Genomic DNA, 57,671 nt, shown 5'->3' on the forward strand with positions numbered 1-57,671 from the left:
TTCCTTGGGCAACCTCATCGCCCAGTGCGGCCTGGAGAAGGTGCACCCGGCGGACGACCACGCCGCGGTCGCCTTCGCGGGCACCGTCGGACCGGCACCGGACATGGTGAAGTGGACATCCCCGCGCGAACAGCTTCTTGAGCGCCCCGCGATGCGTCCACGTGCTTCCTCGGGTGCCTTGGCGTCGTAGCCGGCGAGGAGATGGTGGAACACCGCAGCGCCCGTCCCGACGGGTCCGACCCCGCGCCCTGACCCCACCTCTGCGAGGCCTGGACCGCCGCCGCGATCACCCCCGCAACCCCACCTCCCTGCGCCACTTGACGAACTGCTTGTCCGGATCGCCGGTGTACGCCCACGGCGCTCGCGTGGCCCGGCGTTGCAGTATCCGGAACAGGGCCGCGGCGATGTCGTGGGCGCCCGCGTGACAGGCCGCGTGGGTCAGGTAGTTGAGGTCGCGGAGCTCGCCGGGGGACACGGTGCTGTCGGCGCGGCCCATGATCCAGCGCTCCCAGGTCCGGCGTACGTCACTGGCGGCGCCGTCGTTGCTCCAGTGCTGTCCCAGACCGACCGAGGCGTGCTGCCCCCGGGCCGCGTCCAGGGCGTAGCGGAACTCCTCGACCCGGGCGTACTGCACGAGCACCGGCAGCGGGCAGCCGAGCGGTGCCACGCCGGCCGCGTCACGGGCGAAGTCGTACATCAGGCCGTGGGTGCCGTGCCAGCGGGAGGAGTAGTAGTGCAGCACCTGGAGGTGCCCCTCCACGCTGTACGGGTCGCGCTGGTGCAACTCGTCCCACCAGCGGGCCAGTTCCTGCCGCCGTACGCCCGACGGATACAGCCGCGCCACCGAGATCAGCGAGATCCACGGCGTCGGATCGTCCGGGTAGGAGTCGGCGGCCTTCAGGCACGACAGCACCGCCGTGTCGATGCGCTGCCGGTCGATCGGCACGCCCCGGCCCGCGGTGATCGCCAGGTTGAAAGCCCGGGCCGTCTCCGTCGCCGCCCGCAGCACCAGCGCGTCGGCGCTGTGCGGCTCGGCGGCCAGCCACGACTCCGCCGTCGAACTGCTCGCGCACGCCTGCGCGAGCAGCCGGGTCCGATGCCCGCGGGCCAGCCAGTCGGGGCCGGTTGCCCGCAGCAGCTCCCGCAGTCCCTGCCAGCGGCCGATGACGATGTCCTGGCGGGCACAGGTGAGGGCGGCGTCACCGCAGTCGGGGTCGAAGTCGGGAACGAAGCGGTCTTTCGCCATCGAGGGCTCTCTCAGAAATCGGTGGGAAGACCCTCGTGGACAAGGGAGTCGGTGCCGGACCTGGTGCCGTCACCGCCGGCGGGAACGTAGTCCGCCTCGACGGTCTCGGCGGCGTCCAGTTTCGCCGGCCGGTAGTAGTCGCTGCCCTGCCGCCAGTACCAGAGCATCGGGATCAGCCCGGCCGCGAGACCGCCGATGCCGATCGTGATCGCGGAAGTGCTCAGCTCGCCCAGCGACTCGACGAAGATCCAGAACATGAACAGGGCACCGAACAACGGCCACACACCGCCGAGTACGAAGTTGCCCACCGACTTCAGCAGCATCCTGCGGTAGGCGACGACCACCGCGAGCCCCGTCAGCCCGTAGTAGACGGCGATCTGCAGCCCGATCGCCGAGATGGCGTCGGAGAGGATCTCGCCCACCGTGCCGAGGGAGTTGGCGGCGACGAACATCCCCAGCGCCACCACGCCGACCACCGCGATCGCCACCCATGGCGTGTTCCAGCGCCGGTGCACACGGCCCAGCGCGGACGGCATCGTACGGTCCCGGCCCATCGCGAACAGCGAGCGCGTGACCTGGATGAGCGTGGTCTCCAGGGTGGCGATGGTGGACAGCATCACCGCGACGATCAGCAACTTGCCGCCCCAGCCCGGCCACACCTCCTCACCGAGCACGGCCAGTACGTTGGCGTCGTTGTCCTGGATCTGCTTCGAGGAGAGGATGACGTTCACCGCGATCGTGAACACCTCGAACAACAGGAAGACGATGCCGACTCCGATGAGCCCCGCCAGGCCCGTCGTACGGCGGCTGTTGCGGGTCTCCTCACTGAGGTTGCTGGTGACGTCCCAGCCCCAGTAGTAGAACGCGGCGATCAGCGCCCCGGACGCGAATCCCGTGACCCCGTCGAAGTGGCCGAAGCCGAGCCAGGACCAGTCGAACGCCCGGGCGTTGTCCGCGTGGAGCAGCGCGAGTACCGCGAACATGGCCAGTATCACCAGCTCGACGCCGGACATCACCAACTGCGCGCGGACGGTCAGCCGCGCGCCGCCCAGCACCACGAGCAGCATGACCAGGAACCAGCCGGCGCCGACCAGTGTGGACAGCGCGGTGTTGTCGGCGAGGTCCTCGTCGAAGACGGCGAGTGTCATCGATCCGGCGGGCAGCGAACCGGCCACCATGAAGATGGTCGCCGAGATCACCAGCGCCCAGCCGCTGATGAAGCCCAGGAAGGGATGCAGGGTGCGGCCGACCCAGGAGTAACTGGCGCCCGCGTTCACGTCGATCCGGCTGAGATAGCTGTAGGCCAGGGCGATGCCCAGCATGGGTATCGCGCAGTACAGCAGCGCGGCCGGGCTTGCCAGGCCCACCGCGCCGACGAGGACCGCCGTGGTCGCGGCGATCGAGTACGCGGGGGCACTGCCCGCGATCGCCATCACCACCGTGTCGAACGTACCGAGGGCATTGGCCTGCAGCCCTCTTCCCCTGTTGTTGCTCATGGATGCGCTGCTTTCCGTCGTGCACGACGTGGGGGCGAGCAGGCCCCGACGGCGTAAGGGTGTGGGGGGGGTGGAACCACGCCACGAACCGGTGAGGGATGACCTCGGGTCAGGGGCGGCCGAACGGGGGTGGCGGACACTGTACGCCGTTGCGTCGTCGTGCAGTCACGCCGAGTGTGCGAGTGATGATAGCCACACTCGTTGATGCTTCAAGAGCCATGAGATCTTCCGGGGTTGGACAACGCGCAACGGGAAACGCGGTTCAGGACATGCACCGGCACAACCCGCCGCCGCGCGCGAGTGAGGAGGCAGCCATGGGCACCGAACACACGCCCGCAGAGTCGATGGCCGACGACGCGTACCAGCCCACCGGAAGCAACGAGGAACAGCAGGACGCGGCTCCACTGGACCTCCAGGACGCCTTGGACGAGCGGACCTACGACGACACCCTCGACGAGGGCTACTCCCCGCCCGAGAAGCCTCTGGGCGTCACCAGGTACGGCACCACGGCCGCCGAACAGCACGCCGGTGAGACCCTCGACGAGCGGCTCACCCAGGAGGTCCCCGACGTGAGCGAGCCCGTCGGCGACGGCGTCGGCGATCTGCCGGGCGGCGACGGCGAACCCGTCGACCCGGAGGCGGGCACCGGCCGTGCGGGCCGCCTGGTCGCACCGGACGAGGGCGCCCACGCCGACACCACGAAGGAGCAGGTCGCCTTCGACCAGGGCATCGACGGCGGAGCGGCCGGCGCGGAGGAGGCCGCGATGCACGTGGTCGAGGACGACGCCGACCTTCCTGAGGGCGGCGTGGACACCTGAGCAGGTCCGGGAGGCTCAGTCCCCGATCCGGTCGATCTGCCGCAGCCTGTTCGTGGCGTCGAGGGCGGCTACCTTGTACGACTCCGCCAGCGTCGGGTAGTTGAACACCGCGTCGACCAGATAGTCGACGGTTCCGCCGCACCCCATCACGGACTGCCCGATATGGATGAGCTCCGTCGCCCCCGTGCCGAAGCAGTGCACACCGAGCAGCGTGCGGTCCTCGGGGGAGACCAGCAGCTTCAGCATGCCGTGCGAGTCGCCGATGATCTGCCCGCGGGCCAGTTCGCGGTAGCGCGAGATGCCGACCTCGAACGGCACCCGGTCCTCGGTGAGCTGGTCCTCGGTCCGCCCCACGAAGCTGATCTCCGGGATGGTGTAGATACCGATCGGCTGGAGGTTGTGCATCCGGCCGACGGGCTCCCCGCAGGCGTGGTACGCCGCCGCGCGCCCCTGCTCCATCGACGTCGCGGCCAGCGCGGGGAAGCCGATGACGTCGCCGACGGCGTAGATGTGCGGCACCTCGGTGCGGTAGTGCTCGTCGACCGTGATCCGGCCGCGCGGGTCCGCGCTCAGCCCGGCCTTGTCGAGGTCGAGTTCGTCGGTGAGGCCTTGCCGGCCCGCCGAGTACATCACCGCGTCGGCGGGAATCTTCTTGCCGCTCTCCAGGATGGTGAGGGTGCCACGGGAATGCCGCTCGACCGCGGCGACCGTCTCGCCGAAGCGGAACGTCACGGCGAGGTCCCGCAGGTGGTACTTGAGCGACTCGATCACCTCGACGTCGCACATGTCGAGCATCCCGGCACGCTTCTCCACCACGGTGATCTTGCTGCCCAGCGCGGCGAACATCGAGGCGTACTCCATGCCGATCACCCCGGCACCCACGATCACCATGGAGCGCGGCACCCGCTCCAGCGCCAGGACGTTGTCCGAGTCCAGGATCGTCCGCCCGTCGAACTCCACACTGGCGGGCCGCGCGGGACGGGTGCCGGTGGCGATGACGATGTGCTCGGCGGTCAGCAGCCGTTCCTGGCCGGTGACCTCGCGCAGGGCGACGGTGTGGGGATCGACGAAGCGTCCCGTTCCGGCGTACAGCGCGACGTGGTTGCGGGACAGCTGGCTGCGGATGACGTCCACCTCGCGGCCGACCACGTGCTGGGTGCGGGCGGTCAGGTCGGAGACGGTGATGTCCTCCTTGAGCCGGTAGCTCTGGCCGTACAGATCGCGCTGGGTGAGGCCGGTCAGATACAGCACCGCCTCGCGCAGGGTCTTGGAGGGGATGGTCCCGGTGTGGATGGAGACGCCGCCGACCATGTCGGGGCGGTCGACGACGGCGACCCGGCGGCCGAGCTTGGCCGCGGCGATGGCGGCCTTCTGGCCACCCGGGCCGGATCCGATGACGAGCATGTCGAAGTCGGGCACCTTCAGGAGTCTGGCAGCCGCGAGACCCCTTCGAAAGGGTGAGCCGGAAACCTTTGACGATGTGAAGTTCCGGGGAACGACGAAGTGAAGTGCCGTGGGAGACAGGAAAGTTGCGCCGGCTCCCTGCGGATGCCGCAAGGCCTTCGCCCACCGCCGGGAGAGCATGCCGGACCCGAAGCGGAAATGCTCGCCCTGGGTCGATAATGCAGGTATGGGGCATCGACTCGCCGACGCGAGCGCACCGGCCAGGCTGGCCGCCCCCGAGGAGGGCATCGGCCGGGACGAACTGGCGCTCGCGGCCAGAAACCACGGACTGCCGCTCGAAGCCCTGCGCCACGACATCACCCCGCCCGGGCTGCACTACGTACTGACCCACTACGACATCCCGTACGTCCCCGACGACACCTCCTGGCATGTGGCCCTCGGCGGCCAGGTCCGCCGCCCACTGCGCCTGAGCCTGGCCGACCTTCGTACGTTTCCGCAGGTCACCACACGGGTCACGCTGGAGTGCGCCGGCAACGGCCGGGCCCTGCTGACGCCCCGGCCGGTGAGCCAGCCCTGGCTCGTCGAGGCCGTCGGCACCGCCGAGTGGACCGGCGTGCCCCTGCGGCTGCTGCTCGCCGAGGCCGACATCGAGCCCGACGCGGTCGAGGTCGTCTTCACCGGCGCCGACCACGGGGTCGAGCGCGGCGTCGAGCAGGACTACCGGCGCGCGCTGCCCCTCGACGTGGCCCTGGGCGCCGATCCCGAGGTGCTGGTGGCGTACGCGATGAACGGCGCCCCACTGCCCCCGCAGCACGGCCGCCCGCTCCGGCTGGTCGTGCCCGGCTGGTACGGCATGGCGCACGTGAAGTGGCTGCGCGAGGTCACCGTCGTCGACGAGCCGTTCACCGGGTTCCAGCAGGCCGTGGCCTACCGGCTGCGCCGGCACCCCGAGGACGAGGGCGTGCCGGTCACCCGCATCGCCCCGCGCGCCCTGCTCGTCCCGCCGGGCTTCCCCGACTTCATGTCGAGGACACGCGTGGTCCGGCCCGGGGCGGTGACGCTGGAGGGGCGGGCCTGGTCCGGGCGGGCCGCGGTGACGCGCGTAGAAGTCAGCACGGACGCGGGGCGGACCTGGCAGGAGGCCGTGCTGGATCCGGATGACGGGCATCGGTGGGCGTGGCGCCGGTGGCGGCACAGCTGGACGGCGCTCCCCGGCGAGCACGTGCTGAGTGCCCGGGCCACCGACGCCGACGGCCACACCCAGCCCCTGGACCCGCCCTGGAACCGCGGTGGCTTCGCCAACAACCTCGTGCAGCGGGTGCCGGTGCTGTGTCTGGACGAGGGCGAGGGCGGGGGCGGGGCCGGTCGGTGAGGCTGCGGGCAGGGACCAGCCGCATGCGGCCGCCCCGGGTGCCGTCGCGCACCCGGAGGCGACCCGTGCGGACCTGGCCGGTCAGGCTAGGGCAGCAGCTTGTCGAGGGCGGAGGGACCCTCGGCAGCCAGCTTGCGCTTGGCCCATTCCAGATTGCGCGGGGTGAGGTCCTTGCCTGAGGCAAGCACTATGTCCTCGGGCGACACATCGGTGCCGGTGCGGGCGTGGAGCAGGTCGTCCGGGGTGACGCGCTCCCCGGACGGCCCGGACGCTTCGGGCTGGGACGTCGGCATCATCTCTGCTCCTCGGATCCGGGTGACTTCTTCGGGCCCGGTGCGGTCATCGGGTCTGTTAACACCATTCAACGCCCGAGCAAACCCTGCATCCGGAGCCGCCGGGAGAGCCCCCGCAGCCGGGCCCGCGTCAGCCCTCGAACGGCGTCAGTGTCAGCCTGATCCCCGTCGGTGCCGGGTCCTGGATGTAGGAGGCGAAGTCGGCGACGTCGTCGAAGGCGAAGCCGTACGCCTTGCCGTCCTCGTGGGCCGCGTGCATCGCCTTGGCGTAGTGGTTGGTCAGGTCGGTCCGGTAGAAGGCGGCGGCGTCGGTCGTTGGCTGGGCGGGATGGCCGATCAGCGTCGAGCGGTTGAAGCCGGCGCCGAGGACGGCGGCGACGGGACCGGTCGTGCCGTCGTTGGGGGCGGCGAGATTGCCGTCGCAGAACAGCACGTCCCGTGTCGACGGCTTGGCGAAGGACACCTGGGCGGGCCCGTCGAAGGTGAAACGCTCACCGCGAACCCGCCCCGTGAACGTACCCGCGTTGGTGGTGACGGTGAGGTCCCGCGCGGTGTACGTGCTCCAGACCTCGTCGATGGACGGGGCGAAGTAGTCCTTGGCGAACAGACCGGCGTCCAGGCCGTGGCCCGGGGCGACGATGCGTGTGTCGTCCACGACCAGCCGCGCGAACTCCTCGACCTGGCGCACGGCGGCGAACGCGGCCGCGCGTCCACCGGCGCGCAGCTGGCCCGTCGTCTGGTCCTCGGCCCCGGTCAGCCGGATGCTGAGCGGCACGCTGAACATGTCGACCATCGTGGTGTTGCAGAACATTCCGGCGGCGTTGAAGGTGAACTCGGCGCAGTCGTGCAGCACCGGGTGGTTCGGGTCCGACGTCACCCAGCCCGCGGGATACTGCAGCGCGGCATTGCCGTTGCCGTCCGTGACGGCCTTGAACTTGAGCTTCGCGCCGAGCGACACATAGATCCGGCCGGACATGTGGGGGAGGGACAGCCGGGTCTCGCCGCCGGACAGGCCGATGGCGTAGTCGGTGAAGCCGTCGGGGCCGTTGTCCGCCAGGGCGATCGGCGCGAGGGTGCCGTCGGGCGTGACGCGCACCTGCCTGCCGTCCCGGTTGCCGACGATGTAGACGTGGACGTTCGCGTTGTCGAAGGAGCCGCTGTCATTGACGATCGTCAGCGGCATCGAGTCCGCCGCGGCAGGCGCGGCACCGCCCGCGGGGGTGCCCGCGAGGGCATACGGCGCCACGGCGGCGATGGCGGGGACGGCCGCCGCCGTGCCGCCGAGGGCGAAGAGAAGCCTGCGTCGACCGAGAGTGCGCTGGTGACGGGATGTCATGTGGGGGGTCTCCCGGAGTACTTGTGTGGGTACTTGGGCCGCGGTGGCGACGGGGCCCGTAGCTGTGAGAGCGCTCTCGGACCGCGCCTCGCCGCCACCGATGGGCCCCGATGCTACGCACGTCCGCCGCAACGGCCAACGGGTCTGCATCGTGAGCAAACGCCCCTGAACTGCGGGAACTTGAAAAGCCACGGAATGACCACGACCGCTTAACTCTCTCCTAAGTCCCACTTAAGCTCGGCAGGTTCCGAAGGCGCCTCTGAGAGCGCTCTCGGTCACCCTGTGCACCCACTCGCAAAAACCCATGGACGGACCCGGCGAAGATCACGTACGGTGTGGCTCCACGCCTTGAGACGACGGAAGGAGGCGAGTGCCGTGCGGTCCACACCTTTCCAGCGCTCCCTTTCCGTTGCCCCGGCGTGTTTCGTCTGATCTGACCGGGAGCGCTCCGAGCAGTCTGTATCCCGGAGGATTCCGTGACCGATCCGGTCATCCGTGCGCTCTCGACGAGCGACGCCCATCTCTTTGACGCACACCCCGACCCGCTGGGCGCCCGTGAGGGACACCGGCGGACCCGTTTCCGCCCCGAGTGGAAGCGAGTTGCCCTGCGCGACGGCGCGGTCGTCGCTCGCGGCGCCTGGTGGGGCGGCCCCGACGACTCGGAGCCTGTCAACATCAACTGGTTCGACGTGGCCGAGGGCGAGGAGGAGGCCGGCGCCGAACTGCTGCGCTCCGCTCCCTGGCACGTCGAACTCGAGATCAACCTGCCCGGCGGCTGGCGGGAGAAGCCCGACCTGAAGGCCGCGGCCGAGGCCCGCTTCGGCGCCGCCCGTGCGGCCGGCTACGAACTCCTGGTGGAACGCTTCCTGTACCGCTGGACCCCGGAACTCGGGCTGCCCGAACGGCCCGGACGGCTCCGCTTCAGCGCCGAGTCCGATGACGCCGTCTTCTTCGACGCGCTGCGCCGCATCCACTCCGTCACCCTCGACGCCCACGCGCTGCGGGCCACCGAGGAGGGCGGCCTCGACCAGGCCGCACAGGAAGAGCTCGACTTCTTCCACTGGTGCCCGTCTCCACGGGAGTGGTGGCAGGTCGCGCACACCCCGGAGGGCGAGCTGGCCGGCATCCACATCCCGGCACACAACCCCTCCGGCCCGACGATCGGCTTCATCGGAGTCGTCCCGGAACAGCGCGGCCACGGCTACGCCTACGACCTCCTCGCGGAGTGCACCCACTTCCTGGCCGAGCAGGGCGCGGAGTTCGTCTCCGGAGCGACGGACCAGGGCAACTTCCCCATGGCCCGCAACTTCGCCAAGGCGGGATTCCCCGTGGTCAAGGAGCGCATCAACTTCGATGTGGCGGGTGGCCGTCGTGAGTAATAGCCCCAAGTCGTAGGGAATTCCGGGCGGCCCGGACCTCGATGTCAGGTCCGGGCCGCCCATTGCCGCGTCGCCCCAGCGGTCAACGGTCAGCTCAGCATTCGCCGCCCCACACTGCGCTGTGCAGGGTGACGGGTCCCACGAAGCTGTCGGAGTTGGGGTCGTTCGGGTAGTGCAGGCACCCCTGGAAGTTTCCGCCCGGGGCGGTGACGCTGAACCGGATGCGGTCGGCGCCCGGGTAGGGCACACCGTTGTTGATGCTCGGCAGAAGGCTCAGGGCAGGGCGCCCGCCGGTGTGCGCACCGCGTCGCGCAGGCGGGCGGCGTCCTGACTGGGCGGGGCGCCGAACTGGCGGCGGTACTCGCGACTGAACTGGGACGGGTTGTCGTAGCCGACGCGCTGGCCCACTCCGGTGACGTCGCCCGGGTGGGTGGCGAGCAGCAGCCGGGCCTCCTGGAGCCGGATCTGCTTCTGGAACTGGATGGGGCTCATCGCGGTCACCGCCTGGAAGTTGCGGTAGAAGGCGGAGACGCTCATGCCGGACATCCGCGCGACGTCCTCGACCCGGAAGGGCTGCGCGTAGTGCTCGCGGATCCAGCGCACGGCCCGCGAGACATGGCTGAGACTGCTGTCGGCGAGGCCGAGCTGGCGAACCGTCGCGCCCTGCTCGCCGGTGATGACGCGCCACAGGATCTCCCGCTTGACCAGCGGGGCGAGTACGGCCCGGTCGCGGGGTTCGTCGAGCAGGCGCAGGAGCCGGATCACCGCATCCAGCAGGGCGGGCGAGGCGTCGCTGACGGCGATCCCCGACGGCGCGCCTCCCGTCGTGCGCGGAGTGTCCGCGGGCCCGGCCCGCAGCAGCAACTCGGCGACGGCGGACGGTTCCAGGACGAGCCCGAACCCCAGCGCCGGCTGCTCGGGGCCGGCCTGCGTGAACTGTCCGGTGACAGGCAGGTCGACGGATGCGACCAGGTACTGCCCGGGACCGTACTCGAAGACCCGGTCGCCGAGCGCGAGGCGTTTGGCGCCCTGGGCGATGACCGCCAGCACCGTGCCCGACATGGAGGGCGCCGGCGGATCCGGCCGGTCGACCTTGGAGATCAGGACGCCGTCGACGGCGGTCGTCCAGTCGGGCCGGACGTGCCGGTCCAGCAGGGTGCGGAGCTCTTCCAGCTGCATGCCTCCATTGCAGCACCCTCACGCGCCCAAGCTCCCGAGCACGCGAGGATCGTGCAAGCACAAGCGAGCATCGTTCTAACGTTTCCGCAGGTCAGGACGGTTGAATGGAGTTACCGAGCTCCATCCGACCGTACTCAGGAGGAACACCATGAAGGTCGCCATCGTCACCGGCGCCAGCTCCGGCATCGGACAGAGTGCCGCGATCGAGATCGCCAAGCGCGGAGTCGGAGTCATCCTGACCTACGGCAGCAACCCGCAAGGAGGGCAGGAGACCGTCGCGCTCATCGAGAAGGAAGGCGGAACGGCCGTCGCGCTGCCGCTGGACGTCGGCGAGACCGGCACCTTCGACGCGTTCCGCGACACCGTGGCCGGAGTGCTGCGCGACACCTGGCAGCGCGACTCCTTCGACTACCTGGTGAACAACGCCGGCTTCGCGCAGACCTCGCTGATCGAGGACACGACCGAGGAGACGTTCGACAGGCTGATGCGCGTCCTGCTCAAGGGGCCGTACTTCCTCACGCAGAAGCTTCTGCCGCTGATCACGGACGGCGGGGCCATCGTCAACACGAGCAGCAACTCGGCGTCCACCACCACCGGCCTGGAGCCCGGCTACTCGGTGTACGCCGGCATGAAGGGTGGCCTGGACGTGCTGACCCGCTACATGGCCAAGGAGTTCAGCGGCCGTGGCATCCGGGTCAACGCGGTCTCGCCCGGGGCGACCCGGACCCGCCTCGGCGACGACGCCTTCACCCGGTTCCCCGAGGTCGTCCCGGCCCTCGCCGCGAAGACCGCGTTCGGTCGTGTCGGCGAACCCGACGACATCGGCGCGATGATCGCCACGCTCGTCTCCGACGAGAGCCGCTGGGTCACCGCCCAGAACATCGAGGTGTCGGGCGGCTACAACCTCTAGGGTCTGTTGCGAAAGTGGATCTTGGTCGTGGATGATCACGTTCCGTGGGGCGTAGTGATCTGACGAATGGCCAGTGGGCCCGGCTGGAGCCGTTGTTGCCGCGGGGCATCAAGCCGGGCCGTCCGCCGGTATGGACTCGGCGGCAGCTGATAGACGGCATACGGTGGCGGACCCGGACCGGTGCTCCCTGGCGTGATGTGCCAGAACGCTACGGGCCGTGGGACCGGGTCTACGACCTGTTCCGGCGCTGGCAGCGCAATGGCACCTGGGCCCGGATCGTCACTCAGCTCCAGGCTGAGGCCGACGTGAAGGGCCTGATCACCTGGGATGTGAATGTCGACTCCTCCGTGTGTCGGGCCCACCAGCACGCCGCCGGAGCCTCGAAAAGGGGGGCCTGCAAAAGGAGCCGCCTGGCGGCATCGCCGTCGAGCCGACCGACCACGCCCTCGGACGTTCCCGGGGCGGTCTGACCACAAGGATCCACCTCGCCGTCGAACAGGGGCAGAAGCCTCTGTCTGTACTGATCACGGCCGGGCAGCGGGGTGACTCGCCGCAGTTCGGGCCGGTCCTGGAGGCGATTCGGGTGCCCCGACTCGGTCCTGGCCGGCCGCGCAGTCGACCGGACCGGGTGCGGGCTGACAAGGCGTACGACTCCCGCCGCAACCGAGCGTACCTGCGAAGACGCGGAATCAAGGCGACCATCCCGGTCCCGGCGGACCGCGTCCGCAATCGTCAGAAGCTAGGCTCCCGAGGCGGTCGGCCGCCGAAGTTCGACAAGACCGACTACCGCGAGCGCCATGCCGTCGAGTGCGGAATCAATCGTCTCAAGCGCCACCGGGCCGTCGCCACGAGGTACGACAAGCTCGCCGTCCGCTACGAGGCGACAGTGCTGGTCGCAGTCCTCAACGAGTGGCTGTGACCAGCACTTTCCCAACAGAACCTAAACGACACGACCGGGCGAGTGCCCCGGCAGCTGCCCCGCGCCCTGGATCAGGCACTCGATCAGGTAGTCGCCCGTATCCTCGTCGAGGGTCACGCCGTGGGTCTCGCTGCGGAAGCCGGGGAAGCGGCGGTCGAAGGACTCCAGGGCGGTGAGATAGCGCAGCAGCGGGCCGTCGGGTGCGCCGATGGACTCGCCCGGCATCAGGACCGGGATGCCAGGCGGGGTGACCGTCACCATGGCGGCCGCCACCCGGCCCGCCGCCTCCGAGATCCGGACCCGCTCGGTGTCACCGCGCACCAGCCGCTGGTAACAGTGCTGAGGTGGCGCCACGGGCTGCGGGAGCTGCTGGAAGGCCGTGTCCAGAAGCTCCACCAGGCGCACCGAGCGCAGTTGCTCGTGCATCTCCTGGCACAGCCCGCGCAGGGTCAGGCCCGCGTACCGGCGGGGATGCGCGGCGACGGCCTCCGGCAGGACCCGCTCCAGTGGGGCGTCGGCATCGTAGAGGGCCTTGAAATCCGTCAGGGCGTCCAGCAGGGTGCCCCACTTGCCCTTGGTGATGCCCATGGAGAACAGGATCAGCGTGGTGTAACTATCGGTCTTCTCCACCACAATCTTCCGGGTGGCCAGATAGGCCGTGAGCACCCGGGCCGGGATGCCCTCCTCGGCCATCTCGCCGGTGGCGCTGATCCCCGGACAGGTCAGCGTGACCTTGACGGGGTCCAACATGCAGTGGCCCTCGGTCAGCCCAGGGAAACCGTGCCAGTCGGCGCCGGGCTCCAGCAGCCAGCAGGACTGCTCGGTGCGCAGCACCTCCGGCGGGGCTTCCTCGAACGGCAGCCGGTCGCCGGTCGCCGGGTCGGTGACCGTGTCCGGCTGCCACACCCCGAAAAACCACGGCGGCCGGTCCCCGGCGCTCTCGATCCGCCGTCGCAGGCGCACCATCTCCTGACGGAAGCGGATCGCCTCGGTGACCGCCTCGTCGATCAGCCACTCACCCTGCGGGCCGTCCATCATCGCCGTCGCCACGTCGAGCGAGGCAATCATCGGGTAGAGGGGCGAGGTAGTGCCGTGCATCATCAGCGCCTCGTTGAACCGGTCATGCTCCACCGGTGCCCGCGGTGCGGATCGCATGTGCACCATCGCGCTCTGCGACAGCGCCGCCAGCAGCTTGTGCGTGGACTGGGTGGCGAACACGGTCGGGCGGTCCGGGCCGGGGAAGGCATCCTCGTCCACCGACATGCCGTAACGGCCGGCGTAGAGCGGGTGGAAACGGGCGTACGCGAACCACGCCTCGTCGAAGTGCACCCGGGGCGTACTGGCGGCGAACGCGCGAGCGGTGGCTACGGCGTCGTAACTCAGGCCGTCGTAAGTGGAGTTGGTGAACACCGCGTACTGCGGGTGCCGGGACACCGCGCCCTCGGTGAGCGGATGCGCGGTGATCCGGGCCGCCACCGCGTCCGCGGCGATCTCGGCCGGGGGCAGCGGTCCCGCCAGGCCGTAGCCGTTACGGGTGGGGACCAGGTAGACCGGCCGGGCACCCGAGACGACCAGGCCGTGCAGCACCGACTTGTGGCAGTTTCGGTCCACCAGCGCGATCTCGTCGCGGGTGACGCTGAAATGGCCGACCAGGCGATTGCACGTCGAGTCGCCGTGCAGCACGAAGTAGGTGAGGTCGGAGCCGAACACACGGGCCGCGTTGCGCTCCGCCTCGCCGATCGGGCCGGTGTGCTCGAACAGCGAGCCCAGTTCCTCGACCGAGATCGACAGGTCGCTGCGCAGCAGCCGCTCTCCGAAGTAGTCGTGGAAGGCGCGTCCCGCCGGCGACTTGAGGAAGGCGACACCGCCGGAGTGGGCCGGGGTGTGCCAGGAGTATTCATGGGCGTCGTCGAAGCGGCGCAGTGCCCGGAAGAACGGCGGCAGCACGGATTCCCGGTAGGAGCGGGCGGCGGTGGTGATGCGGCCCGCGATGAAGCCCGGGGTGTCCTCCAGCGGCCAGACGTAGCCCACGACCGACTCGGACACCCACAGCGGCAGGTCCCCCAGGCCCTCGTCGGCCATCACCAAGAAGACCGGCAGGTCCCGGAACCGGCGGCCGATCCGGCGCAGCACAGCGTCGCCGCCCGGGGTCCCGTCGAGGGTGCTGCCCGGCCGGGCGAGTGTGCCTCCCGGCGCGGCGAGCGCGGCGCCGGGCCCGTCACCGACGGCCCTGGGAAGGTCCCAGGCCACCAGCGCCGCCGCCAGACCAGCCTCGGTGCGCAGTACCGCGTCCGCGTCCTCCGCCGTTACCGCCCACCGGACTTCGAAGCCGCCCGCCTCGATCGCGTCCCGGATCTTCCGTAACTGCTGGGGCCCGGCGCCCTCGCCCCGAGGGTGTTCCGGTACCGCGACCAGGATCCTGCTGTCGGCCATGCGCTCTCCCGTCCTCCACGGCGGCGCCCCGGCCGCCCCGGCCAGTGTCCTGGCGGCGCACCGGGCAGAAACGGCGGCCGGGACGGCAAACCACCGCTATGGCGGAAACCCGCCGTCCCGACGTTGACTTTCGCAACACCCTTTAGGGCTGGGTCCCCCCAGGCCTCCAGTGCTGGTCCCCCCCCTGCAAGGCCGGGTTCTCCCGCCGCCACCCGTCAGACGTCGCCGTTCAGCAACGCCTCGGCCGTCGCCAGGATCTCGGTGACCCGCAGGCCGAACGCCGCGTCACAGGGGTGCGGGTGGCCGGTTCGGGAGGCCGCCAGCAGGGCGTCCGCGGCCCGGAGCAGGGCGGACACCGCGCTCTCGGTGCTCTCCGGCAGCAGCGTCACTCCGGCCGCGCCCCGCAGTTCCACGGTGGCTCCCGCTGCGGCGGCCGGTGCCGTGAGGCTCAGGGCCAGGGTGCTGGACGCGCCGCCGGCGTGGTCGAGGACCAGGTGGACGGTGTCGCCGGGCCCGTGTGCGGCCGCCGTCACCTGCCTCGCGTCGCCCAGGACCGGCAGCAGCACGGACAGGGCGTGCGGGCCCACGTCCCACAGCGCGCCCTTGTCCTGCCGCCAGGGCGAGGCCGCGAACGGGTTGCCGTCACCGCTGAACACCGCGCCGAGCCACTCCGCCCGCCCCGTGAACCAGCCTTCCACAGCCGCCTGTTCGGTGATCCACGCCTCGGTCTCCGGCTGGAAACGGGTGGTGAAGAAGACGACCGATGCCACGCCGGCCTCCTCGACCGCCCCGACGACAGCCCGTGCCTGTGCCACCGTCGGCGCGAGCGGCTTGTCCAGCAGCAGATGGCAGCCCGCCCGTGCGGCCCGCGCCGCCAGGTCGGCCTGAATGGCGGGCGGCAGGGCGACGGCCACGGCATCCGCATCGGCGAGCAGCGCGTCGACATCGTCGTAGGCACGGACGCCGTAGCTGTCGGCCAACTCCTTGGTGGGAGCCGTACGGCGGCCCCACACCCCCACGAAGTCCAGTTCGGCGTGCCGGTCCAGGGCGGGAGCATGGGCCATCTGGGCCCACGGGCCGGTGCCGAGCAGTCCGATGCGCATGCCGCCGCCTCTCACAATGCCGTCCGTCGATCGAGGTGAGCGTGTCACATCAACCCGGAGGCGGCGCAAGCACTTGCGTGGGCGATGCCGGCAGCGGGGATTCAGCGGTGGCGTCACTGAATGCATTCGCTTTCTTCTATTGGACCTCCCGCGACCCGAAAGCCAGGCTGGAGTCGGTCCGGTACCGCGTGCGATCCATGGCGCGCTCGCCGGGCGACATCGTTTTCCGCGCGACAGCCGAAAGAGGTCACCAGCCCATGCACACCCGCCGCATCGGGGATGCCGAGGTCAGCGCGATAGGCCTGGGTGCCATGCCCATGTCCATCGAGGGCCGCCCGGACGAGGCACGGTCCCTCGCCACGATCCATGCCGCGCTCGACGCCGGCGTGACCCTGATCGACACCGCGGACGCCTACCACCGGGACGCCCACGAGGTCGGTCACAACGAGACCCTGATCGCCAAGGCCCTCGCCTCCCACGACCGGGGCAAGGACGTCCTGGTCGCCACGAAGGGCGGCCATCTGCGTCCCGGTGACGGCAGCTGGACGCTGGACGGCAGCTCGCGGTACCTCAAGGAGGCCTGCGAGGCATCGCTGCGCCGGCTCGGCGTGGAGGCCATCGGGCTCTACCAGTTCCACCGCCCCGACCCGAGGGTGCCGTACGCCGAGTCGGTCGGAGCCGTACGCGACCTGCTCGACGAGGGCAAGATCCGGATGGCCGGGATCTCCAACGCGAACCCGGACCAGATCCGCCAGGCCAACGAGATCCTGGGGGGTCGGCTGGTCTCCGTGCAGAACCAGTTCTCCCCGGCGTTCCGCTCCAGCGAGGCGGAGCTTCGGCTGTGCGGCGAACTCGGTATCGCGTTCCTGCCGTGGAGCCCGCTCGGCGGCATCTCCCGCGCCCGTGAACTGGGCTCCGCATACGCGCCGTTCGCGCGGGTCGCCGAGGCCCGCGGGGTGAGCCCGCAGCGCGTCTGCCTGGCCTGGATGCTCGCCAAGTCGCCGGTCGTCGTTCCGATCCCGGGATCGAGCCGGCCGGAAACGATCCTGGACTCGCTCGCCGCGAGCGAACTCGCACTCACCGCGCAGGAGATCGCGGAGCTGGACGCGGTCTGATCTTCCGGGAATTCGCCCGGGAATCGTGGCCGAACGAATGTTGGTCCCTCCCGAAATGGGATGGGTAAGCGCTTGCTATTCCTGTGCCGCCCCCCATCCGGAAACCCTGGGAAGGACAACGCCGATGGCGTCGTCGCACGAGAGACCGCTCGACCACCGCTACCGCGGCGAACACCCGGTACGCACCCTCGCCTATCTGTTCCGCGCCGACCGCCACCGCCTCGCGGCGGCGGTCGGCGTCTTCACCGTCAAGCACAGCCCGGTCTGGCTGCTGCCGCTGATCACCGCGTCCATCATCGACACCGTCGTCCAGCACCAGCCGATCAGCAGGCTCTGGCTGAGCACCGGCGTCATCATGGTCGTCCTGCTGGTCAACTACCCCCTGCACGTGCTGTACGTACGCCTCCTGTACGGCAGTGTGCGCCGGATGGGCACCAGCCTGCGTTCCTCGCTGTGCACGCGCATGCAGCAGCTCTCCATCGGCTACCACTCACGGGTCAGCGCCGGAGTGCTGCAGGCGAAGGTCGTGCGTGACGTGGAGACCGTCGAGCAGATGGTGCAGCAGACAGCCGAGACGGGGCTCGGCGCGGGCACCGTGCTGATCGGCGGCCTGGTCATCATCGCCGTACGGACACCGGAGTTCGTGCCCGTCTTCCTCGTCGTCGTGCCCGCCGCCGCACTGGTCGTCGCCCGCCTCAGGGCGCGGCTGCGCACCCACAACGAGCACTTCCGCCACGAGGTCGAGACCCTGTCGTCCCGGGTGACGGAGATGACCCGCCTCATCCCGGTCACCCGCGCCCACGGCCTGGAGGGCAAGGCGCTGCGCCGCATGGACGGCACCCTGCACCGGCTGCTGACCTCCGGCATGCGCCTCGACCTCGTCAACGGCCGCTTCGGCTCGCTCGCCTGGGTCGTACTGAACGTGGTCGGCGTGCTCGTGCTCGCCGGCGCGGCGCTGATCTCGTACCACGACGTCTGGGGCGTGACCGCCGGCGACGTCGTCATGCTGAGCGCGTTCCTGACCACCCTCACCAACTCCACGACCACACTGGCCGGACTGGCACCGGTCATCACCAAGGGCCTGGAATCCGTCCGCTCCGTCGGAGAGGTGCTCCAGGCGCCCGAACTGGAGGACAACGAAGGCAAGGCCGAACTCGCCTCACTGCACGGGGCCGTGACCTTCGAGAAGGTCGGGTACGCGTACGAGGACAACGGCCGGCCCGCCGTACGGGACTTCAGCCTGACCGTCGCGCCGGGGGAGACCATCGCCCTCGTCGGCGCGTCCGGTGCGGGCAAGTCCACCGTGCTGAACCTCGTCATCGGCTTCATCCGCCCGACCTCCGGCCAACTCCTGCTCGACGGCACGGACATGAACACCCTCGACCTGCGCACGTACCGCCGCTTCCTCTCGGTCGTGCCGCAGGAGTCGATCCTCTTCGAAGGCACCATCCGCGAGAACGTCGCCTACGGCATGGATGACGCCGACGAGAATTCGGTGCGCGCGGCGCTGCGCGACGCCAACGCGCTGGAGTTCGTCGACCGGATGCCGCAGGGCCTCGACACCGTGGTCGGCGAGCGCGGGGCACGGCTGTCCGGCGGACAGCGGCAGCGCCTGGCCATCGCGCGGGCCCTGATCCGGGACCCGAGGGTGCTGGTCCTCGACGAGGCGACCTCGGCCCTGGACACCCACTCGGAGGCGCTCGTGCAGCAGGCCCTCGCCCGTCTGCTGCACGGCCGCACCACCTTCGTGGTGGCACACCGGCTGTCCACGGTGCGCGGCGCCGACCGGATCGTGGTCATGGGGGACGGCCGCATTCAGGAGATCGGCACCCACGAGGAACTCCTGCGCCGGAACGGGGCGTACGCCGCACTGCACAGCGGGCAGGTCGCCTGACGCACCGGCCCGGACGGCCGGACTACCGGCCGTCCACCACCCGGCCGAGTTCGATCCGGGCGATGTCCGGCGCCCACGCCGCGGCGTTGCCGAACGTCACCTTGTTCGAGCCCGACCTCAGCTCGACGGGGATGCCCACCGTCCAGTAGTCGTCCGGGCTCCAGGTGTTCTTGAAGGTGACCTTCACCGGCTCGGCGCTCCCCACGGTGACGTCCGCCGTGCGGGACATGATGTCCGTGTTGTAGGCGTGGCCGTTGTCCCGCCGGTCGTTGTGCGCGTAGTGCACGACCAGCAGACAGCGACCCGGGCTCGGCGCCCGCACGGTGAACTCGGCCGTGCTCTCGGGGCTGTTGCCCAGCCGGCCGATGTACGAGCCCCCGGCGGCGTGCACGGAGTCGACGAGCTCGGCCCCGCCCCTGAGGACGGCGGACGCGGCCCCGTACGAGAGCGTGCCGGAGCTCGATCCGGAGCCCGAGACCTCCAGGGAGCTGACGGCGGCGTGCCGTGCTGTCACGGCGATGCGGTTGTTGCCCGCGACGAGGTACAGCCGCAGCGGCCGGCCCGGCGTCGCCGTCACCGTCGCACCGTGCAGGGCGAGTTCCACCGGCGCCGTCGCCCGCGGCACCACCGTGAAGTGGCCGTCCCGCGGGGCGTAGACGTCGAAGACCGCCTTGTCGCCGGAGCGCAGCACGAGGGCGCCCGTGCCCACCCCCGCCGAGGAGGAGTAGTCGTACGCCGGCTGCCCGCTGACGTCCGCCAGCGTGGCCTCGTACGACGCGGAGGGCACGCCGTCGCGGGCGGTCAGGTCGATACGGTCGAGGGTGACCTCGGCGTCGCCCTTGGCCAGTGTCAGGGTGTGGGTCCCGGCCTCGAGCCGGACGGTGACGTCCTTCTTGGCGCGGTAGGTCCAGTTCTCGGTGGACGGATAGGTGACCGTCGCGGTCTCGGCACCGTCGACCGCCAGCCTCTGGGTGGCGGGGCCACCGGACTGGTTGCCGTACAGGATCGCCAGGTCGTACGTCCCGTCCGCCGGGACCGTCACCGTGAAGTCGACCTTGCTGCCGGCCGCGTTGAGCGAACCGACGTCCTTGCTGCCGGATGCCGCATAACCGTTGGCGTTGTCGATCGTGCCCTGGGTGCGGATCTCGCCGTCGGTGATGGCCGCGTCCTCGGCTTCGTACGACGCCGACCAGGGGACAGGGGCGGGGGAGGGGGTGCCCCAACCGCCGGGCGTCAGGACGATCCGGTACGCGGACGCCTTCTCCGTGCCGCGCAGCGGCACGGTCACCGATCCGTCGTCCGCCACCTTCGCCTTCGTACGGGCGAGGACCCGGGGGGCCGCGTGCTGCCCCTCGTAGCCGGACCAGGCGGCTTCGGCGACGGTGGCGGTGACCGTGCGGCCGAAGACGGAACGGGGGACGTTCTCCAGCACGACGTCGGAGTCACCCGCCGAGCCGCCGAGCAGTACCTGCGCCTGGCGCCGCGAAGTGTCCAGGGAGGCCAGGCCCTGCAAGGTGTCGATGGTGTCGGGTCGAGGCGGGGCCACCTTCACCGTGTCGCCGGTCAGCCCGGCGTACCAGCGGAAGAACCACCAGCCGCCGTTGGGGATGTTGGAGCGTACGACGTGCCCGCTGAGGTTGCCGGCCGCGTCCCAGTAGGCCATGTTCGCGTACACCTTGTTCCGCTCGAACATCGAGACCCACTGCACGAGTTGGCCGGGCACGGACAGGTCGCGGCGGTTGGCGTACTCGTCGATGTTGACCTTCAAGGATGCGATGCCCAGCTCCCGCTCCAGCGCACGGTAGTTGTCATGGTGCGCCTGGAAGTCGCGCAGCGAGCCGGAGTCCAGCTCGTGCCAGGTCATCACCTGCGGCAGAACGTTCTCCCGCTTGGCGAAGACCAGGAAGTCGCGCAACAGGCGGGCGTCATAGGCGGCTTCGTTCGGGCCCGCGATCCGCGCGTCCGGGTCGACGGCGCGGATGCGCTGGTACACCGTCTTCCAGTCCTTGAAGAACCGGTCTCGGCCGGCCTCGTACCGGACCTGGTCCAAGACGCCGAGCTTGTACCAGATCTGGTCGGGCTCGTTGAACGGGACAAAGACGAACCGGTCGCGGTTCGGGTCCGCCGCCACCTCCTTGACGATCTCGTCGACCTTGGGGAGATAGTCGTCGAGGCCGAGATCCTCGTACGGCCACTGGGCATAGATGTCCTGCATCATCACCAGGACCTCGCCGCCGCCGTTGCGGAAGAACGACTTGGAGACGGTGAGCGCGTCGCCGTTCGGATGCTGGGCACCGCACTCCGGCTTCTGCGAGACGCTGGTGATTTTCAGGGGCTCCAGCGCGGCGTCGCTGGGCACACCGTCGTCGCTGAGCCCGTACAGCGCGCCGTTGGCGCCGAGCATCACCGGCCCCTCGGAGGCGGACAGGTCGACGGTGAGGCGCTGCGGGCTGGCCTCGGCAGCGGTCGCGGGGCCCGTGGTGGGAAGAGTGGCTGCCATGGTGGCTGCTCCAAATGCGGCTGATCGCAGGGTGGTTCTGACGCGTAATCCGGAACAGCGGGGCTCACATGGGGTGGTCAGGCTGTGGCAGGCGGTGGCCCCGAGCTCTCCCGGACCACCAGCTCCGGAACGGACACGGGATGCGGGGCGATCTGCGCGGCCTCCTCCAGCGCACTGTGCAGCAGGGCGAAGGCGGCCCGTCCGAGGCCGGTGAAGTCCAGGCGTACGGTCGTCAGGGACGGCGTCAGATACGCGGAGTGCGGGGCGTCGTCGAACCCGGCCACACTGACCTCGCCGGGGACGGAGCGGCCGGCCTCGTGCAGGGCGCGCAGCACACCGAGCGCGAGGTCGTCGTTGCCGCACAGGATCGCCGAGACGGCAGGGTCCTGCGCGAGTCGGCGCCCCGCAGCGTGGCCGCCGGCCGGCCCCCAACTGCCCTGCACCGCCCGAGGTTCGGGCGCTCCGGCCTCGCGCAGCGCCTGACGCCAGCCGCTGGTGCGGGCGCTGGTGCGCCGGGTGCTGGACGGGATGGCGACGTGGTGCACGGTCTCGTGCCCCAGGGAGAGCAGATGCCGCGTCGCCTCGTAGGCGGCCTCGCGGTCGTCGGTCCACACCCAGGGGCGGCCCGCGGCGGGCGGGCTCGCCGGGGTCTCGACCACACCCACGACCGGTAGCTCGGCGGGTACGGCGCCCAGCGCCTTCACACCGGCCGGATCGTACGCGATCACGATCAGTCCGCCGCCCGCGTCCGCGGCCCGCTGCACTTCGGCGGCGACGGCGGCCTCGTCCGCCGACTCCAGGACGCCGATCCCGACCGCGTACGACGCCGCGCGAGCGGCCTCCTCGATGCCCTGGAGGATCGACGCGTAGCCGTAGTGCGTGGTGTTCGCGGTGAGCACGGTCACGGCCCTGCTGCGTCCGCTGGCCAGGGCGAGGGCGGTGGCGTTGCGCCGGAAGCCCAGTTCGTCGATGGCGGCGACCACGCGGTCCCGGGTGGCCGGCTTGACGCTGGGATGGCCATTGATCACCCGGGAGACGGTCTGGTACGAGACGCCGGCGGCGGTCGCGACGTCCCTGATGCTCGCAGGGCGCCTTGTGTGACCGGTCACATTCATGCCAGGATTGTGACCGGTCACATAGGGGTCGTCAAGAGACTGTGGCGAGGGGAGGGAACCTTGACCGGTACGGCGGATGTGGCGCAGGAGGCTTCCAACCGCCCACGGGACGAGTTCAGCTGGGGGCACTCGGCGCTGCGGGCCGACTTCGCCTTCGCCGCTGACGGAACGCCGCGGCTCGTCGGGCTGGACCGGCCGGGGGCGGTTCTCGGCACGGACCCGGAAGCCGCCCTCCCGCTCGTCGAGTTGACCGCCCTCGGGCACGGCAGCGGCTGGTCCGGCCCGCGCTTCACCGGCACGGCGCTCGGCACGCGCCTGGCCTACCGGGGCCACCGAACCGGCAGCCGAGGTGACGTGAAGTGGTTGACCGTCGAACTCCACGACCGGGACACGGGGCTGACGGCACTGGTCGAGCTGACGTCCCCCGGCGGAGTGCCAGTGCTCCGCTCCCGAGTCCGGCTGCGCAACGACGGCCCTGAGCCTCTCGTCGTCCAGTCCGTCACCAGCCTCCTCGTCGGCGGCCTGCCTTCACCGGATGACCTCGACGTGCTCCGGGCGCGCAACGACTGGCTCGCGGAGTGCCGTTGGTACACCGAGCCGCTGCGTGCCGGCGTCGCCGACATCAACGTCGACGTCCACCAGCACGACAGCCGCGCCGCCCTCGCCCTGGCCGGGCGCGGCAGCTGGCCCACCGGCGGTCACCTGCCGATGGGGGCCCTGACGGAGCGGCGGAGCGGCCGGACCTGGCTGTGGCAGATCGAGTCCCCGGCCGGGTGGCGCTGGGACGTGGGCGAGAGCGTGCGGGGCACGTATCTGGCGCTGAACGGCCCCACGGACGCGGAGCACCAGTGGCGGGTCCGGCTCGCGCCGGGCGAGCAGTTCACCGGCGTGGCGGGCGTGCTGGCCCTCGGCTCCGGGTTCGACGCCGCCATGGGCGCGCTGACCTCGTACCGCCGCGCCGTACGCCGTCCGCACCCCGACCACACCGCACTCCCGGTCGTCTTCAACGACTACATGAACACGCTCATGGGCGACCCGACCACCGAGAAACTGCTGCCGCTCATCGACGCGGCGGCGCAGGCGGGCGCGGAGTACTTCTGCGTGGACGCCGGCTGGTACGACGACTCGTCGGACGGCGGCTGGTGGGACACTGCCGGCGACTGGCAGCCCTCGCGGCGGCGGTTCCCCGACGGCGGCATCCGGGCGGTCCTGGACCGGATCCGGGAGCGCGGCATGGTGCCCGGGCTGTGGCTGGAGCCCGAGGTCGTGGGCGTGCGCAGCCCCGTCGCTGCCATGCTCCCGCCGGACGCCTTCTTCCAGCGCGACGGCGTACGCCTCAGCGAACAGGGCCGCCACCAGCTCGACCTGCGCCATCCGGCGGCCCGCGCGCACCTCGACAGGACGGTGGATCGCATCGTCGGCGACTGGGGCGTGGGCTACCTCAAGCTGGACTACAACATCGTGATCGATCCAGGAACCCTCGCCCCCGGCGACCTCGCTCCCGGTGCCGGCCTGCTGGGCCACGCCCACGCCTACCTGGACTGGCTCGCCGGGGTGCTGGACCGCCACCCGCGCCTGGTGATCGAGAACTGTGCCTCGGGCGGCATGCGGATGGACAGCGCCACACTGGCCGTCACCCAACTCCAGTCCACCAGCGACCAGCAGGACCCACTGCGCTACCCGCCCATCGCCGCCGCGGCACCGACCGCCGTACCGCCCGAACAGGGCGCCGTCTGGGCGTACCCGCAGCCCGCCTTCGACGACGACCTGATCGCCTTCACGCTCGGCGGGGCCCTGCTCGGCCGGATCCATCTGTCGGGCCACCTCGACCGCATGTCGCAGCGCCAACTCGCCCTCGTACGGGACGCGGTGACCACGTACAAGGCGATCCGCCCGGACCTGGCGCGGGCACTGCCGTTCTGGCCGCTCGGGCTGCCCGGGTGGACGGACGAATGGCTGGCCCTGGGGATGCGGGCGCCCGACGACCGTATGTCGTACGTCCTGGTGTGGCGTCGCGGCGGCAACCCTGAACTGCGCCTGCCTGTGGGCCACTTGGCGGGGCGCGACGTTCGCGCGGAGATCCTGCACCCGTCCTCGGCGGCGGCCGGCTCGGTCGTCCGGAGCGGGGGCGAGCTGCGGGTGTCGCTGCCGCGGACGCCCGCCGTCGTGCTGATCCGGCTCGTCGCGTGACCGGCGATGCCGCGATGGCCTGCAAGGCAACGGAGATATAACAACAGGCAACTAAAGGGTGTTTGCCGCGGTCTAGTCCGCCATGAAGATCTCTTTCCTGCTGCACAACGCCTACGGGATCGGAGGCACGATCGCCACCACCTTCAACCTGGCCCACGCCCTGGCCGACCGTCACGAGGTGGAGATCGTCTCCGTGCTGCGGCACCGGGAACGCCCCAACTTCGCCCTGGACCCGAGAGTGTCCTTGAAGCCACTGGTGGACCTGCGGCACGAGAAGGAACACCCCCTGCATCTCAGACCGGCGAAGGTGTTCCCCGTCGCCGAGTACCGCTACCGGCAGTACAGCGAGCTGACGGACCGGCGGATCGGCGAGAGCCTGGCGGCGACCGACGCCGAGGTCGTCATCGGCACCCGGCCGGGACTCAACGTGCACCTCGCCCGCCAGGCACCGGAGCACGTGGTCCGTATCGGACAGGAGCACCTCACCCTCGACAACCACCCGCCCCGGCTGCGCACCACACTGCGTCGCGCCTACCGCCGGCTCGACGTGCTGACCACGGTCACGGAGGCGGACGCCGCCGCCTACCGGCGCAAGATGCGGCTGCCCGGCGTCCGGGTCGAGGCACTGCCCAACAGCGTCCCCGATCCGGTGCTGCCCGCTGCGGACGGCACCGCGAAGGTGGTGGTCGCGGCCGGCCGGCTGGTCCCGGTGAAGCGCTACGACCTGCTCATCGAGGCGTTCGCCCAGGTCGCCGCCGAACACCCGGACTGGCGCCTGCGCATCTACGGCAAGGGGGAGGAACAGGCGCGGCTGCGGCAGCTCATCGAGAGCCTGGGCCTGTACGACAAGGCCTTTCTGATGGGCGCGGCAGCCCCCATGGAAGCGGAGTGGGTCAAGGGCTCGATCGCCGCGAGCGCGTCCAACTTCGAACCGTTCGGCATGACCATCGTCGAGGCCATGCGCTGCGGCCTGCCCGTGGTGAGCACCGACTGCCCCTACGGGCCCGGCGAGATCATCAAGGACGGCGTCGACGGCCGGCTGGTACCGGTCGGCGATCCCGACGCGCTGGCCGCCGCACTGCTGGACCTCGTCCGCGACGACGAGCGGCGCCGGCGGATGGGCCGTACCGCCGTCCGGAACGCGGGCCGGTTCGCCCCGGTCCCCGTCCTGGAGCAGGCCGAGCGCCTGATCGACGAGGCCAAGGCGGCGCGCGGGACCGGGCGACCGGGCCCGGCGCCGGACGGCGGCCCGATAGGGCGCCGAATAGAGCGAGCCCTGGTCAGCCAGGGCTTCGCCGCACGCGACACCGCGTATGCCGTGGCCTCGCGCGCGCTGCGTACGGTACGGAAGGGGCAGTGATGATCATGGAACCCGGCACGGCGAGTGGCACGAACCTGCGCACCGACTGCACGGTCGACACCGACGGCCGGATCAGCTTCGCCGTCCAGTTGCCGTCGGCCGCTGTCCCGCAGTCACCGCCGACCACTGCCCACCTGCTTCTGAGGCTTCGCCCCAAGAAGGGGCAGCCCGAGAAGACCCTCCATGCCCTTGACCTGGAACCTGCGGAGGACGGGCGTCTTCGTGCCGTACTGGATCCGCAGCCCGCGCTTGCCGAGGGCCGTTGGGACGTCTATCTGCTCCCCGAACCAGGCGCGCCACGACAGCGCCTGCGCCCCGGGCTGCGTGACCTGCGGACCCTGGTCGACGGCCACCGCAGTGCCCGGCGGGCGCCGGTCGCCGTGCGGATTCCGTACGTCACCAAGGACGGCTACCTCGCGGTGCGGGCGTGGCTGCGGGCCGCTCACGCGGAGGTCGAGGGCGTCGACGTGAGGGACCGGTCGATGACGGTCAGAGCCAGGCTGCACGGCGTCTCGCTCGCCGAGGGTGCCTCCGTGCGACTGCGGCTGCGGGGTGGTGGCGGCACCGTACTCGACCTTGTGCCGCAGGTGGAGCACGACGGCCGGGGGTTCCGGTTCACCGCGGAGTTCGGCGAGTTGGTCACCGGCGGCGGCGCCGGGAGTCGTGTCTGGGACCTGTTCGTCCAGCCCGGATCCGCCGAGGGGACGGCGCCCGTCCGGATCGGCCGCCTGCTGGACGACGTGGCGGACCGCAAAGAGATCTTCGTCTTTCCCGCGGCCGATGTCGGTGCCTCGGTGGTGCGGCCCTACTACACGGTCGACAACGACCTCTCGATACTTGCGGACAGAACCTGACCGCAAGCCTCCGTACGGTCGTTCCATGACTCAGACGCAGAAGATTCTTGTCACCGGTGCCACCGGAACCGTCGGCCGTCAGGTCGTCGCCGAGCTGCTCGCCCGCGGCCACCTGGTCCGAGCGCTCACCCGGGATCCGGCGAAGTCCGAATTCCCGGCCGGCGTCGAGGTCGTCCAGGGCGACCTGACCGAGCCCGCCAGCCTGGTCCCGGCCCTGGAAGGCGTCACCGGCCTCCATCTGATCACCTTCGGCGGGGCCTACTTCGCCCCGCTGGAGACCGGTCCGCGCATCCTGGAGCTCGCGCGCGCGGCCGGCGTGCGCCGGGTCACCGTGCTGCACGGCGGCGGGCCGTCCCCGCTGGAGGACGCCGTGCGGGCGGACGACGGGGTGGACTGGACCGTCCTCATGCCGGTCGAGTTCATGGCCAACGCCCTTGAGTGGGCGGACGGCGTCGTGGCCTCGGACGAGGTCCGCGAGCCGTTCGTCTCCCGGCTCAGCGCCATGGTCCACGAGGGCGACATCGGCGCCGTGGCCGCGGTCGCGCTCACCGAGGAGGGGCACGGGCGCCAGGAGTACGTGATCACCGGGCCCGAACTGCTCACCGTCACCGAAAAGGTGACCGCCGTCGCCGCCGCCCGCGGCCGGGAGATCGCCCTCGTCGAGCTGACGGAGGAGCAGGCAGTCGCCCAGTGGCGGGCCGCGGGTCACCCGGAGGACGTCATCGGCTTCCTGCTGGAGGCCTACGGCAACACCCCGGAGGTGGGCCGTACGGTCGCCGACACCGTCGAGAAGGTCACCGGCCGACCGGCCCGCACCTTCGGACAGTGGGCGGCGGAGCACGCCCGCGAGTTCACGGCACGCTCAGGCGGGGCCGTGTCCTAGGCCTCGCGCGGTGGCTATCGCCGCGCCGCCATCCGGGTCGCCGCGTCGTGGACGAGCCGTGCGTGCAGCTCGAACAACGCCACGAGGTCGACAGTCTCGCCCTTGACCTCGCGGTGCACGAACAGGCCGTCGGCCCCGGCGACGGCGTACGTGGTGAGGGTGTCCACGGCCTGCTCGTCCAGGCCGGGGAACAGGGTGGCGGCGACCTCGGCGATCTTCCGGTGGGTGATGTCACGGACCTGGAGGAACGCCGTGCGGCCCCGGGGTTCGGTGGGGCGGCGCTCCAGGGCGAGCATGAGGCCGAGGCGGAGGAAGTCCGGTGCGTCGACGAGTGACTTGGCCACGTTGGCGGCCATGGCGGTCACCCGCTCCAGGGGCGTACCGGTCTCCTCGCCCGGCAGTTCGACGGCCGTGAGCCAGGCCTCGAAGCTACGCTCGATGACCGCAGCGATCAGGTCGTCCTTGTCCTTGAAGTGCCAGTAGATGGAGCTGGCCGGCAGCCCGCACTTGGCGCTGACGGCCGCGATGGACGTGCCGTCGTAGCCGCGCTCACCGGCGATCTCCACGGCGGCGTCGAGGATGCGCTGACGTGACTCCACCCCGTTGGCGCGCTTCTTGCGCGCCGTCTCCGGCCTGGTCATGGGGTGCCCCTCCGGTCGTACAGGGCCGACGGACCCCTGTGAACGATCATGTCCTGATGCGTCCACTCTAATTGGAGCATCCCCTACAGCAGGAGAGGTGCCCGGTACAGCAGGAGAGGTGCCCGGTACCGCAGGAGAGGTGCCCGGTACCGCAGGAGCGGTGCCGGTACAGCGGAAGCGGTGCCGGGTCAGCCGACCAGGGTGTCCACCACGTCGAGGTCCGGCAGGTCGAGCGAGCAGATCCGCGCGGCCTCGTCGGCGGGGATCCCGAACTGCCGCAGCAGGCTGCCGGCGACCAGGTCCGCGGACCGGGCGTCGTCGCGGTCGGGCTGTGCGTGCAGCAAGGAGCCCAGCGCCAGCACCGCGGCCGCGGTCATCGTCAGGGCGAGGTCCAGGTCCTCCACCTCGAACCGCCCCGCGTCCACCGCGACCCGGATGTCGTGGAACGCGCGGGGCGCCAAACCGCGCTGGGAGTGGGCCAGTTCGAGCCCCTGGCTCAGCAGGACGCGGCTCAGCTCCGGGTGGCGGCGGTGCAGCCGGCCGGTCAGCCGAAAGCTCTGGGCGAAGGCGACCGCGGGGTCCTCGATGTCCGCGGTGAGGCGGTCCATCAGCGTGCCCCACCACTCCAGCGCCTCCTCGACCGCGACGCGGAAGAGCTCTTCCTTGCTGTCGAAGTGGTTGTAGAAGGAGCCGACCCCGATGTCGGCGAGCTCGGTGATCTCCAGGATCGGGACGTCCGTCCGCCTCTCGGCCAGCAGTCGCTGAGCCGCGCCCACCAGCGCCGTGCGCGTCCGTGCCCTGCGCCGGTCGACTCGCCCGGATGCGGTCCGCTCGGCCATCACACCATCCTCCATGCCACCCCGTCACTCGCTTCACCCCGCACTCTAGCCGCCCCGCACTTGTTTCCTGAAGGTTTCTTCAGTTCTATTGACTGACGGCAAGTTCGGAAGTGAATATTTCTTCAGGAGGTGGTGACCGTGGGTGGCACGCACAACGACCTGCACTCCGAGCAGGGCGCGCTCCCCGGAGAGCATCCGGGCCGGGCGGCGAACCCGGTGATCAAGGTCCACGACATCGCGTGGCTGGAGTTCTGCAAGCCCGACCTGGACCGCGCCGAGGCCTTCGCCCGGGCGTTCGGCTTCGTCACGTCGTACCGCGACGGCGGCGAGCTGCACCTGCGGGGCACCCGGGCCGGCGCCCCGTGCGTGATCATCCGTAGAGGTCGGGAGTCACGGTTCCGCGGCCCGGCCTTCCGCGCGGCCGACACCCGCGACCTGCTGCGACTGGCCGACACCGCCGGCACCCGGGTGCATCCGCTGCCCGCGCCCCTGGGCGGGGCGGTCGTGGACCTGCTCGACCCGAGCGGCCTGCGGGTCCGCGTCGTCGCCGACACGGACGAGCTGCCCGCGGTGCCCGGGCAACGGTCGCAGTCGTTCAACTTCGGCGGCGGCCTCGACCGGACCAACACCACCCAGCGCCCGCCGCGCGAACCGGCCGGCGTACGGCGCCTCGGGCACGTCGTCCTCCAGACGACCACCTACCTGCGCACGCTGAACTGGTACCTGGAGCACCTCGGCCTGATCGTCAGCGACTTCCTCTACTACGAGGGCCAGCGCGAGCGGGGCCCCACCATGAGCTTCATCCGCTGCGACCGCGGCAAAACCCTGACCGACCACCACACCCTGGCCCTGACGCTGGGCCCCTCCGACCGGTATGTGCACTCGGCCTACGAGGTGACCGACCTCGACGCGCTGGCCGCCGGCGGCGAGCACCTGCTCGGCGCGGGCTACCGGCGCTCGTGGGGCATCGGCCGGCACATCCAGGGCAGCCAGATCTTCGACTACTGGCGCGACCCCGACGGCCTCCTCGTCGAGCACTTCACCGACAGCGACATGTTCGACCACACCCTGGAGCCCGGCTGGGCGCCCATGACGGCCTCCGGCCTGGCGCAGTGGGGTCCGCCGGCCACCAAGGACTTCATGGGCATGGCGCCCGGCCGCGAATCCCTGGCCGAGCTGCGCTCGATCATCACCGCCCTCCGGAACGACGACAACGAGTTCGACCTCGAACGCCTTCGCGGCCTGCTGAAAGTGGCTTCCTCATGACCCTCTCCGTCCTCCGTACCGCCGACGCCTGGTGGGTCGCGCTCGACGAGCACCGCGCCGTCCCGGTCGAGACGTCGGCGACGACGACCGCCGAACTCATCGACGACGTGGTCACGGTCCACATGGCCCTGGCCGAGGCCCGCTCGGGCAACGGGTCGGCGCAGCCGCGACGCATCGCCGAACTCCCGCTCGTCTCCCCGGTCGGCGCGCCGTGCCGGGTGGTCGCGCAGATGACCAACTACGTCTCCCACGTGCGCGACTCGGGCATGAACCCCGAGACCGTCCCGCTGACCTTCTTCCGCAAGACCTCGGGTTCGATCAGCGGCCCGTTCGACGAGATCGTGAAGCCGGCCCACGTCCGGTTCCTCGACTACGAGATCGAGCTCGGCCTGGTCATCGGACGTCCCCTCGAAGTCGGCACCACCGTGACGGCCGCCAACTGGAAGGAGTACATCGCCGGCCTCGTCATCGCCAACGACGTCTCCGCACGCGACGTACAACTGCCCAAGACCCAGTTCTACGAGGCCAAGTCCTACCCGACCTTCACCCCGGTCGGCCCCGCCCTGGTCCTGCTCGACGCCGCGGAGCTGGACCGTCTGGCCGAGCTGAGGCTCGTCCTCAAGGTCAACGGCGAGATCCGCCAGAACAGCGACCTGACCGACATGATCTACAGCCCGCTGCAGGCCCTGCGGGAGCTCTCCCGCTTCCAGGCCCTCGCACCCGGCGACCTCGTCCTCACCGGCACCCCGGGCGGCACCGCCCTCAAGGCGCCGCCCAAGCCGGTGGAGATCATCGGCGCGCTCCTGCCGCCGGCGATGAAGTGGAAGGCGTTCTTCAACTCCCAGGCGAAGAACCCGAAATACCTCCACGACGGCGACGTACTGGAGCTGTCCATCGGAACCCCCGACGGCGACATCGACCTCGGCACCCAGCAGAACAAGGTGAGGTACGCGTGACCACCGAGACCCCCATGGCGTGGCCACGCTACGACCACCCCGACGACCTGGCCGTCATCGAGGCGACGCCGCTCGCCGCACGAGGGCTGCCCGGCACCTCGTACGACGCGCTGCGGCGAGCGGCCGAGCAGTGGCCCGAGCGGACCGCGCTGACGGTCCTGCCCGACGCGGAGTCCTGGCGCACGCCCCGGAACCGCACCTACGCGGACCTGCTCGCCGATGTGCATCAGGCGGCCAACGCCCTGCACCGCCTCGGCGTCCGCCGCCACGACACCGTCGCGCTGCTCTCCCCGAACTGCGACGAGCTCGTCACCGCGCTCCTGGCCGCCCAGCTCGCCGGCATCGTCACCCCCGTCAACCCGGCGCTCGCCCGTGACCACGTCGCCGAGCTGGTCCACCGGGCCGGCGCCCGCGTGATCATCACCGCCTCCCCGGAACTGGACCCCGAGGCATTCGCCACCAGCGCCGAACTCGCCCGCCGGGGCCTGGTGGACCACGTGCTCGTGCTGCGCCCCACCGCCGACCGGCAGGAGCCCGCCGCGCTGCCCGCCGTGGAGAACGCCACCGTGGCCCGCCTCGCCGACGTCGCGGCCGACCGCCCGCGCGACCGGTTCGTCGGCGAGCCGCCCACCGCCACCGAACTCGCCGCCTTCTTCCACACCGGCGGCACGACCGGGGCGCCCAAACTCGCCGCGCACACGCACACCAACGAGGTCAGCGACGCGTGGATGATCGCGGCCAACTCCGTGCTGGACGAGGACTCCGTCGTCTTCGCCGCCCTGCCGCTGTTCCACGTCAACGCACTCGTCGTCACGCTGCTCGCACCGCTGCTGCGCGGCCAGCGGGTCGTGTGGGCCGGACCGCTGGGATACCGCGACATCACGCTGTACGCGGAGTTCTGGCGCATCGTCGAGCACTACCGGATCGCCGCCATGAGCGCCGTGCCCACGGTGTACGCGGTTCTCGCCACGTGTCCGGTCGACGGGGCCGACATCGGCTCGATGCGGTGCGCGATGGTCGGCGCCTCCGCGCTGCCCGACGGCGTGCGCACCGACTTCGAGACGGCGACCGGAATTCCGCTGCTGGAGGGATACGGCCTGACCGAGGCGACCTGCGCCAGCGTCCGCGGGTTCCTGGAGGTCCGCCGGCCCGGTTCGGTCGGCCGGCGGCTGCCGTACCAGGGCATCAGGATCGTCGACCCGGCCACAGCCGAGAAGCGGCCGAGCGGTGAGGTGGGAGCCATCCTCGTCAGCGGCCCCACGGTCTTCCCCGGTTACGTCGAGGGCCGCGACGACAACGGCTACCTGATCAGCAGTCAGGGCCGGGTGGTCGACGGCTGGTTGGACACGGGAGACCTCGGCTACCTCGACGAGGACGGCTTCCTCCACCTCACCGGGCGCGCGAAGGACCTGATCATCCGGGGCGGCCACAACATCGACCCCCGGGCGATCGAGGACGCCCTGCTCGCGCACCCCGCGGTCACCGGCGCCCAGGCCGTCGGACAGCCGGACCGGAGGGCGGGGGAGGTGCCCGTGGCGTACGTGACGCTCGCCGACCCCACGGTGGCCGAGGACGACCTCCTCGCCTGGGCCGCCGTGCACGTCGGCGAGGCAGCCGCCGCACCCAAGGCCGTCCGCGTCCTCGACGCGCTCCCCGTCACCGCGGTCGGCAAGCCGTACAAGCTTCCCCTGCGAGCCGACGCCGCCCGCCGCGTACTGACCGACGCCCTCACCGGTATCGACGACGTGGCGGACGTCAGCGCCGTGGCCGACTCCGGGTCTGTGACGGTCACCGTCACGCTGCGCGCCTCGGCACCCGCCGCGACCAGGGCCGAAGTCGAGCGGCGGGTCGGCAACTTCGCGGTGCCGTGCCGCATCGCCGGACAGCAGCCGGGTGAGGGCTGAGGCACTTCATCCCGCGCACCGGCCGTCTCCGGAGTGCCCTCATTCGACCTTGATGAGGGTGCCCGCGGGGACGGCCGGTCGGCGGCTCCATCGTCCGGCACGGGTGTTCCACCCACGGTCAAGGTCTGTCCTGAACCGTACGATCGCCGTGCCGGGGCGCAACGACCCGAAGATTTGGCGCAATCTGATGCCCGAACTCGCCAAATCTGGACCTGAAGTCGTCTAGACCTCCCCTTGAGCCTTGAACCCCCGTGTCCGGGTCTGCTTGGCTGACGGACCATTGGCCGCCGACCGGCGGCGCATAGGGGGAATGGTTTGTGCTGGGCCGGCAAGGGGGCGTGGACGCGCCCTGCGACTGCGGTGTGCGCCCCGCCGGGGCGGCAGCGGCCGGGGCTGATGAACGGGGATCGGACACCGCGGCAGCGCTTCCCGCGCGGCGGAAGCGACGGGCGAACGTCCCGGGGCCTGCCGTCCGTATCGACTCCGCCCCGCCGTTGAGCGCGCGGACGACGCATCCCGGCCTCGCACACCACTCACACCCTTCTTGCAGACCAGGGGAAGGTGCATGAGGTACTTCCGGCTGCTCGTCCTGGGCAACGGCATCTCGGCGTACGGCAGTTACCTGAACATGGTGGCGCTGAACGTCTTCGTCTACGACGCCACGGACAGCGCGCTGGCCGCCGGCCTCTTCATGGCCGTACGCCTGGCGACGAGTGTCGTGTCGGGCTGGGTGAGCGGCCGTCTCGTCTCGGCCTACGACCGCAAGCGCCTGATGGTCGGCGCAGACCTGTGCCAGGCCGCGGCGCTGCTGACCCTGCTGATCGCACCGGACGCCACCCGCGTGGGGCTGCTCTACGTCCTGGCCGTGGTCACCGGCGGCTGCTCGACACTCTCCCAGGTCGCCCTGCGCAGCAGCATCCCGGAGATCGTCGGCGCGGAGCACCGGGTGCGCGCCAACGGGCTGCTGGTGACCGGGCGCTCGCTCGCGATGATCGCCGGGTTCGCCTCGTCGGGTGTGGTGGTCGCCCAGCTCGGCTACTCCGCGGCGTTCGCCCTGGACGCCGCGTCCTTCCTGGTCTCCGCGACGGTGCTGTTCCTGCTGCCCGTGCGCACCAGGGCGGTGAAGGACGCCGCGGGCGGCGGCTCCGGGGAGTCCTCCGGCGCCGCGCGCTGGACGGCGCGGATGCTGCTGGCCACGGCCCCGCTGCTGATGGCGATGATCGCCATCCGGGCGGTGGACGGGCTGGGCTCCTCCTCCCACAACGTCGCCCTGCCCATCTACTCCAGCAGCCTGGACCCCGACCATCCGGCCACGTTCATCAGCCAGTTCTGGGCCACCTGGGCCATCGGCAACATCGTCGTCCAGCAGGTGATCGGCCGGGTCACCAAGAAGACCGGGCGCACACCCGGGGAGCGGGCGTTCGCGCTCGGCGCCTGCGTGATGTCGGCCGGGTTCATCGTCGTCTTCAGCGGGCTGCCGACCGTGCCCGCGGTCATCGCCGCGCTCGTCGCCGGAGCCGCCGACGGGTTCACCGAGATCGTCTACGTGTCGCGGCTGCAGGCCGCCCCGGACGAGCAGCGCGGCCGCCTCTTCGGGCTCTCCGCCTCGGCCGAGAACACCGGCTTCGGCCTCGGCATGCTCGTGAGCGGCGCCCTGCTGGAGACGTTCTCGCCGCTGCAGGTCGTCGCCTCCTTCCACGGCCTCGCGATCATCCTTTGCGGCGCGCTGCTCCTGCTGCTTCTGCGCCGGGGACGCACAGGTGACCAAGGCGCTGAGGAAACGGTCAGCCAGGACAGACCGACGGTGGCGGAGGGACGCAGTTGATGACCATGAGCGACCCCGACCCGCGGATGGCCGTCATCGGCATGGCCTTCCGGCTGCCCGGCGCAAACACGCCGGAGGAGTTCTGGCGTGTCATCCGTGACGGCACGGACTGCATCACCCGGTTCACGGACGAGGAGCTGGACGCCGCCGGTGTACCCGGCGAGGAGTACCGGGCGGCTGACTTCGTCGGTGCCTCCGGAGTGCTGGAAGACATCGCCGGCTTCGACGCCCAGCACTTCGCGATGAGCGCCCGCGAGGCCAGGCTGACCGACCCCCAGCACCGCATGCTCCTGGAGTGCGCCCAGCACGCCCTGGAGAACGCCGGCTACCCGGACGAACGGGACGGCAGCCGCGTCGGCGTCTACGCCAGCACCGGGTATCACCTCTACACCCTGCAGAACTACCTCCTCAACAACGTCCTGCCCAGCCAGGCCGCCTCCGACTGGATGGCCGGCATGCAGATCACGGTCGGCAACTACGCCGACTTCACCGCCACCCGGGTCGCCTACCGGCTGGGCCTGACCGGCCCCGCGGTCAACATCCAGACGGGCTGCTCCAGTTCGCTGGTCGGCGTGCAGGCCGCCGCACAGTCGTTGCTCATGGGCGACTGCGACATCGCCCTCGTCGGCGCCACCGCCGTGCACGTGCCGCAGGTCGTCGGCTACCGCTACGTCAAGGGCTCGATCCTCTCCAAGTCCGGCCGCCTGCGCGCCTTCGACGCCGGAGCCGACGGCACAGTCGGAGGAACGGGCGTCCTGGCCGTCGTACTGAAGCGGCTGGGCCGGGCGGTCGCCGACGGCGACACGATCCACGGGATCGTCAGCGGCTGGGGGATCAGCAACGACGGCGCCGACAAGAAGGCGTTCACCGCCCCGAGCGCCCAGGGCCAGCGCGTGGCCATCCGCCAGGCCCTGCGGCGCGCCGGCGTCGGCGCGGACAGCATCGGCTACCTGGAGACCCACGGCACCGGCACACTCAAGGGCGACCCGATCGAGTTCGACGGCGCCACCGGCGCCTACCGCGAGGACACCGACCGCACCGGTTACTGCGCCCTCGGCTCGACCAAGGCCAACATCGGCCACCTCGACGCGGCCTCCGGCCTCGCCGGACTCGTCAAGGCCCTGCTGGTCCTGAAGCACGGGGTCATCCCGCCGATGGCGAACTTCAGCGAGCCCAACCCCGGCCTCGACCTCGACCACAGCCCCTTTTACATCCCCGGCACCGCCCGGCCCTGGCCCGAGAGCGACGCGCCCCGCCGCGCGGGCCTCACCTCGCTCGGCGTCGGCGGCACCAACGTCCACCTCGTCCTGGAACAGGCCCCCGAGCCCGCTCCCCGGACCGACGCCGCGGCCCCCGCGGACGTGCTGCTGGTCTCCGCGAGCAGCGAGGCCGCCCTCGCGGACAACGCCCGAGCCTTCCGCGACCGGTTACGGCAGCCGCCGGCACCCCAACTGGCGGACCTGGTCACCACCGCCGCCCTCGGCCGCGTCCATGGCCGCCACCGGCTGGCGGTCCGCGGCACGACCCCGGCCGCCCTCGCCGACGCCCTCGAAGGCTGGCTCGCCGGAACGGCCGGGGCGACGGTCGCGGCGGGGACGACGCCGGCGGAGGGCCACGCGCGCGTGGCGTTCCAGTTCACGGGGCAGGGCAGCCAGTACCCGGGTATGGCCGACGCCCTCCACGAGCGCTTTCCCGTCGTACGCGAGGTGCTCGACGCCTGCGACGACCACTACCGCGACCTCACCGGCGACTCACTGCTCGCGGCGCTGCGGGCGTCAGACGCATCGGGGGAGCGGGCGCCGGAGCAGACGCCCGACGGGCCGCTCGCAGGCACGGACACCACGCAGCCCGCGCTGTTCGCCCTGCAGTGCGCCCTCGTCCGGCTCTGGCGTGACGCCGGTATCGAACCGTACGCCGTGACCGGGCACAGCGTCGGGGAGTACGCCGCGCTGTACGCGGCCGGAGCCCTGTCGCTCGACGACGGTCTGCGTCTCACCACCGAGCGCGGCCGGCTGATGCAGCAACGCTGTGCCCCCGGCGCGATGGTGGCCGCGGCGCTGGACCGGGAGGCCGCCCTCGCCCTGGCCGCCGAAGTGCCCGGCCTGGAGCCCGCCGTGATCAACGCAGAACGCGCACAGGTGCTCGCCGGGCCGGTCGAGGCCGTGGAACGGGCGTGCGCCCTGCTGGACGAGCGCGGCACGCCGGGGCAGCGGCTGACGGTCACCCGTGCCTTCCACACCGCGCTGATGGAACCGATGCTGGAGGAGTTCCGGAAGATCCTCGACGACGTCGTCTTCCAGCCGGTACGGATCCCGTTCGTCAGCGCCCTCGACGGCATGACCCGCCCGCCCGGCTGGACCCCGGACGCCGACTATTTCCTACGGCACACCCGCGAGCCCGTCCGCTTCGACGAGGCACTGCGCGGCATCGCAGCCGGGCGGCCCGACGCCCTGCTGGAGATCGGGCCGCACACCAACCTCAGTGGTCTGGCCCGCCGGGCACTGCCCGCCGTGAAGTCGCTGCCGTCCCTGCGGCGGGGGACCGGGCTCGGTGCCCTCTGGGGTGCGGCGGCGGGGCTGCACTGCGCCGGGGCTGACGTCGGCTGGCGGGTGCTGCTGGCCGGCAGCGGCGGCAGGCGTATCCCGCTGCCCGGATACCGGTTCCAGCACAAGGACCACTGGACAGGGCCGGAGTTGACGGCCCTGAGCACAGAAACACCAGCGAGAGAGGGAGCCGAAGTGGTTCAGCAAGAGGCAGCGGTCGCGCGGGTACTTCACAGCATCGTCGAGGCGACGGCGCGGCACCTCGGCGAGGAGCCGTCGGCGATCGTCGGTGACGCGTCCTTCTTCGACCTCGGCGCCGACTCGCTGCAGATGATCAGCGTGCTGCGGGAGCTGGAGCAGGAACATCGGGTCAAGGTGACGATGCGGCAGCTGTTCGAGGAGACGGGTACGCCGCGGCGGCTCGCGGAGTTCATCGTCGCCCGCATGCCGGGGGCGGGGTTGGCGCAGCCGGTCGCCGCCGAGCCACCTGCTCCCGCGCCCGCTGCTCCTGAGCCCATCGCTCCGCAGCCCGCCGCTCCCGAGCCCGTCGCGCCGCCCAGGGTGGCCGCACCGGTTCCCGCACCCGCGCCCGTCACCCCCGCGGCCGCCCCCGAGTACGCCACCCGCGAAGAACTGGAGGACCTCGCCCGCAAACTCCAGCAGATATCGCAGATACAACTGCAGATGATGTCCCAGCTCTCCCAGTTGCTGGCCCTCCAGACGGCCTCGGTGACCGAGCGGCTCAACGGCAAGGTGGGCAAGTGACCGGGCTGCACGGCATATCCGCCGCACTGGACCAGGACCTGGCGGCGATGGCGGAACTCTCGCAGCGCATCGCCGAGCAGATGGGCGGAGCCGGCGCCTCCGTCCCGGAGCAGCGGTCGCCGCAGGTACCGCGCGTCCACGGCCCCCGGGTGACGGTCGCGAGGACCTCCGGCATGGTCCAGGACGTCTCACCGGACTCCCAGCAGGAGCACCTGGCCGACCTCGTACGCCGCTACACCGCAAGGACCCCGACCTCCAAGAGCATCGCCCAGCGCTACCGCCGCGTCCTGGCCGACAGCCGTGCCGTCGTCGGCTTCCGCAGCGGTACGAAGGAGATGCTGTACCCGATCGCGGGCCACCGGGCGAGCGGCGCGCGGCTCCAGGACGTCGACGGCAACGAGTACGTCGACATCACGATGGGCTTCGGCGTCCTCCTCTTCGGCCACGAACCCGGCTTCGTCACCGAGGCCGTGCGCGAGCACCTGTCCCGGGGCATCCAGCTCGGCCCGCGCAACGTCGAGACCGGCGAGGCGGCGGAACTCCTCGCCGAACTGACAGGTCTGGAGCGGGTCGCCTTCGCCAACTCCGGTACGGAGGCGAACTCCGCGGCCATCCGTCTCGCCCGCGCCGCGACCGGCCGCGACAAGATCGTCACCTTCCTGGGCGCGTACCACGGCCACGCCGACAACGTCCTCGGCCGCACCTCGGGCAGCGGCACCGATCAGGTCACCGTGCCCGTCTCCCGCGGCATCCCGCAGGCCTCGGTCTCCGATCTGCTGGTCCTCGACTACGGCACCGACGCCGCCCTGGAGGCGATCGCCCGGCAAGCGGACGACATCGCCGCGGTCGTCGTGGAGCCGGTGCAGAGCAGGCACCCCTCCCTGCGGCCCGTCGAGTTCGTACGCAAGCTGCGCGAGCTGACCAGCCGCCACGGCATCGTGCTGCTCTTCGACGAGATGCTGACCGGCTTCCGCCCGGCGCTGCGCGGCGCGCAGGACCTGTACGGCGTCACGCCGGACCTCGCCACGTACGGCAAGCTGCTCGGCGGCGGTTTCCCCATCGGGGCCATCGCCGGCCGCGCCGACATCATGGACGGCGTCGACGGCGGCCACTGGTCCTACGGCGACGACAGCTACCCGCCCGCCGACACCACGTTCTTCGGCGGTACGTACATCCAGCACCCGGTGTCGATGGTCGCCGCGCGCGCCGTGCTGACCCACCTCAAGGAGCACAGCCCGCGCCTCCAGGAGCGGCTCAACGCCCGTACCGCCGAACTGGCCGCGAACCTCAACGGCTTCTTCGAGGCCGAGGAATTCCCGCTGCGGATGAGCCACTTCGGCTCCCAGTTCCGCTTCGAGCACCGCGCCGACATGGAGCTTCTCTACCACCACCTGATGCTGCGCGGCGTGCACGTGTGGGAGTGGCGCAACTTCTTCCTGTCCACCGCCCACACGGACGGCGACATCGAGTTCGTGGCGGACGCCGTACGGGACTCGCTGCGCGAGCTGCGGACGGCGGGCTTCTTCCCGGGCGGGCGGCCGGTGCCGCCGAAGGCCGCGCCGCCCAAATCGCAACCGGCACCCGCACCGGCACCGAGCCAGGCAGCGGAACCCAGGCCGGAACCGGCCGTCCCCCCGGCAGCGCCCGCCCCAGTCGCCTCCATGGCCTGGAACGCCGCAGCCGTCACCGACTCCCGCAAGGCATCCGCGAGCGAACCAGCCGCCCGCACCACCGACTTCAGCGTCTACTTCTTCGGCGACTACCCCCAGGACTCCTCCGCGCCACGGCAGGGCGGCCAGTACGAACTCCTGATGGACGTGGCCCGGTTCGCCGACAAGCAGGGCTTTCACGCGCTGTGGATGCCCGAGCGCCACTTCCACTCCTTCGGCGGCCTCTTCCCCAACCCGGCGGTGCTCGCCGCCGCGCTGTCCCGGGAGACCGAACGCATCCGGCTCAACGCGGGCTCCGTCGTCCTGCCGCTCCACGACCCCATCCGGGTCGCCGAGGAGTGGTCGATGGTGGACAACCTGTCCGGCGGGCGGGTCGGAATAGGCGTCGCCAGCGGTTGGAGCGCCAAGGACTTCGTGTTCTTCCCCGACCGTTTCGGCCGGCACAAGGAGCTGATGTACGAACAGCTGGAGGAGGTAAGGAAGTTCTGGCGCGGCGACGCCGTGCGCCGGGCCAGTGGTGACGGCGAGGCCGAGGTACGCCTCTTCCCGCGTCCCGTGCAGGACGCCCCGCCCATGTACACCGCGGTGGTCGGCAACCCCGCCTCCTTCGAACTCGCCGCCCGCCACGACCTGGGCATCGTCACCAACCTGATGACCCAGAGCGTCGAACAGCTCGGGGAGAACATCGCCCGCTACCGGCGTACCCGGGCCCAGCACGGCCTGGACCCGGACGCCGGGCGGGTGGCCGTCCTGCTGCACACCTACCTCGCCGACGACCACGACAGCGCGCGGACCGAGGCGTACGAACCGCTGTCCCGCTACATGCGCGCGTCCCTGTCCGTGTTCAGCGGCGTCACCAACAGCCTCGGGCACAACGTCGACCTGGCCGAGCTGAGCGAGGACGACCTGGACGCGGTGTTCCGCCGGGCCTACGGCCGTTACTGCGACCAGCGCGCGCTGATCGGCACGGTGGACAGTGTCCGCCCGGTGGTGGACGCGGTCACCGCGGCGGGCGCCGACGAGATCGTCGCCCTCGTCGACTTCGGTGTCGCTCCGGACGAACTGCGCGAGGGCCTGCCACACCTGGACGCGCTGCGCCGTACGTACCGGCGGGCTGCTGTTTCCGCCCCCGCCGACGCGCCGCTGTCGCCCGGCCAGGAGCGGATCTGGTTCCTGGAGCGCCTGCTCCCGGGCCGTACCGCCTACAACGAGGTCAAGGCGATCCGCCTCGAAGGCCCCCTCGACATCCCGGCTCTGCGCGCCGCACTGCGCGGCCTCGTCGCACGGCACGAGGGGCTCCGTACCGTCTTCCGCGAGAGCGGAGGCGAGCCACGACAGGTGGTGCAGGGGTCGCCGGTCGAGCCCGATTTCGAGCTCGTCGACGGCACCGGCAACCCGCGGACCGCACTGCGGGACGTCCTGGCCGCGGAGAGCGCACGCCGCTTCGACCTGGCGGACGGCCCGCTGTTCGTCACCCGGCTGGTCAGGCTCGCCGAAGCCGAGCACGTCCTCGTGCTGTCCCTCCACCACATCGTGGTCGACGCGGCCTCCGCCACCGTCCTCGCCCGCGACCTCTCCGCGCTCTACCGCGCCGAACGCGACGGCACCACCCCCGACCTGCCCGCGCTCACCTGGAGCTACGCCGACCACGCCAGAGAGCAGGCGGCGTCCGCGAGCAGCCCCGAGGCCGAGGAGGACCTGGCCCACTGGCGCCGTACCCTCGACGGCGACCTGCCCGTCCTGGCCCTGCCCACCGACCGGCGACGCCCGTCGACGATGACCTCCAACGGCCGGGCGGTCTTCCACACCCTCGACTCGCAACTCTCCGGACGACTGCGGGAGTTGAGCCGCGCCCGGCGCAGCACCCTGTTCATGACCCTGCTCGCCGGCTACGGCGCCATGCTGCACCGGGTCACCGGGCAGACGGACATCGTCGTCGGCACCCCGATCTCGGACCGGCCCGAGCGGGCCGAGCATGTGCTCGGGTTCTTCGTGAACACCCTCGCGCTGCGCCTCGACCTGTCCGGCGACCCGGCGTTCGGCACACTGCTGGACCGCGTGCGCACGGTCGCTCTCGACGCGTACGACCACGCGCGCGTGCCGTTCGAAACCGTGGTGCGCGAGCTCGCCCCGCCCCGGACCGTCGAGCGGACACCGGTGTTCCAGGCGTTCGCGGAGTTCCAGCGCGCCGAACCGTTCCGCTTCGACCTGCCCGACATCGAGGCCACACCGCTGGACGCCGGCCCGGACAAGTCCCTGACCGACCTCACGGTCTACTTCACGGACCAGCCCGAGGGCATCCGCTGCCACCTGGAATACAACACCGACCTCTTCGACCAGGAGACGGTCGACGGGTTCTTCGCCACCTTCCGGGACCTGCTCACGGCGGCGGTCGACGCCCCTGACGCGCCGCTGTCCCGGCTCGCCCCGGCGCCCGTCGACACCGCCGCCGTCGGTGAGCCCGTACCGAGCTCCTGGCAGTACGGCCCGTCCCGCCCGCTCGTGGACACCACCGTCCACGACCTGGTCGCCCGGCAGGTGGCCGTTCGGCCGCACAGCACCGCCGTGATCAGCGGAGACACCCGGCTGACGTACCGCCAACTGAACGACCGAGCCGAGCAGTTGGCCGCTGTCCTGCGGGAACAGCCCGCCACGGATGGCGGTGCCGAGGTCGTGGCGCTGTGGCTGCCGCGCTCCGCCGAACTCGTCGTCGCCATGCTCGCCGCACTCAGAGCGGGCCTCGCCTACGTCCCGCTGGATCCGTCGCTCGGCCGGGTGCGCGCCGAGCAGGTCATCGCCGAGTGCGGGGCGCGGACCCTGGTGTCGGCGCCCGGTGAGGCGGGCGTTCTGAAGCTGCCGCCGGGCGTGACCGTCGTACCCCCCGACGCGACCGCGACCGCACCCCACCCGCCGCGCTCCGCGTCCGCCACCGACAACCGGGCCCCGTGCTGTGTCCTCTACACATCGGGCAGCACCGGCACACCCAAGGGCGTCGTCCTGGCACACCGCGCTGTCCTAGACCTGTGCGAGTGGCACCACCGGCGCTTCGCGTTCACCTCGGCCGACCGCGGTGCCGTCGTGTGCAGCCAGAGTTTCGACGCCTCGATCCTGGAGATCTGGCCCGCACTGACCGCGGGAGCGTCGGTCACCATCGCCGAAGAGGAGATCCGCAGGGATCCACTGACCCTGGCCCGCTGGTACGCCCGCGAGCACGTGACCTTCTCCATCCTCCCCACCGCCCTGGGCGAACAGCTGTTGGGGCTGCCTCCGCACGAGCAGCCGCCCCTGCGTCACCTCCTGCTGGGCGGTGACGTACTGCGCACCAGGCCGCGCCCCGAGGCGCCGTACGAGACGGTGAACGTCTACGGGCCCACCGAGACCACCGTGCTGTGCACGACGGAAACCGTCGCCGCGCACAGCGACGACCCCACTCGGCCGATCGCGATCGGACGCCCGGCGGACAACGTACGGCTGAGCGTGCTCGACGAGTCGGGATGCCCGGTCCCCGTCGGCACGGTGGGGGAGTTGTACGTCGGCGGACCGGGTGTGGCCCTCGGCTATCTCCACCGCCCCGAACTCACCGCCGAGCGGTTCACGCCGGACCCGGACGGCGGCCCGGACGCCCGCCGGTACCGAACCGGCGACCTGGTCCGCTGGACCGGGGACGGGAAGCTGGAGTTCTGCGGCCGGGCCGACGACCAGGTGAAGATCCGGGGCTTCCGGGTCGAGCCGGAGGAGGTCTCCCGCACGCTCAACGCCCTGGACGGCGTGCGCGAGGCGGCCGTACTGACCCGTCGCAACGACCGCGGTGACGCGTACCTCGCGGCCTATGCCGTCCCTGCCGACCCGATCGGAGAGGGAGCCGACGACCGGCAGGCGTACGCCGATCTGCTGGCCGAGGAACTGGCGGCCCGGCTCCCGGAGTATCTCGTACCGCGCGCGTGGCGCGTCCTGACCGCCCTGCCCGTGAGCGGCAACGGCAAGCTGGACCGCTCCGCGCTGCCGGCACCCGACCTGGTCACCTCCGCGCCCACCCGCAGGCCGAGTGCCGTCGGCGAAGCACCCGCCGCCGGTCACCTGACGGGCCTCGAGCGGCGGGTTCGGGAGCTGTGGGCCGAAGAGTTCGGCGTCGACGCCGACGGCATCGCGGCCGACGCCTCCTTCTTCGACCTGGGCGGCCACTCGATCACCGCGATGCGGCTGGTCAACCGGGTCCGGGAGGACTTCGGCGCCGAGTACCCGATGCTGAGCTTCTACCAGGAGCCGACGCTGCGGGCCATGACGGCCCGACTGGCCGCGGCGGCGGGCGAGACGGCGGAGCCGGGTTCCGCAAGTCCCTCGCCCGAGGCCGACGACGACGGAGGCACGGTGGAGCACCGCGCACCCGCCACCGTGCAGCAGTCCCGCTTCGCCACCGTGCACGCCGACCACCGCCTCCCGCAGGTCTTCAACGTCGCCCTGCGGCTCACCCTCACCGGTGACCTGGACGTGGCAGCCCTGCGCACAGCCCTGACCGGGCTCGTGGAGCGGCACGAGGGGTTGCGGACCCGCCTGGCCCGCAGCGGCGACGGCTGGGAACAGCAGGTGCTGCGGCCCCGCCCGGTCGAATTGCCGGTGGAGGACCTCACCGGGCTGCCCGCGCCGGAACGGCAGGCGGCCCTGGACCGGGCCAGTTCCGAGGCGGCGGAGACGCCTGTCGACCCCACCGGCGGGATTCCGATGTCCCTGCGCCTCCTGCGTACCGGCGAGAGCACATGGTCGCTGCTCCTCGTCCTGCACCACTCCGCCTGCGACGGATGGTCCGTCAGCCTGCTGCTGAAGGAACTCGCCGCGCTCTACGGCTCGGCCGCGGCGGGCGAGCCCCCCGCCCTGCCGCCCGTGCAGTGCCAGCCCGTGGCGTACGCCCGGTGGCAGCAGGAGCAGGTGGACGAGGCCGGCGAGGAGCGGAAGGTGCAGTTCTGGCTGCGCGAGCTCGACGGAGTGCCGTTCACCGTCGACCTGCCGCTGGACCGGCCCCGGCCGCAGAGCGCGAGCGGGCGGGGCGGCGCCGTGATGTTCACTGTGCCGGCCGAGGCACGGGCGGCCGTGGAGCGGTTGGCCAGAGAGCGGGGGACGACGCCGTTCGTGGTCACGGCCGCGGCGCTGGGCCGGATGCTCGCGCGCAAGTCCGGGCAGTCCGACGTCGTGTTCAACGTCTCCTACGCCAACCGCGAGCGCCGCGCGTTCGAATCCCTGCTGGCCTGCACGGTCACCGGCTTCGCGCTGCCGGTGCGGCAGGGCGTCACGGGCTCCTTCGCCACTTTGACGGACCAGGTCGCCCGTACGACCGTGGAGTGCATGGACCGGGCCCTGCCGGTGCGCCGGATCGCCCCGGCGATGAGGGAGCGCACGGGCGTGGACGTGCCGGACCGGCTGGACGTCGGCTTCGCCTACCAGAGCTCTCTGGACGCCGAGGTCGAACTGCCCGGTCTGACCACGGCCATCGAGGACCTCGCGCCCGCCGCCGCCCGCACGGAACTCACCTTCGGGCTCGTCCCGGCCGGCGACGAACTGAAGGGCTTCGTCGAGTACTCGGCCGACCTGTGGGACCGCAGCACGATCGAGGGCTGGACCCGCGACTACGTCGCCCTCCTGAGTGAGGAGGTCGACCGGGCGCTAGGGCGATGACACCCGTCCGTGGCGCCGCCCCGCCCCGCGCCGGCTCGGCGCGTGGGACGGCGTCACGGACGCTCACGCGGCGCTGCTGCTCCGCGGCATCCAGTGCCGGCACGTCACCTCGTGCTCACTGCCGAGGCTCGTCCACCAGCGCTCGCAGCACGCGGAGTCCAGTTCCGCACGGACGATCGCCTCGGCGGCATCGCCGGCGCGCCCGGCCCGTGCGACCAACTCCAGGAGCCACCGGCGCTGTTCGCCGATCACGGTCTCCCGCACCACGGCGATGACCGGCACGAGACTGGCGGCGGCGAACAGACACGCGGCCCAGGCGGGCCCGTACCGGATTTCCAGGACCGAGGTCCAGGCGAGCCCCGCGCTCGTGGCGATGTAGAGGACGCAGAGCAGGCGGCTGGAGCAGTTCATGGGCGGACACCGTCCTTGGGGCGGGATCGATACCCTTGTCCAACTGCTGACGGCCCGTGTGGACTCGGGTGATTTATCCCACCGTGACCTGACACCAGGCCAGGTCGGTCACGACGGGGCGCCGACCACGGTCTTCGCCTGGAACGCGGCCCGATAGGTGTGCGGCGTGGTGCCGACCACCCGGCGGAAGCGTTCACGGAACGCCGTCGGCGACCCGAACCCCGCCTGCCGCGCGATCCGTTCGATCGGATGGTCGCTGTTCTCCAGCAGATACTGGGCCCGCCGCACACGCGCCCGCAGCAGCCACTGCAGCGGAGTGGTGCCGGTCTGCTCGCGGAACCGGCGGCTGAAGGTGCGCTCGCTCATCCCGGAGCGCTCCGCCAGCGCCGCCAGGGTGATCTCCCCGGCCAGGTTGTCCTCGATCCACTTCAGCAGCGGTTCGAGCACCGAGCCGCGCGGCACCGGCGGATACTCGTGCACGATGAACTGCGCCTGTCCGCCCTCCCGTTCCAGCGGGACGACGGACATGCGCGCGGTGTGCGCGGCCACGGCCGAGCCCAGGTCGCGCCGGATCATGTGCAGGCACATGTCCATTCCCGCCGCTGCCCCGGCGGAGGTGAGGATCTGCCCGTTGTCGACGTACAGCACGTCCGGTTCCACCTGGACGTCCGGGTAGCGCCGTGCGAGCTCGTCGGTCGCCATCCAATGGGTGGTTGCGCGCAGTCCGTCCAGCAGCCCGGCCTCGGCCAGGACGAAGGCGCCCACGCAGACGGACGCGATCCGGGTGCCGGCCCGGGCCGCCTCGCGCAGCGCCGCCGTCACGCCGGGGGAGGGCGGTCCGGTCTCGTCGCAGCCCGGCACGATGATCGTGTCCGCGTCCTCCAGCCCGTCGAGCCCCCGGTCGATCCGCAGGGCGAAGCCCTCCGTGGGTACCTCCGGCGTCTCGGCGCACAGCCGGACCCGGTAGGGGCGGCGGCCGTCCGGCAGCCGTGTCCAGCCGAACATCTGGAACGGTGTCGCCATGTCGAAAGGCACCACGTTGTCGAGAACCAGGATCGCCACGGTGTGCATGAGTGACACCCTAGGCGGATTCTCGCCACGGACATAAGTGCAGGTGGCTCAGGTGGGCCGCCGTGATGGAGCGGGCAGACCGGTTGGCGAGAATCCGTTGGAAGCTGTCGTTTCAGCCCCTGTGCGGACACCCGGGAGATCCCTAGCGTGGGGCGGGTGACCAAGATCCTCCTCACTCTTCACGTCCTGGCCGCCATCGTCGCGGTCGGCCCCGTCACCGTCGCGGCCAGCATGTTCCCCCCGGCCGCGCGCCGCGTCCCGGCGACCGACGGGGCGGTGGCGGTGGGCACCGTCCGGCTCCTGCACCGCATCTGCCGCGTCTACGGCGCCATCGGGGTCTCGGTCCCCGTCCTCGGCCTGGCCACCGGCCTGGCGATGGGAGTGCTGGGCAGCGGATGGCTCATCACCTCCATCGCCCTCACCGCCGCGGCCGCCGGCATCCTGATCGCCTTCGTCCTGCCCCGCCAGGAGGAACTCGTCGGCCAACTGAGCGCCGAGAAGCCCGTCGAGCACTCGGCCACGGTGCAACTCGCCATGTTCACCGGCATCTTCAACCTGCTGTGGGCGACCGTCACGGTGCTGATGATCGTCCGGCCCGGTTCCACGACGGGCGCCTGACCCGGGGAGTGGGCGGCGGGGGACGGGGGCACGCGAGCACGCGCCGGGGTGGAACCGCCCGTTCGTCGCACGTCAAGCGCTCTGGCAGAATTCGTACTTCAGTGTGCGTCGGCGCCTAGACTCGACAGCCGTGCCCATCTGCACACAGGGCCACGACATGAAAGGCGCGTTGACGGGTGTTCCAGGATTCCCCCATTTACGACCGGCTCATCGCGGAGCGCGGCGACATCCCCACCCAGGTGCGCAGGGAGGCCGAACGCGTCAGCAGGGAAATCGAGTTCGCCATGCAGCCCCTGCTGCAGTCCGGCGGTCACGCACCCCCTCCCGGACGCCCCGCACCCCCCGCCCCGACCTGGCAGCGCAGCGCCCTGCCGCCGGGGCCGCAGTCGCGCTGAGCCCCGGACGGCCGGGCGGACCGGTCACGGAACCTTCGCGCTCGCCCCGTTGGCGTGCGGCTGCTCCCCGGAGGCCGGCTGCGCGAGCCACTCGGCGATGGTGCGGGCGATCGGCTGGCCCGTGTCCACCTCGATGAACCCGAACTGCCCCGACTGGTTGCACTCCAGGAACCACCACGTCCCGTCGGCGTCCTCGGCGAAGTCGAAGGCTCCGTAGGCGAGTTCCGCGTCCCGCAGATAGGCATGGACGCCCTCGGCGACGCGCGGCGCGACCTCGACGGGACACCACGGCGCGTCGGACGCGGCGAACCGGACGTCCACTTCGGCCTCGGCGCCGGTCGCCTTGCGGGCCGCCAGCAGCTGCTCGCCCACCGCCGTGAGCCGGATGTCGGCACGCTTGGCCACGCGCCGCTGCAGCAGGGTCGGCCCGAACGCGACGGCGGAGAAGTCCGCGTCCGGCCCCACCCTGCTGGTCGGCACAGCGCGGGGCGGATCCTGTGGATGCGCGCCGGACACCGGCTTGACCACCAGATCCGGATAGCGCTCGGCGAACTCGCGGGCGGCCTGCGGGAAGGTCGTGATCAACGTGGCCGGAACGGGCAGACCGCAGCGCTGGGCCAGCCGCAGCTGCCAGGGCTTGTAGCGAGCCCGGCGCGCCGCGTCGGGGTGGTTCATCCAGCGCACGTCGCAGCCGCGCAGCATGCCGTACAGCGCCTGCTCCGCCTCCTGAGTCAGCCAGGCGGAGGGCGCTGCCGCGCGTGCCGCCGCGGCCCCCGGCCTGCGCATCCAGATCGACCGCAGGCCGTTGACGCTCACCAGGCGTCCCGCGGACGACAGATGGCCACGGAATGAGCCGTGCACATACTCGCCCGACAGGGAGACCCCGCCGGTCACGTCGGCGGGATCGAGCCGGACCACCGGAACGCCGGACGCGTTCAGGTGCACGACCACCATGTCGGCCGTCACGTCCTCTTCGTTGGTCACAATCAAGACCGTCATCGTCGGCGACCTGCGTTCAGTCGTCGAAGTGGGTCTTCGAGCCCGCCGTGGATGTAGTGGTCCCCAACTCCCGCAAGAGCGCGTGATCACAAGCGGCTATTCGCCCGTCACGCAGCACGTTCAACTGCAGACCGGAGTCGTACGCATATGCAGCGGTGACCTCCAACTCCGCTGCCGGCCGTGCATAGTTGAGCGCGAACGGTTGCATCGTCTCTCCCTCACAGGTGCTGCTCCGATCGAGCTTGGTCACCCAGGGGCGCCCCTCGGCCCGCCGACGCCCTTCGGTTTCCACTTACTTAAACGAATCGAACGAGTGATTGGTTTCCTTACTTTCTGTAATCAACGGCGTCCGGCGGTCCCGCATCGGGAGAACGGCGCAGGGTACGCAGTGCCAGCAAGAGCACGCCGATGTCGTCCAGATACACCGGATCGGGCACCAGATCGGCCGGCAGCACGAAATACAGAACCGCACCCCAGAACACCCAGCGCGGTCCCGTCGGCAGCCCGGCACGCCGCATCACACGCCGCGTCCGCACGAGCCGCGCCAGTACCCAGACGGCCACGGCGAGCACGACGGCCGCGAGGGCCACGACGACGACGATCACCGCGGTGGTCGACTCCATGGACCCTCCTCCTGCCGGCGGCGCGCACCGTGCGCACCTGCCGGTCGGATTCCCCCTTGCGGCCTGTGCATTGCATGGCAGCGCTCACTCGGCCGCACGCCGTCACCCGTCAGGACGGAAGACGCACAAATCGGCCCGGTCACCTGCTCGCCCAGGCGCACGACCCGTCCACCCGCGCGCCGAAGCGAGCCCGCAGGACGCAGTACGCCCCCACCAGGGATCCGGCGCAGCCGTCCTACGCCCTCCGGCGGCCCGGGATCTCCGGCTGTTCCTCGACGGCCCTGCCCTCCTGCGCGTCTCCCGACTCGGCCGCGGGCCTGCGGGTCCGGGTGGAGCCCTTGAACCGCTCGAAGGTCCGGGTCAGCTGCTGGAGCGGGGACGCCGCCGGGGACGCGGGGGCGTCGGGTCGGCTCTCGGGCGCGGCGGCCGCGGACTCCCGGTAGGCGGCCAGCGCGGCGTGCGCCTGCTCGGCGGCCTCCCGGTACAGGTCGCGGGACTTCGTCATCGCCTCGAGTGCCTCGGCGTACATCGCCACGAGCTTGCGCTCACGATCGAGCTCCTCCGCCGGCGTCAGCAGCCGCCAGTCCTCCCGCAGGGCGGTGAGCGCCTCCTCGCCGCCGTCCGGCAGCGGGCGCGACAGGGCGGCGAACCGCGTCACGGCGTGAATCAGCTCGGCCGGCTCCGTGCCGTCGAGGAAGACGCTGCGTACGGCGAAGTCGTCCGCGTCGTAGCCGGACGGCACCGGACTTCCGGGCAGCACCACGGCGCCCCCGCGCGGCACCTGTACGCCGAGGTCCCGCAGGGCCCAGTTCACGACGCGCAGTTGGCTGGGTGCGGCACGGTGCTCGACCAGCCGGTGCCGCAGGCTCGGCGGCAGTATCCCGGCCAGGGGCGTGCGGCCGCGCTCGTCCGTGGTCATGGCCTCGTGGACGACCACATGGATGCTCCAGCGGTCGCGCGCGGAGTCCCGCAGCAGGTGCCGTACGGCCTTGTCGTCCGAAGGCAGGGGGTTGATGTCCGTCAGGCGCAGGTCCGAGACCGGAGCGTGGTCCCAGGTCGCGTCGGGTTCCTGTGGCCAGAACAGGGTGGCCGGTGACGGCCACCGCGGGTCCCACGGCGCCTCCGTCTCCGCGATCAGCGTCCAGTCCTGGCCGCTGCCGGAGTCGTGCTCGACGGTCAGCCGGGCGCGCACGGTCACCGATCCCGCGACCCGCCATCGGGCCTCGAAGATCCACTCCTGCGCACCCTCGGCCTCGGGCAGCTCCAGGAAGTCGTCGATGGCCCGGCTGTCCTTGAGCTGCCGCAGACTGAGCCGGAGAACCTCTTCCGCGGCGGGTCCGAGGTGGCGGCCACGGGCCAACCAGACCGAGGGCGGAGTCGTGGGGCGGGTGCTGGAGGAGCTGGGCATGGGGTCCATCTGTGGGCGGGAGCACGTGCTCGTATCAGTATCGTCGCCGCAGATGCCTGCCCGCCGGGCGGGGTCCGCACACGGGGTGTGCGCCATCCGCACCGGCCGGCGTCCCTCACTCGTGGTCCGCACCGCTTCCGGTCATGACAATGACTCGGTGAGCAGGACCCGTCCACCATCCGCATTGGGGCGGGTCCTGCTCGTGACCCGGTGTCCGATCAGTTGTGGTACGTGATGTAGCCGTTGCCGTCCCGGTCGTTGCCGCTCTTGGTGTAGGAGTGCGAGTCGGCCCCGGCGCCCGAGGGCTTGTACAGGTAGATCGAGTCCTTGTCGTTGTTCCACATGAAGTTGCAGTTGTCGCGGTAGACGACGTTCTTGGCGTCGGAGTCGTTGCCGTTGCCGCCCCGGAGCTTCACGTAGTCGCCGGGCTGGAGGTAGTGGTTGGCGGTGAAGGCGAACCGGTTGCCGGCCTTGTCCTTCACGACGTAGCCCTTGAGGTTGACCGTGGTACCGGACGAGTAGTTCTTGATCGTCAGGTACTCGTCGTCGGTGTTGCCGGTCCGGCAGTTGTTCGAGTCGCTGCCGGGTGCGTCGTACTGGATGCCGCGGATCTTCAGTGCGGACGAGTACTCGGTGGCCTGGGCCGGCACTGCGGAGACCGCGGCGAGTGTGCCGGCGGCGACGACGAGTGTGGCGACAATGCGTATGCGCATGGAGAAGCATCCCCCTGTGTGGAGCTTGTGTGAAGATCAGGAGTGTATGCACCACACACGCGCAGTGGGGAGGCTTCACCGAAATCTGAGACGCGGGGGCGTCAGTGGGGGTAGGCGCGCGGTGGCCGCTGCTGGGTGAGCTCGTCGCGGAACTCCGCGATGACCGAGCTGATCTGGCGCATGAGCGCGGTGTTTCCGATGCGGTCGAGATACAGGTTGCGGCGGGCCAGGGCGGGTGCGTCGACGCAGAAGTACTGGGTCATGAGTGGATTGATGAACAGTTCGCTGCTCCTGGTGCGTTCGGTGAACCGGACATCGCCGAAGTCACCGCGTACGGCCGCCGCGACGGAGCCCTGGACGATGCTCGGGCGATCGGGTGTGGCCCGCTGGGCATGCTCCACCGCGTCGAGGTACAGGCGCCCCTCGCGGCTGTGGCGCGGCAGCGAGAACGTCCCGAGGTAGCCGCCCTGGCGGTCCAGCGCGGCGAGGTTCTCCAGCACCAGGGAGTGGTTGACCCCGTGATAGGAGTCCACGCCGAATCCGAGGCAGGCCACGAGTCGCACCGGAACCTCGTCCAGCCCGGACACCGCGGCCAGGCTGGCCATGTCCTCCTCCGGCGTGCCCAGTCCGTGCTCGTCGCCGCGCATCAGAATGTCTGTCCCGCCGTCGACCAGCACGACGGCGTCCACGCCGCCCAGGTGGTCCAGGAGCGCGCGATAGGCGGCCCTGAGCGGCTGGACGCCCGTGAGGGGGAACGCGTACACCGTGTCGGGCAGGTCGTGCGCGGCGAGCCACCGCGCGAGCGTCCGCTCCGGGAAGTAGTCGCTGCGCGCCGCGGTGTCCGGGCGTATCGCCGCGATGTCGTGGTCCACCCACGCGTCCAGTGCGAGCCCGTACAGGTCCGAGAAGGACAGGTTGGCCAGATGGACTTCCTTGCCGGCCGCGCGCAGGGCGAGGGCCAGCGGCAGCCCGGCGTACACGTCGAAACCGCCGCCCGCACCGGCGACGAGCACCCGCCGCGCATCGCGCAGCCGGGTGAAGAAAGGGGGCTCCAGGAGTGAGAACACCGGGGGACGCTAACAGGTGCTGATCACCCGGAGCGCGCTGATAAAGGCCGTGAGGGCCGGGGTCAGTACCCCGGCCCTCACAGCTTCGGCTTCGGCTTCGGCGTCTTACGCGCCGCTCTCCCGGAGCATGTCCTCGCGCTCGACGAGCTTCACGCGCTCACGACCCTGAGGCTCGCCCAGCGCCTTCTCGGCGGCGTCGAGCTTGTACCAGCCGTCCCAGGTGGTGAAGCGGATCTCGCGCTCGGCGAGGAAGGCGTCCACCGCCTCCGGCTCGGGCGAACCCGGCGTCTGCAGACGGCCGTTGGCGAAGTCGTCCAGCAGGTTGGACACCGTCTCGTTGGCGTCGCCCTTGGTGTGGCCGATCAGACCCACCGGGCCGCGTCGGATCCAGCCGGTGACGTACGTCGACTGCAGGTGCTCGCCGGACTCCTGGATGACCCGGCCGCCCTCGTCCGGGACGGTGCCCGAGTCGATGTCCCAGGGCAGCTTGGGGAGTTTGTCGGAGAGGTAGCCGACCGCACGGTAGATCGCGGTGACGTCCCAGTCCTTGAACTCGCCGGTGCCCTTGACGTTGCCGGTGCCGTCGAGGGCGGTGCGCTCGGTGCGCAGGCCGACGACCTTTCCGTCCTCGCCGAGGATCTCGGTGGGCGACTCGAAGAAGTGCAGGAACAGCTTGTGCGGCCGGTTGCCGACGTCGCGGATCGCCCAGTTCTCCAGGGTCTTGGCGACCATGTCGGCCTGCTTGTTGCCCCGCCGGGTGTCGATCGAGCCCTCGTCGTAGTCGATGTCCTCGGGGTCGACGATGACCTCGATGTTGGGGGAGTGGTCCAGCTCGCGCAGCTCCATGGGGCTGAACTTCGCCTGCGCCGGGCCACGGCGGCCGAACACGTGGACTTCCAGGGCCTTGTTGGCCTTCAGGCCTTCGTGGACGTTCGGCGGGATCTCCGTCGGGAGCAGTTCCTCCGCCGTCTTCGCCAGGATGCGGGCCACGTCGAGGGCGACGTTGCCGACACCGAGGACGGCGACCTTCTCGGCCTCCAGCGGCCAGGTGCGCGGAACGTCCGGGTGCCCGTCGTACCAGGAGACGAAGTCCGCGGCGCCGTACGACCCGTCGAGGTCGACGCCCGGTATCGGCAGCGCCCGGTCGGCCGTCGCACCCGTCGAGAAGATCACGGCGTCGTAGAACGCGCGCAGGTCGTCCAGGCTGATGTCGGTCGGGTAGTCGACGTTGCCGAAGAGGCGGATCTGCGGCTTGTCGAGGACCTGGTGGAGGGCCGTGATGATGCCCTTGATGCGGGGGTGGTCGGGGGCGACGCCGTACCGGATCAGTCCGAACGGCGCCGGCATGCGCTCGAAGAGGTCGATGGACACGCCGGGTTCGGCGGCCACGTCGGACTTGAGCAGGGCGTCGGCGGCGTAGATCCCGGCGGGGCCGGCTCCGACGATGGCTACCCGCAGGGGGCGGGGCATGATCAGGGTCCCTTCGAGCGATGACAAGCGATCTCGTCGGGAAGCCTAAACTAAGGCAAGCCTAAGTCGGTACGCGGGTCCAACCTATGAGCTCATAAATCAATTCTATGGGCTGGAAGGCATGAGGATGACACGGGGTGCCGTACCGCGCGAAGACGGTACGGCACCCCCTCGGGCGGGTCAGCCGATGTGGTAGCTGTCCCCGTACACCTTCCAGTCGAGCGGCGGGTTCAGGTCGAGGTTGCCCGCGCGCAGGAAGACCCGCTGGGCCGTGTCGACCCGGCTCGTGTCGCTGTGGGCCTCCTCCTGCTTCATGGCCCATACCCGCGCGTCCAGGAAGGCGTGCAGGTAGGTGACCTCGTCACCGCCCTGCGCCGGCGGCCGGGCCTGGTTCAGCGCGCGCCGCCGGATGTTGCGGAAGCTGGTCGGGTCGGTGCCGTCGCCGTGCATGACGATCGCGTCGTAGTACGCGAACTGCCCGAGCGCGCGCAGCCCGTCCGTCTTGCCCTGCCGCACCGCCGGACCGAAGTACACGCGATCGCGCTCGTAGTCCTGCGCCCGCCGGAACTCCTGGTCCTGCGCGGCCCGGGCCCAGTCGCGCGGGAAGTTCGGGTCGAGTCCGTCGTGCGAGTCGGTGCCGTTCACGCGGCCCAGCGCCGGCAGATACGGGGCGAGGACGTTGCCGGGGCGGCGGTCGGCGTAGAGCTCGACGAGGTCGAGCATGTCGCCCGTGCCGGAGCAGAAGCCGATGATCCCGGCGGTGTAGCCGCGGCCGTCGCCGATGTCCTCGATGTACTTGTACTGCGCCTTCCAGTCGAGCGAGGAGTTCTCCGCGCTCGACACCAGCTTCATGGCGATCTCCTTCTTCGCCGGGTCGTCGAGACCCACCGCGGCCGCGGATGCACGGGGGGAGTTGAGAACGGGGACTGACGCCAGCGACGCGCCGATCAAGGCGAGCAGAGTTCGGCGCGACGTGCGTGCTGGGTGCTTCACGGCGGCTCCAAGTGGAGGTGGGGGGTGGGGGGTTGGCCGTTGCGGGACACTGATAGGAAGGTTTCCTATCAGAAGGCGCGTGTGAGAGCACCGGTCGTGTCCAAGGTTCGTACCTATGTACAACAGGCACCGGCTACGGCAGCGGCTGCTCCGCCCAGATCACCTTGCCCGCGGGCAGATACCGCGTGCCCCAGCGGTCGGCCAGCTGCGCGACGAGGAACAGGCCGCGCCCGCCCTCGTCCGTCATGGTCGCGTAGCGCAGATGCGGCGAGGTGCTGCTGCTGTCGAAGACCTCGCAGATCAGGCTGCGGTCGTGCAGCATCCGCACCCGGATCGGCTCACCGCCGTACCGGATCGCGTTGGTGACCAGCTCGCTCAGGATCAGCTCCGTGGTGAACGACAGCTCCTCCAGGTCCCACGCCTGAAGCGTCCGCGTCACGGCCGAGCGCACCTGACCCACGGCCGCCGGATCCGACGGCACCTCCCACTCGGCGACCAGATCGGCCCCGAGCGCCCGGGTGCCCGCCACGATCAGCGCGATGTCGTCGCCGGCCCGGGCCGGCCGCCTGGCCTCCAGGACGGCCTGGCAGGTCTCCTCCGGCGACGGGCCGGCCTGGGACAGAGCGTCGCGCAGCAGTTCGAGGCCCTCGTCGATGTCCCGTTCACGGTCCTCCACCAGACCGTCCGTGTAGAGCACGAGACGGCTGTCCTGCGCCAGCTCCAGCTCGGCCGTCTCGAACGGCAGCCCGCCCAGGCCCAGCGGGGGACCGGCGGGCACGTCGGGGAAGCCGACGGTGCCGTCCGGCTGGATCAGGGCCGGCGGCGGGTGGCCCGCGCGGGCCATCGTGCACCGCTGGGTCACCGGGTCGTAGACCGCGTACAGACAGGTCGCGCCGGTCACCGGGGCACTGTCGCCCTCCTGGGCCTCGTCCTGGTCGATGCGGGCGACCAGCTCGTCGAGGAGCGCGAGCAGTTCGTCGGGCGGCAGGTCCAGGGCGGAGAAGTTGTGCACGGCCGTACGCAGCCGGCCCATCGTCGCCGCCGCGTGCAGCCCGTGACCGACGACATCCCCCACCACCAGCGCGACCCGGGCGCCGGACAGCGGCAGCACGTCGAACCAGTCGCCCCCCACCCCGGCCTGCGCCGGCAGATACCGGTAGGCGATGTCCAGGGCGTTCTGCTCGGGCAGGCGGCGCGGCAGCAGGCTGCGCTGCAGCGCCACCGCCATGCTGTGCTCGCGCGTGTACCGGCGGGCGTTGTCGATCGACACCGCGGCCCGGGCGACCAGCTCCTCGGCCAGCGCCACCTCGTCCGCGTCGAACGGCTCGGCCTTCTGCGACCGCCAGAAGCTGACGACGCCCAGCACCAGGGACCCCGCCCGGAGCGGCACCGCGATCAGGGAATGGATGCCGAACTCCACGACCTGCGCCGAGCGCTCCAGGTCCTGGGCACGCCAGCCCGGGGCCTCGGCAAGCCGCGGTTCGATGACGGCGTGTCCGTCCTTCAGCGCGCGGGCCTGCGGCGAGGAGTCGACGAACCGCATCTGCTCGCCCACCGGGTACAGCGGCGCGTCCTTGCGTATGCCGCTGCTCGCCGTGCGGCGCAGCCGCGTCGCCGCCTCCGGCTGCCCGCCGCCCAGCACGGCCTCGTACAGGTCGACGGTGGCGAAGTCCGCGAACCGGGGCACCGCCAGCTCCGCCAGTTCCTCGGCGGTGCGGGTGACGTCCAGGCTGGTGCCGATGCCCACACCGGCGTCGTACAGCATGTTCAGGCGCTCGCGGGCCTCCTCGGCCCGGCCCGACAGGGCTCGCAGCTCGGTCGAGTCGCGCAGGGTGGCGACGCTGCCGGACGGGCGGCCCCGGAGGGTGGTGGGGCGTTGGTTGACCGCCAGCAGCCGGTCCTTGACCAGGTGCACCTCGTCCGTGGCCATGCGGCCGGAGTCCAGCAGTTCGGCGGTGTCGGGGGCGAGGCCGAGGTGCAGCACCCGGTGCCCCTCGGCGTCGGCGGGCAGGTCGAGCAGGCGGTGCG

43 protein-coding genes and 1 pseudogene (2 of these 44 only partly in view) are annotated in these 57,671 nt (G+C 71.1%); 20 read left to right on the forward strand and 24 right to left on the reverse strand.

All coding sequences use genetic code 11. The features are described 5' to 3' along the window. Positions 1-112, forward strand: a pseudogene (locus AB5J55_RS39680) (proteasome subunit beta) (its annotated part extends 131 nt beyond the left edge of the window); the annotation flags it as partial. Between the two features lie 174 nt (positions 113-286). Here AB5J55_RS39680 and AB5J55_RS39685 read toward each other — a convergent pair. Continuing rightward, positions 287-1,246, reverse strand: coding sequence for a hypothetical protein (locus tag AB5J55_RS39685; RefSeq protein WP_369275275.1), 960 nt, complete (start codon positions 1,244-1,246; stop codon positions 287-289). 11 nt (positions 1,247-1,257) lie between these two features. After that, on the reverse strand, positions 1,258-2,742 hold the full coding sequence (locus tag AB5J55_RS39690) for an APC family permease (protein WP_369275276.1): 1,485 nt from the start codon (positions 2,740-2,742) through the stop codon (positions 1,258-1,260). Positions 2,743-3,056: 314 nt separating this feature from the next. Between AB5J55_RS39690 and AB5J55_RS39695 the strand changes: the two genes are divergently transcribed. Beyond that, positions 3,057-3,560, forward strand: a complete 504-nt coding sequence (locus tag AB5J55_RS39695; RefSeq protein ID WP_369275277.1) for a DUF5709 domain-containing protein — start codon at positions 3,057-3,059, stop codon at positions 3,558-3,560. A gap of 15 nt (positions 3,561-3,575) precedes the next feature. Here the strand turns inward: AB5J55_RS39695 and sthA are convergent, their stop codons facing one another. Beyond that, the gene (sthA, locus tag AB5J55_RS39700) at positions 3,576-4,979 is read right to left on the reverse strand and encodes a Si-specific NAD(P)(+) transhydrogenase (protein ID WP_369275278.1); all 1,404 of its coding nucleotides are present in this window, start codon (positions 4,977-4,979) and stop codon (positions 3,576-3,578) included. A 211-nt stretch (positions 4,980-5,190) separates the two neighbouring features. On the opposite strand from sthA, the gene AB5J55_RS39705 reads away from it, so the two are divergent. After that, a complete protein-coding gene (locus AB5J55_RS39705; RefSeq protein WP_369275279.1) occupies positions 5,191-6,336 on the forward strand; it encodes a sulfite oxidase in 1,146 nt (381 codons plus the stop codon). Between the two features lie 86 nt (positions 6,337-6,422). Here the strand turns inward: AB5J55_RS39705 and AB5J55_RS39710 are convergent, their stop codons facing one another. After that, positions 6,423-6,629 carry a hypothetical protein gene (locus AB5J55_RS39710; protein WP_328430330.1) on the reverse strand — a complete coding sequence of 69 codons (207 nt, stop codon included), beginning with the start codon at positions 6,627-6,629 and terminating at the stop codon, positions 6,423-6,425. A 130-nt stretch (positions 6,630-6,759) separates the two neighbouring features. Next, positions 6,760-7,965: a beta-1,3-glucanase family protein gene (locus tag AB5J55_RS39715; protein ID WP_369275280.1), complete on the reverse strand. Its 1,206-nt coding sequence runs from the start codon at positions 7,963-7,965 to the stop codon at positions 6,760-6,762. 476 nt (positions 7,966-8,441) lie between these two features. Between AB5J55_RS39715 and AB5J55_RS39720 the strand changes: the two genes are divergently transcribed. Further along, the gene (locus AB5J55_RS39720) at positions 8,442-9,344 is read left to right on the forward strand and encodes a GNAT family N-acetyltransferase (protein ID WP_369275281.1); all 903 of its coding nucleotides are present in this window, start codon (positions 8,442-8,444) and stop codon (positions 9,342-9,344) included. Between the two features lie 94 nt (positions 9,345-9,438). On the opposite strand, the gene AB5J55_RS39725 is transcribed toward AB5J55_RS39720, so the two are convergent. Together AB5J55_RS39725 and AB5J55_RS39730 are read right to left on the reverse strand one after the other, a co-directional pair. After that, on the reverse strand, positions 9,439-9,591 hold the full coding sequence (locus AB5J55_RS39725; RefSeq protein WP_369275282.1) for a hypothetical protein: 153 nt from the start codon (positions 9,589-9,591) through the stop codon (positions 9,439-9,441). 26 nt (positions 9,592-9,617) lie between these two features. Beyond that, a complete protein-coding gene (locus tag AB5J55_RS39730; protein WP_369275283.1) occupies positions 9,618-10,523 on the reverse strand; it encodes an AraC family transcriptional regulator N-terminal domain-containing protein in 906 nt (301 codons plus the stop codon). Between the two features lie 148 nt (positions 10,524-10,671). Here AB5J55_RS39730 and AB5J55_RS39735 point away from each other — a divergent pair, with 148 nt between their 5' ends. Both AB5J55_RS39735 and AB5J55_RS39740 read left to right on the forward strand, forming a co-directional pair. Then, positions 10,672-11,433 carry an SDR family NAD(P)-dependent oxidoreductase gene (locus AB5J55_RS39735; RefSeq protein WP_369275284.1) on the forward strand — a complete coding sequence of 254 codons (762 nt, stop codon included), beginning with the start codon at positions 10,672-10,674 and terminating at the stop codon, positions 11,431-11,433. A gap of 44 nt (positions 11,434-11,477) precedes the next feature. Continuing rightward, a protein-coding gene (locus tag AB5J55_RS39740; RefSeq protein ID WP_369275285.1) for an IS5 family transposase occupies positions 11,478-12,352 on the forward strand; the annotation gives its coding sequence in 2 pieces (ribosomal slippage) (positions 11,478-11,828 and positions 11,831-12,352; 873 coding nt in all). 21 nt (positions 12,353-12,373) lie between these two features. Here the strand turns inward: AB5J55_RS39740 and AB5J55_RS39745 are convergent. Together AB5J55_RS39745 and AB5J55_RS39750 are read right to left on the reverse strand one after the other, a co-directional pair. Continuing rightward, positions 12,374-14,785, reverse strand: a complete 2,412-nt coding sequence (locus tag AB5J55_RS39745) for an Orn/Lys/Arg decarboxylase N-terminal domain-containing protein (protein WP_369275286.1) — start codon at positions 14,783-14,785, stop codon at positions 12,374-12,376. Positions 14,786-15,000: 215 nt separating this feature from the next. Beyond that, positions 15,001-15,888: a Gfo/Idh/MocA family protein gene (locus AB5J55_RS39750; RefSeq protein WP_369275287.1), complete on the reverse strand. Its 888-nt coding sequence runs from the start codon at positions 15,886-15,888 to the stop codon at positions 15,001-15,003. 257 nt (positions 15,889-16,145) lie between these two features. On the opposite strand from AB5J55_RS39750, the gene AB5J55_RS39755 reads away from it, so the two are divergent. Beyond that, complete coding sequence (locus tag AB5J55_RS39755; RefSeq protein WP_369275288.1) at positions 16,146-17,003, forward strand: aldo/keto reductase; 858 nt, start codon at positions 16,146-16,148, stop codon at positions 17,001-17,003. A 124-nt stretch (positions 17,004-17,127) separates the two neighbouring features. Further along, the gene (locus AB5J55_RS39760) at positions 17,128-18,897 is read left to right on the forward strand and encodes an ABC transporter ATP-binding protein (RefSeq protein ID WP_369275289.1); all 1,770 of its coding nucleotides are present in this window, start codon (positions 17,128-17,130) and stop codon (positions 18,895-18,897) included. A 22-nt stretch (positions 18,898-18,919) separates the two neighbouring features. Here AB5J55_RS39760 and AB5J55_RS39765 read toward each other — a convergent pair whose 3' ends face one another. Continuing rightward, positions 18,920-21,397, reverse strand: a complete 2,478-nt coding sequence (locus tag AB5J55_RS39765) for a CBM35 domain-containing protein (RefSeq protein ID WP_369275290.1) — start codon at positions 21,395-21,397, stop codon at positions 18,920-18,922. A gap of 77 nt (positions 21,398-21,474) precedes the next feature. Beyond that, positions 21,475-22,512 (reverse strand): LacI family DNA-binding transcriptional regulator, encoded by a 1,038-nt coding sequence (locus AB5J55_RS39770; protein WP_369275291.1) that lies wholly within the window; start codon positions 22,510-22,512, stop codon positions 21,475-21,477. 60 nt (positions 22,513-22,572) lie between these two features. On the opposite strand from AB5J55_RS39770, the gene AB5J55_RS39775 reads away from it, so the two are divergent. The 4 genes from AB5J55_RS39775 to AB5J55_RS39790 all read left to right on the forward strand — a co-directional run bounded on the left by AB5J55_RS39775 (position 22,573) and on the right by AB5J55_RS39790 (position 27,799). Next, entirely contained in the window at positions 22,573-24,702 is a 2,130-nt protein-coding gene (locus tag AB5J55_RS39775; RefSeq protein ID WP_369275292.1) for a glycoside hydrolase family 36 protein, read from the forward strand. 82 nt (positions 24,703-24,784) lie between these two features. Further along, on the forward strand, positions 24,785-26,062 hold the full coding sequence (locus tag AB5J55_RS39780) for a glycosyltransferase family 4 protein (protein ID WP_369275293.1): 1,278 nt from the start codon (positions 24,785-24,787) through the stop codon (positions 26,060-26,062). Next, positions 26,062-26,916 carry a transferase gene (locus tag AB5J55_RS39785; protein ID WP_369275294.1) on the forward strand — a complete coding sequence of 285 codons (855 nt, stop codon included), beginning with the start codon at positions 26,062-26,064 and terminating at the stop codon, positions 26,914-26,916. Before AB5J55_RS39780 ends, AB5J55_RS39785 begins: the two co-directional genes overlap by 1 nt. A 25-nt stretch (positions 26,917-26,941) precedes the next feature. Then, the gene (locus tag AB5J55_RS39790; RefSeq protein WP_369275295.1) at positions 26,942-27,799 is read left to right on the forward strand and encodes an NAD(P)H-binding protein; all 858 of its coding nucleotides are present in this window, start codon (positions 26,942-26,944) and stop codon (positions 27,797-27,799) included. A 14-nt stretch (positions 27,800-27,813) separates the two neighbouring features. Here the strand turns inward: AB5J55_RS39790 and AB5J55_RS39795 are convergent, their stop codons facing one another. Both AB5J55_RS39795 and AB5J55_RS39800 read right to left on the reverse strand, forming a co-directional pair. After that, positions 27,814-28,440, reverse strand: a complete 627-nt coding sequence (locus AB5J55_RS39795; protein ID WP_369275296.1) for a TetR family transcriptional regulator — start codon at positions 28,438-28,440, stop codon at positions 27,814-27,816. A gap of 188 nt (positions 28,441-28,628) precedes the next feature. Next, positions 28,629-29,279: a TetR/AcrR family transcriptional regulator gene (locus tag AB5J55_RS39800; protein ID WP_369275297.1), complete on the reverse strand. Its 651-nt coding sequence runs from the start codon at positions 29,277-29,279 to the stop codon at positions 28,629-28,631. A gap of 138 nt (positions 29,280-29,417) precedes the next feature. Between AB5J55_RS39800 and AB5J55_RS39805 the strand changes: the two genes are divergently transcribed. The 6 genes from AB5J55_RS39805 (at position 29,418) to AB5J55_RS39830 (ending at position 45,875) form a co-directional block, all read left to right on the forward strand. Next, positions 29,418-30,545, forward strand: a complete 1,128-nt coding sequence (locus tag AB5J55_RS39805) for a VOC family protein (RefSeq protein ID WP_369275298.1) — start codon at positions 29,418-29,420, stop codon at positions 30,543-30,545. Then, on the forward strand, positions 30,542-31,501 hold the full coding sequence (locus AB5J55_RS39810; protein WP_369275299.1) for a fumarylacetoacetate hydrolase family protein: 960 nt from the start codon (positions 30,542-30,544) through the stop codon (positions 31,499-31,501). The genes AB5J55_RS39805 and AB5J55_RS39810 overlap by 4 nt, the downstream gene beginning before the upstream one ends. Beyond that, positions 31,498-33,405, forward strand: coding sequence for an acyl-CoA synthetase (locus tag AB5J55_RS39815; protein ID WP_369275300.1), 1,908 nt, complete (start codon positions 31,498-31,500; stop codon positions 33,403-33,405). Before AB5J55_RS39810 ends, AB5J55_RS39815 begins: the two co-directional genes overlap by 4 nt. Positions 33,406-33,970: 565 nt before the next feature. Next, positions 33,971-35,230, forward strand: a complete 1,260-nt coding sequence (locus tag AB5J55_RS39820; RefSeq protein WP_369275301.1) for an MFS transporter — start codon at positions 33,971-33,973, stop codon at positions 35,228-35,230. After that, a complete protein-coding gene (locus AB5J55_RS39825; RefSeq protein ID WP_369275302.1) occupies positions 35,230-38,538 on the forward strand; it encodes a type I polyketide synthase in 3,309 nt (1,102 codons plus the stop codon). Before AB5J55_RS39820 ends, AB5J55_RS39825 begins: the two co-directional genes overlap by 1 nt. Next, on the forward strand, positions 38,535-45,875 hold the full coding sequence (locus AB5J55_RS39830; protein WP_369275303.1) for a MupA/Atu3671 family FMN-dependent luciferase-like monooxygenase: 7,341 nt from the start codon (positions 38,535-38,537) through the stop codon (positions 45,873-45,875). The genes AB5J55_RS39825 and AB5J55_RS39830 overlap by 4 nt, the downstream gene beginning before the upstream one ends. 63 nt (positions 45,876-45,938) lie before the next feature. Here the strand turns inward: AB5J55_RS39830 and AB5J55_RS39835 are convergent, their stop codons facing one another. Beyond that, positions 45,939-46,286, reverse strand: a complete 348-nt coding sequence (locus tag AB5J55_RS39835; protein ID WP_369275304.1) for a hypothetical protein — start codon at positions 46,284-46,286, stop codon at positions 45,939-45,941. Positions 46,287-46,394: 108 nt separating this feature from the next. Next, positions 46,395-47,357, reverse strand: a complete 963-nt coding sequence (locus AB5J55_RS39840; protein WP_369275305.1) for a GlxA family transcriptional regulator — start codon at positions 47,355-47,357, stop codon at positions 46,395-46,397. A 156-nt stretch (positions 47,358-47,513) separates the two neighbouring features. Here AB5J55_RS39840 and AB5J55_RS39845 point away from each other — a divergent pair, with 156 nt between their 5' ends. Both AB5J55_RS39845 and AB5J55_RS39850 read left to right on the forward strand, forming a co-directional pair. Next, positions 47,514-47,975, forward strand: a complete 462-nt coding sequence (locus tag AB5J55_RS39845; RefSeq protein ID WP_369275306.1) for a DUF2269 family protein — start codon at positions 47,514-47,516, stop codon at positions 47,973-47,975. A 176-nt stretch (positions 47,976-48,151) separates the two neighbouring features. Next, positions 48,152-48,370 (forward strand): hypothetical protein, encoded by a 219-nt coding sequence (locus AB5J55_RS39850; protein WP_369275307.1) that lies wholly within the window; start codon positions 48,152-48,154, stop codon positions 48,368-48,370. 24 nt (positions 48,371-48,394) lie between these two features. On the opposite strand, the gene tgmB is transcribed toward AB5J55_RS39850, so the two are convergent. The 9 genes from tgmB to AB5J55_RS39895 all read right to left on the reverse strand — a co-directional run. After that, positions 48,395-49,369: an ATP-grasp ribosomal peptide maturase gene (gene tgmB / locus AB5J55_RS39855; RefSeq protein ID WP_369275308.1), complete on the reverse strand. Its 975-nt coding sequence runs from the start codon at positions 49,367-49,369 to the stop codon at positions 48,395-48,397. 16 nt (positions 49,370-49,385) lie between these two features. Further along, positions 49,386-49,577, reverse strand: coding sequence for a putative ATP-grasp-modified RiPP (gene tgmA, locus AB5J55_RS39860; RefSeq protein WP_369275309.1), 192 nt, complete (start codon positions 49,575-49,577; stop codon positions 49,386-49,388). A gap of 118 nt (positions 49,578-49,695) precedes the next feature. After that, complete coding sequence (locus AB5J55_RS39865) at positions 49,696-49,992, reverse strand: DUF1232 domain-containing protein (protein WP_369275310.1); 297 nt, start codon at positions 49,990-49,992, stop codon at positions 49,696-49,698. Between the two features lie 235 nt (positions 49,993-50,227). After that, positions 50,228-51,400, reverse strand: coding sequence for a hypothetical protein (locus AB5J55_RS39870; RefSeq protein WP_369275311.1), 1,173 nt, complete (start codon positions 51,398-51,400; stop codon positions 50,228-50,230). Positions 51,401-51,618: 218 nt separating this feature from the next. Beyond that, a complete protein-coding gene (locus AB5J55_RS39875; RefSeq protein WP_369275312.1) occupies positions 51,619-52,113 on the reverse strand; it encodes a lamin tail domain-containing protein in 495 nt (164 codons plus the stop codon). A gap of 101 nt (positions 52,114-52,214) precedes the next feature. Beyond that, a complete protein-coding gene (locus AB5J55_RS39880) occupies positions 52,215-53,180 on the reverse strand; it encodes a DUF1152 domain-containing protein (protein ID WP_369275313.1) in 966 nt (321 codons plus the stop codon). Positions 53,181-53,285: 105 nt separating this feature from the next. Then, positions 53,286-54,650, reverse strand: coding sequence for an FAD-dependent oxidoreductase (locus AB5J55_RS39885; RefSeq protein WP_369275314.1), 1,365 nt, complete (start codon positions 54,648-54,650; stop codon positions 53,286-53,288). A gap of 180 nt (positions 54,651-54,830) precedes the next feature. Continuing rightward, on the reverse strand, positions 54,831-55,643 hold the full coding sequence (locus tag AB5J55_RS39890) for a chitosanase (RefSeq protein WP_369275315.1): 813 nt from the start codon (positions 55,641-55,643) through the stop codon (positions 54,831-54,833). A 133-nt stretch (positions 55,644-55,776) separates the two neighbouring features. Beyond that, positions 55,777-57,671 carry the 3' portion of a SpoIIE family protein phosphatase gene (locus AB5J55_RS39895; protein ID WP_369275316.1) on the reverse strand. 883 nt of this gene lie beyond the right edge of the window, so the window shows 1,895 of its 2,778 coding nt (coding positions 884-2,778); its start codon lies off the right edge, out of view; it ends in the stop codon at positions 55,777-55,779.

The organism is Streptomyces sp. R11 (assembly GCF_041051905.1).
In the GTDB taxonomy this organism is placed as follows: domain Bacteria; phylum Actinomycetota; class Actinomycetes; order Streptomycetales; family Streptomycetaceae; genus Streptomyces.

Bases quoted from the DNA above. Each gene is read 5' to 3' on its own strand.
- AB5J55_RS39685 (WP_369275275.1), bottom strand. From the start codon at position 1,246: ATGGCGAAAGACCGCTTCGTTCCCGACTTCGACCCCGACTGCGGTGAC.
- AB5J55_RS39690 (WP_369275276.1), bottom strand. From the start codon at position 2,742: ATGAGCAACAACAGGGGAAGAGGGCTGCAGGCCAATGCCCTCGGTACG.
- AB5J55_RS39695 (WP_369275277.1), top strand. From the start codon at position 3,057: ATGGGCACCGAACACACGCCCGCAGAGTCGATGGCCGACGACGCGTAC.
- AB5J55_RS39705 (WP_369275279.1), top strand. From the start codon at position 5,191: ATGGGGCATCGACTCGCCGACGCGAGCGCACCGGCCAGGCTGGCCGCC.
- AB5J55_RS39710 (WP_328430330.1), bottom strand. From the start codon at position 6,629: ATGCCGACGTCCCAGCCCGAAGCGTCCGGGCCGTCCGGGGAGCGCGTC.
- AB5J55_RS39715 (WP_369275280.1), bottom strand. From the start codon at position 7,965: ATGACATCCCGTCACCAGCGCACTCTCGGTCGACGCAGGCTTCTCTTC.
- AB5J55_RS39730 (WP_369275283.1), bottom strand. From the start codon at position 10,523: ATGCAGCTGGAAGAGCTCCGCACCCTGCTGGACCGGCACGTCCGGCCC.
- AB5J55_RS39735 (WP_369275284.1), top strand. From the start codon at position 10,672: ATGAAGGTCGCCATCGTCACCGGCGCCAGCTCCGGCATCGGACAGAGT.
- AB5J55_RS39745 (WP_369275286.1), bottom strand. From the start codon at position 14,785: ATGGCCGACAGCAGGATCCTGGTCGCGGTACCGGAACACCCTCGGGGC.
- AB5J55_RS39750 (WP_369275287.1), bottom strand. From the start codon at position 15,888: ATGCGCATCGGACTGCTCGGCACCGGCCCGTGGGCCCAGATGGCCCAT.
- AB5J55_RS39755 (WP_369275288.1), top strand. From the start codon at position 16,146: ATGCACACCCGCCGCATCGGGGATGCCGAGGTCAGCGCGATAGGCCTG.
- AB5J55_RS39760 (WP_369275289.1), top strand. From the start codon at position 17,128: ATGGCGTCGTCGCACGAGAGACCGCTCGACCACCGCTACCGCGGCGAA.
- AB5J55_RS39765 (WP_369275290.1), bottom strand. From the start codon at position 21,397: ATGGCAGCCACTCTTCCCACCACGGGCCCCGCGACCGCTGCCGAGGCC.
- AB5J55_RS39770 (WP_369275291.1), bottom strand. From the start codon at position 22,512: ATGAATGTGACCGGTCACACAAGGCGCCCTGCGAGCATCAGGGACGTC.
- AB5J55_RS39780 (WP_369275293.1), top strand. From the start codon at position 24,785: ATGAAGATCTCTTTCCTGCTGCACAACGCCTACGGGATCGGAGGCACG.
- AB5J55_RS39785 (WP_369275294.1), top strand. From the start codon at position 26,062: ATGATCATGGAACCCGGCACGGCGAGTGGCACGAACCTGCGCACCGAC.
- AB5J55_RS39790 (WP_369275295.1), top strand. From the start codon at position 26,942: ATGACTCAGACGCAGAAGATTCTTGTCACCGGTGCCACCGGAACCGTC.
- AB5J55_RS39795 (WP_369275296.1), bottom strand. From the start codon at position 28,440: ATGACCAGGCCGGAGACGGCGCGCAAGAAGCGCGCCAACGGGGTGGAG.
- AB5J55_RS39800 (WP_369275297.1), bottom strand. From the start codon at position 29,279: ATGGCCGAGCGGACCGCATCCGGGCGAGTCGACCGGCGCAGGGCACGG.
- AB5J55_RS39810 (WP_369275299.1), top strand. From the start codon at position 30,542: ATGACCCTCTCCGTCCTCCGTACCGCCGACGCCTGGTGGGTCGCGCTC.
- AB5J55_RS39820 (WP_369275301.1), top strand. From the start codon at position 33,971: ATGAGGTACTTCCGGCTGCTCGTCCTGGGCAACGGCATCTCGGCGTAC.
- AB5J55_RS39825 (WP_369275302.1), top strand. From the start codon at position 35,230: ATGACCATGAGCGACCCCGACCCGCGGATGGCCGTCATCGGCATGGCC.
- AB5J55_RS39835 (WP_369275304.1), bottom strand. From the start codon at position 46,286: ATGAACTGCTCCAGCCGCCTGCTCTGCGTCCTCTACATCGCCACGAGC.
- AB5J55_RS39840 (WP_369275305.1), bottom strand. From the start codon at position 47,357: ATGCACACCGTGGCGATCCTGGTTCTCGACAACGTGGTGCCTTTCGAC.
- tgmB (WP_369275308.1), bottom strand. From the start codon at position 49,369: ATGACGGTCTTGATTGTGACCAACGAAGAGGACGTGACGGCCGACATG.
- tgmA (WP_369275309.1), bottom strand. From the start codon at position 49,577: ATGCAACCGTTCGCGCTCAACTATGCACGGCCGGCAGCGGAGTTGGAG.
- AB5J55_RS39865 (WP_369275310.1), bottom strand. From the start codon at position 49,992: ATGGAGTCGACCACCGCGGTGATCGTCGTCGTCGTGGCCCTCGCGGCC.
- AB5J55_RS39870 (WP_369275311.1), bottom strand. From the start codon at position 51,400: ATGCCCAGCTCCTCCAGCACCCGCCCCACGACTCCGCCCTCGGTCTGG.
- AB5J55_RS39875 (WP_369275312.1), bottom strand. From the start codon at position 52,113: ATGCGCATACGCATTGTCGCCACACTCGTCGTCGCCGCCGGCACACTC.
- AB5J55_RS39885 (WP_369275314.1), bottom strand. From the start codon at position 54,650: ATGCCCCGCCCCCTGCGGGTAGCCATCGTCGGAGCCGGCCCCGCCGGG.